This window comes from Pseudarthrobacter sp. MDT3-1, assembly GCF_054510755.1.
In genome coordinates, this window is the sequence record NZ_JBTNDX010000002.1 from 171,044 (window position 1) to 227,640 (window position 56,597).

The following is a 56,597-nucleotide window of genomic DNA, read 5'->3' on the forward strand; positions in this document are numbered from 1 at the left end:
CTGCGTCACTTCCGTCTCCAGACTGAGGCATTGGGCAAGCCGTGGGACGGCAAGATCAGCTACGGCGAATACCTCCGCAGCCTTGACCCGACCGAACCCCGGCAACTGGCCATCCTGCACTCCGCCGGCATGCTGTTCCGCGGTGCCAGCTACACGGCGTTCGACGGCACAGTCCCGAAAGACGCCATCCAGTCCGCCATCGGCGCTGCCTATGCCCACACCACGGCACCGCTCCGGCGTCTGATCGACCGTTTTGTCCTGGTGATCTGCGAAGCCCTGAGCAATGGCAAGCCTGTACCGGCCTGGGCTCGGGAAGCCCTGCCGTCCCTGCCGGAGATCATGGCCGGATCCGACCAGCTGGCATCGCGGATGGAACGCATGGCGCTGGACACCGTGGAGGCCGCACTCCTGGTCACCCATGTGGGCCAGGAGTTCGAGGCGATCGTGATTTCCGGCTCCAAGCCGCAGAAGGACAACGGCAACGGGAAAAACGGCAACGGCACCAAGAACGGAGCCGCAAAAAATGGAAACGGCCCCTCGGGGATCATCCAGATCGCCGAACCCGCCGTGACGGCCCGGTGCGGCGGCGACCTGGAATCCGGCACCAAAGTGCGGGTCCGCCTGATCTCGTCCGATATCGCCGCCCGCGAGGTCCACTTCGAGCTGCTGGCCTGAACGATTTCCGCGCTGCCTGATCGGCCCAAAGCCGGGATTCAGGGTCCGTGCGGCTAGACTGAAGAAGTAGATATGGATGCCCGGTCGTTGATTTCCTTGATTTGAATTCAACAAGCCCGCCCCTACGCGATCTTGAGATGCACCCGTTGGTCACCAGTGCCAGCATTTTGATAGCCCGCGATCGGCTTCCACTGGATTTGCTTGCGCGCTTCGAGCGTGCTCCGGAACGGCCACTTTGGCCGGCCCGTTGAGCAGGCAGCGCCAATGCCCGAATGAATAAGGAAACTCCCCTGTGAGTGAATTGCATACCCACCAGATCCTGACTGACGACTCCGGCATCGAGACGATCGAACCTGAAGAAACCATCATCTCGGACGAGAAGCCGCACGAGATCGAGGAGAAATCCTTCGCTGACTACAACGTCCGCGCCGACATCGTGGAGTCCCTCGCCGACGCCGGGATCACCCACCCCTTCCCCATCCAGGCCATGACCCTGCCGGTGGCGCTTTCGGGCCACGACATCATCGGGCAGGCCAAGACCGGCACCGGCAAGACCCTCGGCTTCGGCATTCCCGCGCTGCAGCGCGTGGTGGGTCCGGACGACGCCGGCTACGACAAGCTCGCCGTTCCGGGTGCACCGCAGGCCCTGGTTATCGTGCCCACGCGCGAGCTGGCCGTCCAGGTGGCCAATGATCTCCAGAACGCTTCCCGCAAGCGGAACGCCCGTATCACCACCATCTACGGCGGCCGTGCCTACGAGCCCCAGGTGGAGGCCCTGCAGAACGGCGTCGAGGTAGTTGTCGGTACTCCCGGCCGCCTCATCGACCTCTACAAGCAGAAGCACCTGGTCCTGAAGAACGTCAAGATGGTCATCCTTGACGAGGCCGACGAAATGCTGGACCTCGGCTTCCTGCCGGACGTGGAAACCCTCATCGCCGGTACCCCTGCAGTCCGCCAGACCCTGCTGTTCTCTGCCACCATGCCCGGCCCGGTCATCGCCATGGCCCGCCGCTACATGACGCAGCCCACCCACATCCGGGCCGCTGATCCGGACGACGAGGGCCTCACCAAGCGCGACATCCGTCAGCTCATCTACCGTGCGCACAGCATGGACAAGATCGAGGTCGTTGCCCGCATCCTGCAGGCACGCGGCCGCGGCCGGACCATCATTTTCACCAAAACCAAGCGCACCGCCGCGAAGGTTGCCGAGGAGCTCGTGGACCGCGGCTTCGCCGCCGCCGCCATCCACGGTGACCTGGGCCAGGGCGCCCGCGAGCAGGCGCTCCGTGCCTTCCGCAACAACAAGGTGGACGTCCTGGTGGCCACTGACGTCGCCGCCCGCGGCATCGACGTCGACGACGTCACGCACGTCATCAACTACCAGTGCGTTGAAGACGAAAAGATCTACCTGCACCGGGTGGGCCGCACCGGCCGCGCCGGCAACAAGGGCACAGCAGTGACCTTCGTTGACTGGGACGACATGCCGCGCTGGGGCCTGATCAACAAGGCCCTGGGACTCAGCGTTCCGGAGCCCGTGGAAACGTACTCCTCGTCGCCGCACCTGTACGAAGAGCTGGACATCCCGGAAGGCACCAAGGGCCGCCTGCCCCGCAACAAGCGCGTGCTGGCCGGCGTCGACGCCGAGGTCCTCGAGGACCTGGGCGAGACCGGCAAAAAGAACACCCGTCCCAGCGGCGCCCGTGATGGCGGGCGCGACAACAGCCGCGACGCCGGCCGCTCCGGTGCTCGCGACAGCAGCAGCCGCCGCACCAGCGAGCCCGGCGGACGCTCCGGTGACCGCCGTCGTCGTACCTCTGATGCGGCGACCGCCGGCACCAGCCCTGCCCCCGAACCGGTTGCTGCGGCTCCGGCCGAAGGCGAAGTGGACCCCCGTGCCCGCCGCAGCCGGACCCGCACCCGCCGCCGCAACGGCGAAGTGGTGGCCGGTGCCGACAACGGCCCGCAGCAGCGCAGCACCGAGGCATAACAGCCTCGATGACTGACACCGTCTGGGCGCCGGACGGCAGCAACCTGGTGGTTCACGCGGACAACGCGGAGTTCCTCCCCTCGCTGCCGGACGGCGCCTTCACCTTGATATACGTTGACCCGCCGTTCAACACCGGCAGGGTCCAGAAGCGCCAGGAAACCCGGATGGTGCTGAACACCGACGGTGACGGCGACCGCGTGGGCTTCAAGGGGCGTTCCTACGACACCATCAAGGGCGCCCTGCACCGGTACGATGACGCCTTCAGTGACTACTGGTCATTCCTGGAACCCCGGCTCGTGGAGGCCTGGCGGCTGCTGGCTGACGACGGCACGCTGTACCTCCACCTGGATTACCGGGAGGTCCATTACGCCAAGGTGATGCTTGACGCGATCTTCGGCCGGGAATGCTTCCTCAATGAGATCATCTGGGCCTACGACTACGGTGCCCGCGCCAAGTACCGCTGGCCCACCAAGCACGACAATATCCTCGTGTACGTCAAGAACCCGGCGAAATACCACTTCGACAACGCCGAGGTGGACCGCGAGCCGTACATGGCGCCGGGCCTGGTGACACCGGCGAAGCGGGAGCTCGGGAAGCTGCCCACCGACGTCTGGTGGCACACCATCGTCTCCCCCACAGGCAAGGAAAAAACCGGCTACCCCACGCAGAAGCCCGAGGGCCTCATCCGCCGTGTGGTGTCGGCGTCAAGCCGGCCCGGTGACTGGTGCCTGGACTTCTTCGCCGGTTCCGGAACCCTTGGCGCCGTGGCGGCCAAACTGGACCGGAAGTTCGTGTGTGTGGACCAGAACCAGCCGGCCATCGACGTGATGGCCAAGCGGCTGGGTGCCAAGGCGACCTTTACGTCGTTCCCGCCGAAGTAGGTCACGCTCTACGGACGGACGACGGCGGTTCCCGTGCCGAGTTCCTCGATCCGTGCCAGCACCTCCGGAGTGGTCAGGTTTTCTCCCAGCAGGTTCGGCTTGCCCGTTCCGTGGTAATCCGAAGAGCCCGTGATCAGCAGCCCGTGCTTGGCGGCAAGTCCCCTGAGGAAAACCCGCCCCTCCTCCGGGTTGTCGCGATGGTCGATCTCCAAGCCCGCCAGGCCGGCGTCGATCATGTCGCGGTAGGTGCCCTCCCCCACGATCCGGCCGCGGCCGGACGCCACGGGGTGGGCGAACACGGGAACGCCACCTGCGGCACGGACAAGTTCGACGGCGGTGGCCGGGTCGGGTGCGTAGTGCTGGACAAAGTAGCGCGAATGGGACGTCAGGATGGACGTGAACGCCTCCGAGCGGTCCGAAACCACACCGGCCGCCACCAGGGCATCAGCGATATGCGGGCGCCCCAGGGTGGCCCCTGGAGCCACATGGTGGATGACGTCGTCCCAGGTCAGCGGGTAGTCTTCGGCGAGCAAGGTCACCATGCGTTCCGCCCGGGTGAGGCGCGCGTCCTTGGCCTTGGTGATCTCTTCAAGCAGCCCCGGGTGGGCAGGATCGTGCAGATAACTCAACAGATGCACACTGATGCCCTGCCCGGTCCGGCAGGAAACCTCCATGCCGGGAACCAGCGCCACCCCGTTTTCCAGCGCCGCTAGGGACGCTTCGGCCCAGCCGTCGGTCGAGTCGTGGTCGGTCAGTGCCACGACGTCCAGGCCCGCACGGGCAGCCGAAGCCATCACGTCGGCGGGGGTTTCGGTGCCGTCCGAAACATTCGAGTGGGCATGCAGGTCAATCCTCACTTGCCCAGCCTAGTTGACCGCGTCCGCGGCGGTATTGGCCCAAGTCTCGGTGCTGGTGAGACGATGGTGCCGTGAACGATGCCGAAAACACCCCGACCTCTGCCTCCCAGCCCCTCGACGAGCGCGTCAACAACCGCTCGCAGCGGCCCAGTTCCGCTGCCTTCAAGGCCTTTATGGCCAGCAACTGGGCGCCGTCCGAGCAGCAACTGCCAGCGCTCGACGCCGTGGCCAACTACGCCGCCGCTCGGCGCAAGGCCATCTCGGAGAAGTTCAAAGGCGAGCGCCTGGTCATCCCTGCCGGTCCACTGAAGGTCCGCTCCAACGACTGCGACTACCGGTTCCGTCCGCATTCCGGCTTTGCGCACCTCACCGGCCTGGGCCTGGACCACGAGCCGGACGCCGTCCTCATTCTGGAACCTGCCGGTGAAGGAAAGGGCGACGGCGGCAGTCACCACCGTGCCACGCTGTACTTCCGTCCGCTGGCCGGCCGGGATACCGAACAGTTCTACGCTGACTCCCGTTCCGGCGAGTTCTGGATCGGTACACGGCCCACCCTGGCCGAGTTCGAAGCGCGCCTGGGCCTGGCCACAGCCCACATCGATGGACTTGAATCGGCGATCACCAAGAACGTGGGTGCCCCGGAGATCGGCGGCATCTCCATCCGACTGGTTCGCAAGGTGGACGAGAACATCGACGCCCTGGTGGATACTGCCCGGTACAACACTGCCAAGGACCCGGACAACCTGGATCTGGCTGTCCTGGATGCACTGGATGAAAAGCTTTCCGAAGCGCTGTCTGAACTCCGCCTCCTGAAGGATGAGTGGGAAATCGAACAGATGATGACTGCAGTAGCTGCGACTGTCGAGGGCTTCGTGGAGGTAGTTAAGGCCCTGCCCCGCGCCTTGACCCATGCCCGCGGCGAGCGCGTGGTGGAAGGCGCGTTCTTTGCCCGTGCCCGCGAGGTAGGCAACGAACTCGGCTACGACACCATCGCCGCCGCCGGCAACAACGCCACAGTCCTGCACTGGACGCGGAACACCGGTAGGATCAACGCCGGCGAACTGCTGCTGCTGGACGCCGGCGTTGAAGCGGACTCGCTCTACACCGCCGACGTCACGCGGACCCTGCCAGTCAACGGCACGTTCACCCCAGTCCAGCGCAAGGTCTACGAGGCGGTCCTGGATGCTGCCGACGCCGGATTCGCCGCTGCCCAGCCAGGTGCCAGGTTCCGGGACATCCACACCGCGGCCACCAATGTGTTGGCGGAACGTCTAGCCGAGTGGGGGCTGCTCCCGGTGAGTGTCGAGGAAGCCGTCAGCGCGGAAGGCCAGCAGCACCGCCGCTGGATGCCGCACGGCACCAGTCACCACCTTGGCCTGGATGTCCACGACTGCGCCCAGGCAAAGCGCGAACTGTACCTCGACGGCATCCTGACGGAGGGCATGGTCTTCACCATCGAACCCGGCCTGTACTTCAAGAACGAGGACCTGGCCATCCCGGCGGAGTACCGCGGCATCGGGGTGCGGATCGAGGACGACATTCTCATGACGGCCGATGGTCCGGTAAACCTCAGCGCCGCGCTGCCCCGCAAGGCCGACGACGTCCAGTCCTGGATGGCAGGCATCTACCAGGAGCTGGACGGTGGTTTGGCAAGCGGAGACTTCCGCTAGAGGTCTTTGCGTCCAGCGCATCTCGGCAGCGATGCGCTGGAGGACCATACCCCTTGGTGAAACTCTCCTAACAGTTTTTGGCAATCGCTTGCCAAAAGTTGGCGTTGATGAATACGCTAGCCGCAGAGAATGAAAATCGTAGACTGAGTCTTAGTCTCGGGTCTCTGCCGCAATGTATGTCTTCAAAGGAGAAGTCTCATGGGTATGTCCAAACCGCGTCGCCTCGGCACTATCGCCGCAGCGGCCATTTCCGTCCTGATGCTTGCCGCCTGCGGCGGATCGGGCGGCACAGGCGGTACCACCTCCGGCGCCTCGGGCGGCAAGGTGGACGGCACCGGAAAAAAACTCAACGTCCTGATGAGCGTCACCGCTCAGTACCCCCAGGAACAGCAGGCCTGGTTCAAGGAAATGAGCGCCAAGTTCAAGGCGGAAACCGGAGCCGACATCCAGTGGGAGACGTTCGCCACCGCTAATGACGAGATGACCCGGATCCAGACGTCAGTGGTCTCGGGCCAGGGACCGGACGTCTACGGGCTCGGCACCACGTTCACCCCCACCGCCTACTCCACCGGGGCGTTCGTCAAGCTGGGCGACAACGAATGGAACCAGCTCGGCGGCAAAGACAAGTTCGTTCCCGCAGCCCTGGGCATCTCCGGGCCGGACGAAGCCAACCAGATCGGTATCCCGTTCGTGAGCAGGCCGTTCGTGATGGCCTACAACACCGAGCTGCTGGCAGCTGCCGGCATCGAAAAGCCTGCCACCACCTGGGATGAATTCACCGAGCACGCCAAGAAGCTCACCACGGGCGACCAGTACGGTGTCGCCGTCGCCTACAAGGACAACTTCGACCCCTGGAAGTACATCTGGGGCATGTCCATCCAGGCCGGTAATCCCATCATTGACGGAACCGAGGTCCGTCTCGATGACCCGATCACCAAGAAGGCCTACGAGACCTACTTCGGTTGGGTAACCACGGACAAGGTGGTTGACCCCTCTTCCGTTGGCTGGGCCAACCCGCAGGCGTTGGCTGCCTTCGCAGCCGGCAAGGCAGCGTACTTCCCCATGACGTCGCCGCTGTCCATTCCCGCCCTGGATGCATCCGCTGTCAAGGGCAAGTACAAGTACGCCCTGATGCCCACCGTTCCCCCGGGCGAAACCTCCAATCCTTCGGCCGGCAAGCCTGCCACGAGCATCCTCTCCGGTGACAACCTCGTGGTCGCTGACTACTCGAAGCAGAAGGACCTCGCCTTCGCGTTCATCAAGATGATCACCGACAAGGATGTCCAGCTCAACTACTTCAAGGTCTTCGGCCAGCTTCCCGCCAACCAGGAAGCCGCGAAGGAACTTGCAACCAACGAAGTGATTGCGCCGGCCCTTGAGTCGGGAGCCAAATCCGTCGCGACGCCGTTCAGCGGTGCGTGGGGCGATGTCCAACTGTCACTGACCAACGTAGTTGTCCAGTCCATTCCGGATCTTTCCTCCGGTGCAGTCAGCGACTCCAACCTGTCCCAGCGACTCAAGGACGAACAGGCCAAATCGCAGACCGCACTGGACCGGGCCAAGAAGTAAGACCGACCCACCAACTGCGGAAGGTTACGGAAAATGGCTAGCAGCGTTACCGAGCCCCGGCCGTCGGACAGCAGTCCGGCGGCCGGGGCGGCCGCCGAACCCGGCGAAACCACACCCCCTGGGAAGCGCCGCAAGGGACTCAGCGAGAAGAACCGGCCCCTGTGGCTCCTGATTCCGGGCGGGCTGCTGATGACGATCGTCATCCTGGTCCCCCTGGCAATGGGCATCTGGATGTCGCTGATCGATCTGGATCAGTACACCCTTCGCCAATGGGTCAGCGCCGAATTCATCGGCATCCAGAACTACATTGAGGCGGCGCTCAGCAGCGAGTTGCTCCGCTCCATCTGGCTTTCTGTTTCCTTCGCGGTGATCTCCACGGTGGTGACCATCCCGCTGGGCGTGGCTGCCGCCGTCGTCACCCAGAACGCTTACCGTGGCCGTGCTGTGGTCCGCTCCATCTTCCTGATCCCCTATGTCCTGCCGTCGTTTGTTGTGGCCAGCGTGTGGCGGACCATGCTGCAGCCAGATGGCATCGTCAACGTGACCCTGACCAACATGGGAATGGACGGCGGACTGTGGCTTAACGGCCCCAACGCGTACTGGACACTGGTGTGGGTGGAAATCTGGGCGGCCTGGCCGTTCATCTACTTGCTGGCACTGTCCGGTCTGCAAGCTGTGGACCACGAGGTCCACGAGGCGTCGGCCCTGGACGGGGCACTGTGGTGGAACAAGCTGCGGTACGTGATCTTCCCTTACCTGAAGGGACCGGTTTCGCTGGCCTTCCTGCTTGCCACGTTGAACCACATCAACAACTTCACTCTGCCCTATGTCCTGTTTGGTGCGCCGGCACCGTCCGATGTGAATGTGCTGCCGATCCTGGTATACGTCACCAGCTTCCAGAGCTTCCGGTTTGGCCTCAGCGCCGCGATGGCGGTCGTTTCGCTGATCCTGATCGCCATTCCGCTCTTCATCTACCTGCGCGCAGTCCGGCTTGATGTGCACGAAGGAGGAAAGAAATGACCATCGACGCGGCAAACCCGATCGAGCAGCAGAAGAAGCAGCCCATCCGGCGTGACGCGGCCCTGGAGGTCACACGCCTGATGCCGCGGCCGCTGCTGGCCACCCTCACAGTCCTGCTCTGCGCCCTGGTCCTCATCCCGATCGTGTATATCTTCCTGGCCTCACTGAACACGGATGTGGGAGTTGCCAGCGGCGAGTTCTGGCCGAGCAGCTTCTCCTTGGACAGCTACACCAAGATCTGGGATTCCGTGGGGCTGGCGAAGGCCATCGGCAACAGCCTGATCGTTTCCGGCGCCACAGCAGTCGTCTCGGCCATTATGGCCATCGGCACGGCCTACGTGCTGGTCCGGTTTGAGTTCCGTGGGCGCCTGACGGTGCTGCGCGGGCTGCTGGGTCTCCAGTCCGTCCCGGGCACCCTGATGCTCCTGCCGGTCTTTGTGCTCTTCTCCTCCGCCGGCACTTACCTGGGCGTGACCGTCATCGGCACGCTCTGGGGCCTGTTTATCGCCTACCTGACGTTCGCGCTGCCGTTCTCAACCTGGGTGATGGTCACGTACCTCCGCGGCCTGCCGAGGGAATTGGAGGAAGCGGCGCGAATCGATGGCGCTTCCAACCTCGGGATCCTGTTCCGGATCATCATTCCGCTCAGCTGGCCGGGAATCATCGTTTCCGCTATTTTCGCCTTCCTGCTGGGCTGGAATGACGTGCTGTTCGCGTCGGTGTTCACCCGGCCGGACACGCACACTGCCGCAGTTGCGCTCCAGGTCTTCGCGTCGGCCGTCGAGGGTGGCGCGATCCCGGTGTATTCGCAGTTGATGGCGGCTTCGCTGGTTTGTGCCGTCCCTGTGGTGGTGCTGTACTTCATGTTCCAGAAGTACCTCGTTGGTGGCCTGACAGCCGGCAGCGTCAAGTAAGACAGCTTCGAACCACAAACAACTCCGCCCGGTACAGCAGTTGCTGTACCGGGCGGAGTTGTTTGTTGCGGGCCGTGTTCTTCGGGCCTTGGGTAAACCTGGCCTCCGGCGGCGCCGCCTAAGGTGTGGATTCGCCGGAGTCCTTGGTGGAGTCAGGCTGGGACTGCGTCCGGGACCGATCTGCGGCAGGCTGTTCTGAGCCGGTCTGTTCGGTGCCAGGCTGTTCGGCGCCGGTCTGGCCTGTGGTGGCCTGGTCTGTGGCGGCCTGGTCTGTGGCGGCCTGATCTGTGACACGGACGCCGTACTGGGGCCGGCCGTCAGGGAGGTCCGGGTAGCGGACGGCGGCCGCGGGAGCCTTGGCCGGCTGGGCCGCTGCCTCCGGCTGGGCCGCTGCCTCCGGCTGCGTTCCCTGGTCCGGGCCGGCGGCCTGGCCCACGCCTTGGGCTGTCCCTTGGCCCGAAGTACCGGCACCCTGCTGTCCGTAGGGGTCATTCCAAGTGGCAGGGCGTGCGGGTGCCGGACCAGGCTGGTTGCCCGGCTGGCCCTCCTGGCCGGGCTGCTGACCCTGCTGACCCGTCTGGCCATACTGCTGGTTCTGGTAGCCCTGGGGATTGTACGGGGCGGCGGCTGCTGCGTCCGAGCGGGTCATGGGCAGTTGCTGGAGCAGCCGGCGCGCATCATGGGCAGCTTCCACCGACACCACAACGTCGTAGCTGGTGGCCACCACCTGGCTGGTGGAGGTGAAATCCCGCTTTCCACGCTGCATGGCATACGTGACGATGCCGAACAGCATAAAGAAGGCAGCCCCCATCAGCACAGACGCCAGGATGGAGAAATAGCCGGGCGACGGTGCGAAGAAGGAAAGCATGACGCCAACGAAGAGGCCGAACCACATACCGCTGAGCGCCCCGGAGAGTGCCACCCGGGGGTAGCTGAGGCGGCCGGTCACCCGCTCAACCATCTTAAGTTCGTTGCCCACGATGGAAACCATCTGGACCGGGAACTGCTGGTCGGCGAGGTAGTCCACCGCCTTCTGGGCATCCAAGTAAGAGGTGTACGAGCCTACGGTGTCACCGGTGGGCACCGTGCGGGCGTCGTCGGGCCCACTGGGGCCACCGGCCTTGGGAGCACCAAAAATGTTTGACATACATCCATTCTTGCCCATCAGCATGTATGCCGCCTGTAAATTCAGCTAAAAGAGAGCAGACTCGGTAGCCTGTAGACGTGAGTACAAATCTTTCGCGCGTCTTCGTGGCCCGCCTGCTGGGTCTTGACGTCTTCGACCCCTTGGGCGACCGCTTGGGCAGGTTGCGCGATGTGGTGGTGCTCTCGCGTGGCAGCCGCGGCGCCCCGCACGTGGTGGGCATCGTCGTCGAAGTTCCCGGTAAAAAGCGCGTCTTTGTGCCGATGACACGCATTACCTCCATCGACCAGACACAGATCATCTGCACGGGACTGGTTAACCTCCGGCGCTTTGAACAGCGCGGCGCGGAGACGCTGGTGGTCGCGGAAATGTTCGACCGCCGCGTCACTCTCCGGGACGGCAGCGGCGACGCCACCATCGAGGACATCGCCATGGACCAGCACCGGTCCCGCGACTGGTTCGTGAGCAAGCTGTTCGTCCGCCGGGGCCACTCCCTGTCCCCGCTCAGCCGGCTGCGCCGGAACGAGACCATGATCATCGACTGGGCCGACGCCCTCCAAGGTGCCCGCACCGAACCCCAGGCAGCCACCCAGTTCGTGGCCAACCACGAGGACCTCAAACCCGCAGACTTCGCCGAGGCCCTGCAGGAAATGAGCGACAAACGCCGCTTCGAAGTGGCCAGCGAACTCCAGGACGAACGCCTGGCCGACGTGCTGCAGGAAATGCCCGAAGACGACCAGGTGGAGATCCTCTCCGCCCTCGACGTCGAACGCGCGGCGGACGTCCTGGAGGAAATGGACCCCGACGACGCCGCCGACCTCCTCGCCGAGCTCCCCTCTGCACAGGCGGAGGAGCTTCTCCGCCTCATGGAACCCGAAGGCGCCGAGGACGTCAGGCGGCTCCTCGAATACGACGAGGACACCGCCGGTGGCCTGATGACGCCTGTTCCGGTGATCCTCCCCCCGGAGGCAACTGTCGCCGAGGCACTGGCCCACGTCCGCCGTGAGGAACTCTCCCCCGCCCTCGCCTCGTCCATTTTCATCACCCGGCCGCCGTTGGAAACCCCCACGGGACGGTTCCTGGGCGTTGTGCACATCCAGCAACTGCTCCGCTATCCGCCGCCGGAGCCCCTGGGCAACCTCGTGGACAAGAACCTTGAGCCGGTCTCCGACCAGGCCCACATCAGCGAGGTGGCGCGCACCCTCGCTACCTACAACCTGAACTGTCTTCCCGTGGTCAATGACGCAGGCCGGCTCGTGGGGGCGGTGACTGTTGATGACGTTTTGGATCATCTGTTGCCGGATGACTGGCGCGCCTATGATGGCGAAGCCCCGATAAGAAAACTGGGAGGCCGCATTGGCTGACACTGGCGCCCCCAAGCATCCCAATAAGAAGGCGGCGGCCAAGGGCGGACTCGACACACCCCTGAGTGGCCGCCAGCGCATCCTGCCGAAGTTCTCACCCGACCCGGATGCATTCGGCCATGCGACGGAAGGGTTCGCCCGGTTTATGGGCACGCCGCAGTTCCTGGTCTACATGACGGTCTTCGTCGTCATCTGGCTGGTCTGGAACACGTGGGCACCGGCGGAGTGGCAGTTCGATTCGCGCCTCCTGGGCTACACCCTCCTGACACTAATGCTTTCGCTGCAGGCCTCCTACGCGGCCCCGCTGCTGCTGCTGGCCCAGAACCGGCAGGACGACCGCGACCGGGTCTCCCTCCAGCAGGATCGCCAACAGGCGGCACGCAACCTGGCCGACACCGAGTACCTCACCCGGGAGCTGGCGTCGCTGAGGATCGCGCTGCGCGAGGTTGCCACCCGCGACTACGTCCGGGCCGAACTACGGACACTCCTCGAGGACATGCTGGAAGCGCAGGAGGAACTGCGGACCCACGACCCTGCCGGATCCGGCAGCCACGAGTCCCCGCGTGAGAAGGTCAAGGAAAAGCTGAAGGAAAAGCGCGACAAACAGCGGAACCCCCGCACGCAGCAGATTCCCAAGGTCAAACCCAGCCATGTCGCCAACGACACCGTCACCAAGGACGCCGTCGCCAAGGACACGGCCGCTACCGACCCCGCAATCCAGGACCCGGCCGTCCCCAAGCACATCCCCACCACCGAAAGCTGAGCCCCGCCCGCATGAGCGCCTCCCTGGATCAGGCAGTCCACGCTGCGCTGGCCACCGTGATCGATCCTGAGCTCCGCCGTCCCATCACGGAACTGGGCATGGTGGAGTCCGTGGATGTCGCTGCGGACGGCCGGGTCAGGCTGGCTGTCCTGCTGACCATCGCGGGCTGCCCCCTGCGCGGGACCATTACCGCAGACTCCGAGAAGGCGCTGTCCGCAGTTCCGGGCGTGACCGCCGTCGAGGTTGAATTGAAAGTGATGAACCAGGCCCAGCGGGACGCCCTGAAGGAACAGCTCCGCGGCGCCTCCGGGCAGCGCGGGATTCCGTTCAACGAGCCGGGGTCCCTGACCAAGGTGTTCGCGGTGGCAAGCGGCAAGGGTGGTGTGGGCAAGTCATCGCTGACCGTCAACCTTGCCTGCGCCCTGGCCGCCCAGGGCCTCCGTGTCGGCATTGTGGACGCCGACGTCCATGGCTTCTCGGTTCCGGCCCTGATGGGCATCACGCAGGCGCCCACCCGGGTGGACGACATGATCCTGCCCCCGGTGGCCTACGGCGTAAAAGTGATTTCCATCGGTATGTTCGTCGCCGGAAACCAGCCGGTTGCCTGGCGTGGGCCGATGCTCCACCGGGCCCTGGAACAGTTCCTGACGGACGTCTACTTCGGCGACCTCGACGCCTTGTTCCTCGACCTGCCGCCCGGCACCGGTGACATCGCGATTTCGGTGGCCCAGTTGCTGCCGAAGGCTGAGATCCTGGTGGTCACCACACCCCAGGCCGCAGCTGCCGACGTCGCCGAGCGCGCCGGTGCCATCGCCACCCAGACAGGTCAGACGGTGGCCGGCGTCATCGAGAACATGTCATACCTGGAAATGCCCGACGGCGGCCGGATGGAGCTGTTCGGAAGCGGCGGGGGGGCGGTCCTCGCCGAACGGCTCACGACGACGGTGGGCACCGATGTGCCGCTCCTGGGACAGATTCCGCTGGACATCCTGCTGCGGGAAGGCGGCGACGCCGGCACGCCCATCGTGCTTGGCCGGCCAGAAACTCCGGCAGCCGTTGCTTTGACCGAAATTGCCGGAAAACTTGCTGCCAGGCCCAGGGGCCTGACGGGGATGAAACTGGGGCTGCAGCCGCGATAACGCAGCGGTTGCCGACCAGAGGCGACGGGGCCTAAGTGTGGCCTAAGTGGCTTCGGTATCGAACGGGGCGGGTTCGCCCTGAGGCAGTGACTGAACCACACGTTCGGGACGGGAGGAAGCCGCCCCGCCTGTGCCAACCGCCCCTGCACCGGCGACGGCAGCCACCGCGGCCGGCGCTCCAGCACTGACGGACTTGGTGTCGTCGTCCAGGAGGGCTTCCTTGATGATGCGCCGCGGATCATACTGGCGGGGATCGTATTTCTTCCAGTCGACATCGTCGATGTCGATGCCCACTTCTTCCTTGATCTGCTCCCGCGCACCGGAGGCCATCCGGCGGACTTCCTTCACGAGATTCGCAAGTTTCTGGGTGTATTCGGGCAGGCGCTGGGGACCGATCACCAGGATGCCGATGATCAGCAGGAGGAAGAACTCCGGGCCGTTGATTCCAAACACTTTAGGAAGATTACCCTCTCCGGAGCCCCGCTGACGATTCCTGCCCGCCAGCGTCGCACAGTGCCTGCATCACGGAGCCAGCATCTCCCCGAGTTTGCGGATTCCCCGCTCCAACCGGGCGGCGGGAGAGTCGTCCGCTGCGGTCACGGGGGAGTCGGCAGGCGCGGTGCTGACACCCGCGTTAATTCCTTCTACGGCGAGGACGCTGAGCCGCTGCAGCACTGGAACGGCGTCATCAGCCTGCTCCGCCGGGAGGTCGGACTCAACAATGAAAGTTCCTGCCGTGGTCTCTACGGTGGCCCTCCAGGGCGCCTGGCTGCTGACCAGCAGCTTCCCCTCGTTCTGACCGGCGATCTGTTCGGAGTTCTGCTGGGTGTCCTCGCCCGACTGCTGCTCGGCGTCCACGGGATGCTGTTCCACGATAGTGGCATAGTGTTGCCCATCGGTCAGGTGCATTTCCACCGCCGGCCGCCCATTCAGCGTTATGGCATTGGCGCTCCGGACGTGGAAGCCGAGTGACGCCAGTTCCGGACAGACCCAGCCTTCAGAGCGCAGGGCCAACAATTGCGGAGCACTGATCTCCCTGCCGTCGGCCGGTAGCCGGGCCGTATGCTGCACCAGACTCCCGTTGATGGCGGATTGGGCGACGGGCAGGCTGTCCCCCGCCAGCGCAAAAGCGCTGACGGCAAGAATTCCAGCGGCTGCTGCTGTCCCGCCGGCGGCAAGTGCCACGGCTCGCGCGGCCCGGTACGGGCTCGGGGCTGGCTCGGCCGCGGCCGCGAGCAGCTGCGTCCTGACCAGCAGCCGGGCCGTCAGGTCCTCGCTGGCAGGCGGCACGGCCGCGTCTCGGAGCCGCTCGATGTACTGGCGTTCACGCTTCAGCGCCGCTGCACATTCTGCGCAGGTTTGCACGTGGTCGGCGCCGCGGTGATGCCGGCGGCCGAAGGGGTTCTGGGGCGTCATGGTGCCGATCAGAGGATGCTGGCGATGCGCGGCAGCGAAAGCTTCGGCGTGCGTCCTTGCTGTGGCCTGGGATCGCGGTGCGCCAGCTTTTCGCGCAGCATGGTCCGGCCCCGGTGGATACGGGAACGGACGGTACCCAGTTTGACGCCGAGTGCAGCGGCCACTTCGTCGTAGGACAGGCCTTCCAGGTCGCAAAGCACGACGGCGGCGCGGAAGTCCGGGGGCAGCTCCTCCAAGGCAGCCTGGACATCGAGGTCCAGGTTGTTTAGTTCGAAGCTCTGTTCCGGTCCGGGTTCACGCCCGGGAATCCGGGATTCGGCGTCATCGGCCAGCGCGTCAAACCGGATGCGGGTTTTCCGGCGGGCCTGGTCCAGGAACAGGTTGGTGGTGATGCGGTGCAGCCAGCCATCCAGTGTCCCTGGCTTGAAATTCTCCAGCGACCGGAAAACGCGGACGAACACCTCCTGGGTGAGGTCCTCGGCGTCGAACTTGTTCCCCGTCAGGCGGTACGCCAGCCGGTAGACCTTGGCGGAGTGGTTGGCCACCACTTCCTCCCAAGTGGGCCTGACCCATACAGCGGCGGAATCTTGCGTCGCAGGGACAGGCGCCATACCTGATGCTGACATCGTCCACTCCCATCGTGGATTGCTATCGCCCGGATACTGCTGACATCTCTTGTTCGGCGCCGATCACCTCACGGATGACCGGATATCCATCATTTCAAAGTTGGCTGGGAATTTCCTGACCGGCGCCGTTCTTCAGCCAGAGGCACAACGATTCCCTTCCGCGGCTGGCCCCCCTCACACAGTAGGCTGTACTAAACACTCCCCTGCCGCCCAGAAAGCGAATCACATGAGCGCCGACAAATCCACGAGCTGGTCCTATGCAGAAGATCTGCCCGCAGAGGATGAGGTTATGCTTCGTGCCAGGGAGCGCTCTTTCGAACTGGGCGTGACGCCCATCGGCGCAGGTGTTGGTGCGGTCCTGACGGTGTTGGCTGCGGGCTCGAAGGCCCAGACCGCCGTCGAAATCGGCACCGGCGCGGGTGTCTCGGGGGTATGCATCCTGCGGGGGCTCGGACCGCAGGCCGTGCTGACCACCATCGACGTGGACGTCGAACATCTGAAGGCGGCACGTGAAGCCTTTTCGGAGGCCGGCAGTCCGGCCAACCGCACCCGTACCATTTCCGGCCGCGCCGGTGATGTCCTCCCGCGCCTGACCGACTCCGCTTATGACCTGGTGTTTGTTGATGCGGACAAGCCCGGTCTTCCCGGCTACGTGGAACAGGCCGTCCGGCTCCTGAAGGCCGGCGGGCTGCTCATCATCAATGACGCACTGGACAAGGACCGCGTGGCCAACCCGGCTGTCCGGGAGTCCAACACGGTGGTGCTCCGCCAGGTGGGCAAGGCAATCCGCGACGACGACCGCCTGGCGTCCGCGATGCTTCCCACGGGCGACGGCCTGCTGGTCGCGGTTAAGAAGTAGATCCACAGCAAATAAGCCAAGGTCCGCAGCGGGTTGGCTGCGGACCTTGGCCTTGCGGGATTATTCGGCAACGCCGAACGGGATTATTCAGTCACGCCGACGAGGCATTCCTTAAGGTTGGCCGCCTCCGCAGCGTTCAGTTCCACCACAAGCCGTCCGCCGCCTTCGAGCGGTACGCGCATGATAAGGCTACGGCCCTCTTTGGTGACTTCCATAGGGCCGTCGCCGGTGCGTGGTTTCATAGCCGCCATGAGGAATTTCCCCTCCATTTAGTCCCAGGACATATCAGCCCGGATGGGCTGTGTCCGCATGGTCAAATCAAGCCGCCATGGCGGCCCGTACTGATGCCGCCACGGCTGAACATTTCTGAATGCTTTTTGTCCCTGCTTACTTACTATTATCCCGTAATGACCCGCACGTAGCTAATCGATGGACATTTACGGCCGCGTCGGATTCCCCAATCTGCCGGCCAGGCGCCGCCCGCGATCACGGCGGATAATCGCCGCCGCCCGGAAGCTGCGCCCATGCCCACAGCCAGACGATCCACACGATCTGGAGCAGGACAAACATTGTCAGGACCGTGCCGCGGTATGCCTTCGACCGGGACAAGAGCGCGGCAGCCAGGGCCAACGGGAACAGCGGGAGCAGCATCCGGAAAGTACTGGTCTGGGGGTGGAGGAACACCAGGAGGTAGCCCATGTAGCAGGCGCACCACAAGCGCAGTTCCACACCAAGCCGGACCACCGGCGGGGAGAACAGCAGGAGCGCAAAGAGGCCGGCAAAGACGAATGGCGCCATGATCCCCAGGACGGGGCCAAAGAGGTCGACGCCGGCGTCGAACCAGGGCTTGAAGGGCACCAGGTCATGGCCGCGCCACACTGTTTCGGTTTTGGTATACGCCTCAATATCTCCGGTGGCGGCCCAGGCCGCTGCCGGCCACAGCAGTGCCGAGGCACCGCACACCACGGTTAGGCCCGCCAGGGACGCCAGCTCCCCGAGGCTGTGGGTGCCCGGCCGCTCCCCGCGCCCCGGTTCGAACAGTCGCCAGAGGAAGAGAAGCCCCACCATGGCGGCAAAGGGAACGCCCACGGGTCGGGAGAGGCACAGCAGCAGGACCACCGGCATGGCAACGAAATAATGACGCCTGATGACGAGCAGCAGGGCGGTGGCCAGCAGGAAAACAGTCAGGGGCTCCGCGTACGGGACCTGGAGAATGGCGGACACCGGAAAGGTCGCGAAGAATGCCACGCCCCAAAGCGCCGCAGTGTGCGAAGCCTTGTGGCTGAACAGACAGTACAAAACCAGCGCCGCACCTAACCCCGCCAGCATGGCGACGACCGTAAGCGCCACGGCAGGGCTGATTCCGGTCAGGCCTGCGAGCGCACGGCCCAGGGCCGGGAAGAGCGGATAGAAGGCCCACGCATTTTCCTGCACGTTGCCGGCGGCATCCGTTGGAAGCGGTGAGGGATAACCGTCGGTGATGATCCGGCCGTACCATCGCGCATCCCAGATATTGATGAAGTTCCAGTAGTCAGGGCCGGCCGGAAACCACGGGTTAGGCCCTTGGTGCAGGGCTGCTGCCATAAAGATGCAGGCGCTGACCAGCCGGGCAGTGGCGTAGAGGGCGGCAACCTGCAGCCACCAGGGCCAGCGTTGGACCGCCCACCTGGCGCGGGCGCCGAATGCGGTGATCAACGCCGTCGGGCCCGTCCGGTCCCCCGTGTCAGTGCTCAAGCGCCGGCCTCCGGGCGCGCCGCCCGTTCCGATTCCAGCAGCCGTGCCCGGAGCCTGCCCATTTCTTCGTCTTTGGCCGCGATTTGGTCCCGCAGTTCGTCGAGGACCTGGTCCACCTGATCCATCCGGTATCCACGCAGGCCGAGAGAGAAGCGGACCCGGTCGACGTCGCCAGGTGCAGCGTCCGCGGGCAGCAGCACCGGCGGAAGGTTGGCGGGCGGCTGCCCGAACCCCCGGTAGAGAATCGGATTCTCCGGGACCTCGGAGCCTGTGGCCGGTTCACTGCCCCGGCGGAGGCTGCGCAGAATGCCGCGGCGGCCACCGGCGCCTGCCCACAGGGTGGCGGCGATCAGCACGATGGCGAGGTAGACCAGGAAAAAACTCACAGCACCCATCGTGCCAGATATGGGCCGACGCCCTATTCGGGCCGTTGCTCGCCGTTGGTGGAAACCGGGGGCGTCCAGTGCAGCACCAGCTGCACCGCTTCGGCGGGATCGTCCACCACCTGGATGAGGTCCAGGTCCTTTGCGGAGACCATTCCCTCGGCCACGAGGGTGCCCTTGATCCATTCGATCATCGGCCCCCAGAAGTCGACGCCGAGGAGCACGATCGGGAAGGAGGTCACCTTCCGCGTCTGGACCAGGACCATGGCTTCAAAGAGTTCATCCAGCGTTCCCAACCCGCCGGGAAGAACGATGAAGCCCTGGGCATACTTGACGAACATGGTCTTCCGGGCAAAGAAGTAGCGGAAGTTAATGCCGAGGTCCACCCACTGGTTCAGGCCCTGCTCGAAGGGCAATTCAATGCCCAGGCCGACGGAGACGCCGTTGCCTTCCACGGTGCCGCGGTTGGCGGCCTCCATGGAGCCCGGACCGCCGCCGGTAATGACGGCCACGCCCGCGGCTGCCAGCTTCCGGCCTACTTCCATGCCCATTTCGTAGTACGGGCTGCCGGGCTTGGTGCGCGCCGAGCCGAAGACACTGACGGCGGGCCCCAGATCGGCAAGCGCGCCGAACCCCTCGACGAACTCGCTCTGGATCCGGAGGACGCGCCAGGGGTCCGAATGGACGAACTGTCCTGCGCCTTTGGTATCAAGCAAATGCTGGTCGGACATTTCCACAGCCGCCTGCTTGCGACGGAGTTCAAGGGGCCCCTTACGGCGCGGCTGGGTAGTTTTGGCCGGATCTGCGTTGATGCTCATCCCCCAAGGCTAATGCCAAGGCCAGCGTGCCTGTGGCAGGTATCTCTTGAATCACGATCCGCGCGAACTTGGCGTGATTCACCTCATAACCAGCCAATGTTCGCTAGATTCTTCTTTATGACTACTCATGTGCCCGGCGATGCGCTCGTCTCCCTGAATGGTGTGAATAAGCATTACGGTCAGTTGCACGTTTTGAAGGACATCAATCTCCACGTCCGTAAGGGCGAAGTGGTGGTGGTCATTGGCCCGTCAGGCTCAGGAAAGTCCACGTTGTGCCGTGCCATCAACCGTCTGGAAACCATCGAAGGCGGCACCATCAGCATTGATGGAAAGGTGTTGCCGGAGGAGGGGAAGGAGCTGGCCCAGCTCCGCGCCGACGTCGGGATGGTCTTTCAGTCCTTCAACCTCTTCGCGCACAAGACCATCCTTGAGAACGTGACGCTTGGTCCCATCAAAGTCAAAGGCGTTGCCAAGGCCCAGGCGGACAAGGAAGCCATGGCATTGCTGGAGCGCGTGGGCGTGGGGCACCAGGCCCCCAAACTCCCGGCGCAGCTCTCCGGCGGCCAGCAGCAACGCGTGGCCATCGCCCGCGCCCTGGCGATGAAACCAAAGGTCATGCTCTTTGATGAGCCCACCTCTGCGCTGGACCCCGAGATGATCAACGAGGTCCTTGACGTCATGATCCAGCTGGCCAAGGAAGGCATGACCATGGTTGTGGTCACGCACGAAATGGGTTTCGCCCGGAAAGCCGCCGACCGTGTGGTTTTCATGGCGGATGGCCAGATCGTGGAGGATGCCAAGCCGGAAGAATTCTTCACCAACCCGAAGAGTGACCGAGCGAAGGACTTCCTGTCCAAGCTGCTCACCCACTGATTTTCCATCAACGAACACACACTCCAGTTCGCACCCAGGCCGTGACCCACGGCCGACCAATGAAAGGAATGTCATGAAGGCATTTATGACCCGCCGGAAGTCGTTCTTCGTGGCGGCTACTGCTGCCCTGGCGTTGTCCCTCAGCGCATGCGGCGGCACCACCCCCGGCACCACCAGCGATCCCACTGTTGCCGACAAGCCGACGTTTGCCGCCGGCACCACCATGGCCAAGCTGTCCGCCGCAGGCACCATCAAGATCGGCACAAAGTACGACCAGCCGCTCTTCGGCCAGGTGGGCCTGGACGGCAAGCCGGTAGGCTTCGACGTCGAGATGGGCAAGCTGATCGCAGCCAAGCTGGGCATCGCCGCGGACAAGATCGAATGGTCAGAGACTGTCTCAGCCAACCGCGAACCCTTCATCGAGCAGGGCAAGGTGGATATTGTCATCGCCACCTACACGATCAATGACAAGCGCAAGCAGGTTGTCAGCTTCGCGGGCCCGTACTACGAGGCCGGCCAGGCGCTGATGGTGAACAAGGACAACACGTCCATCACCAAGCCTGAGGACGTCGCAGGCAAGAAGGTGTGCTCCGTCACCGGTTCCACCCCTGCCGCGACAATCGTGGACAAGTACAAGGCCGAGCTCGTGCCGGCAGCCACCTACTCCGCCTGCCTTGAGCCGCTGCGCAACAAGCAGGTCGAAGCGATCACCACGGACAACGTGATCCTGGCCGGCTTTGTGGACAAGGAACCGGATGCCTTCAAGCTGGCGTCGGATCAAACCTTCACCAAAGAGCCGTACGGCATTGGCCTGAAGAAGGACGACACCGAATTCCGCAACTGGATCAACGACCAGCTCGAGGCGTTTGGCAAGGACGGGTCCTACAAGAAGGCCTGGGAAGCAACCGCAGGTTCGGTCATCAAGACCGCCCCTGAACTTCCCGCCATCAAGCGCTACTAGGTAGCCACGGCGGCTTCCGGGGAATTCGTTGACCGCGTTCCCCGGAAGCCGCCGGCCTGCTTTTTGACCCCCTACGCCCAGAGCCGAAGGATCCTATGGAAGTCATCATTGAAAACCTGCCCCTTTATTGGGAAGGCCTTCTCCGCACCCTTTTCCTGTCCGTCGTCTCCGGCATCATCGCCCTTATCCTCGGAACACTCCTGGCAGCAGCCCGAGTTTCCCCCGTTGCGGCCCTCCGGGGATTCAGCACCGTCTACGTGGAAATCCTCCGGAACACCCCACTGACCATTGCCTTCTTCTTCGCAGCGATCGTCCTGCCCCGCCTCGGCGTGACCTTCCAGCAGTTCGAGGTCGCAGCGATCATCGCCCTCAGCGCCTATACAGCGGCCTTCATCGCTGAAGCCGTCCGCTCAGGCGTTAACAGCGTCCCGCTCGGCCAGGCTGAGGCCGCGCGCAGCATCGGCATGAACTTCGGCCAGGTCCTGAATCTCATCATCCTGCCGCAGGCGCTTCGGACCGTGATCCCGCCGCTGATCAACATCCTGATTGCCCTCGTCAAGAACTCTTCCGTCGCCGGCGCGTTCTTTGTCCTGGAACTGTTCGGCTACGGCCGCCAAATGGCCAACGCCAACGGTGACCAGGTCATGGCAGTACTGCTCGGCGTCGCGTTCTTCTATCTGCTCCTCACCATTCCGCTGGGCATCCTTGCCAGCACCGTGGAACGAAAGGTGGCGATTGCCCGATGACTTCAGTCCTCTACGACGTTCCCGGCCCCAAAGCGCGCCGGGTCTCGCTGATCGGTTCCGTGGTTGGAACCGTGCTGATCCTGGGCCTTCTGGCATGGATTGGCATGACTCTCGCCCAGCAGGGCATTTTTGAAGGTCGCCGCTGGGCGATCTTCACCCGGGGCGACGTCTGGACGCTGCTCGCCAATGGCCTCGGCGCAACGCTCACCGCCGCCGCCCTCGCCGCAGTGATCGCGTTTCCCCTCGGCCTGATGTTCTGCCTGCTGCGCATCTCGCTGGTCGCCTGGATCCGGATTCCCGCCCGCGTGGTCCTGGAGTTCCTGCGCGGCATGCCGGTTGTGCTGATGATGCTCTTCGTCCTGCTGGTGTTCGGGACGAGTTCCTTCGTCGCGGTGGTGGCCGGGCTCGTCCTCTACAACACCGCTATCTTCGCGGAGATCATCCGGGCCGGCATCCAATCACTGCCGAAGGGACAGCGGGAGGCGGGCCTGACCATCGGCCTGACCAGCTTCCAGTCCCGGATGCTCATCGAGCTGCCGCAGGCTGTCCGCCGTATGATGCCGTCGCTGGTTGCCCAACTCGTGGTGCTCCTGAAGGACACCTCCCTGGGCTACATCGTGGCGTACGGCGAACTTCTGCGCGCAGTGCAGGTCATGGCGGACTTCCTCGGGAACGCGTTCCTGTTCCCCATCTTCTTTGTGGCTGCCGCCATCTACATTGTGATCAACATCTGCGTTTCCCGGCTCGCAATCTGGATCGAGCGCCGCGGTTCCACGAAGACGGCAGGCGGTGTTGCCAAAGCGCCAACCGCTGTGGTCGCACCGGAACTACCGGATGTACGCGAATCCAAGTAGCCACATCCACACACGCAGAAGGGTCCGCAGCCTGCAGGCTGCGGACCCTTCTGCGTGCAGGCTTACGCCGCGAGCCAACTCCGAAGCGCCCGCAGGCATTCCCGGATGGCGTCGGCGTCGACGTGCTCGTTGTCCTTGTGGGCCAGCAGCGGATCGCCGGGGCCGAAGTTCACTGCCGGGATCCCCAGTTCGCTGAAACGCGCGACGTCGGTCCAGCCGTATTTCGGTTTCGGCTCGGCTCCGACGGCGGCCACGAAGGACGCGGCGGCCGGGTGGTTCAGTCCCGGGCGCGCACCGGCGGCGGCGTCGGTGCGGACCACAGCGAAGCCCGCCAACAGTTCGCGCACATGCGCCTCCGCCTGGTCCGGCGTCTTGTCGGGGGCGAAGCGGTAGTTGATTTCGACGACGCAGCGGTCCGGGATGACGTTGCCGGCCGTGCCGCCGTTGATCTTCACGGCGTTGAGGCTCTCGCGGTAGTCGAGGCCGTCCACGTTGATGGTCCGCGGCTCGTAGGCTGCCAGCCGGGCCAGGATGGGTGCCGCCGCGTGGATGGCGTTGCTGCCCATCCACGCACGGGCAGAGTGTGCTGCCTCGCCCACCGTGGTGGCCTCAAAGCGGCTGGTGCCGTTGCAGCCACCCTCGACGGTGCCATGGGTCGGCTCCAGGAGGATGGCAAAATCGCCGCCCAGGAGGCTGCCGTGGTTGCGGACCAGGCGGCCCAGTCCGCTCTTGACCGCTTCCACTTCCTCATGGTCGTAGAACACGAAGGTGACGTCCCGCTGGGGCGCCCCGCCGCCGTCGAACATTGTGGCCGCCAGCGCGAGCTGCACGGCGACACCGCCCTTCATGTCCGTGGCTCCTCGTCCGTAGAGCACGCCCTCCCCGGGGACACCCGAATCCCAGGTGGACGGGACGGTACCGCGCGCGCCTTCAGTAACCGGCAGCGGCACTGTGTCCAGGTGTCCGGCGAGGATGACGCGTTCCGCCCTGCCGAGTTCCGTGCGCGCGATGATGGCGTCACCGTCGCGGACCACCTGGAGTTCCGGGATGGCCCGCAGAGCCACTTCGACAGCGTCCGCCAGTTCCGTCTCATTCCCGGAGACACTGTTGATGTCCATCAGGGCGGCGGTCAGCACGGAGACGTCCTGGCGGAGGTCCAAAGGCACGGTGATCGATTCAGGGGCGGTTTCGGCAGTCACGTTGCCAGTCTAGTTCGAACCCGGTGCCCGCCTCTCGGTAGACTGGGGCCATGACTGAGACCGCTACCTCCGCCGCGCCCAAAGACCAGAACGCAACTTCCGAAGCCCGCTCCGCCTACGGCTTCGGCTTGGCAACCATCGCCACCGCAACGGGCGGGGAAAATGCCGAAGCCACCGTCCTTGACGTCTGGTTCCCCGCGCCCGCGCTGGGCGTTGCGGCCGAAAACCTGCGCGCCGTGGAGAATGCGGACGAAACCCTGGTCCAGCTCGCCGCGAGCGGCACAGACGCTGACCGCGGGACCGAGCAGAAAGTGGTCTTCGTCCAGATCAACCTTGACGAAGCTCCGGCTGACACTGCAGACGCGTACCTCCGGCTGCACCTGCTTTCCCACCGGCTGGTCCGGCCCAACACGATCAACCTGGACGGCATCTTCGGCAAGCTGCCCAACGTGGTGTGGACCAACTTCGGCCCCGCCGCGGTGGAAGGCTTCGAACTGACCCGCGCCAAACTTCGCCGCCGTGGTGCCGTCACCGTCTACGGCGTGGACAAGTTCCCCCGCATGGTGGACTATGTGGTGCCCGCCGGCGTCCGGATCGCCGACGCCGACCGTGTCCGTCTCGGTGCCCACCTCGCCGAAGGCACCACCGTGATGCACGAAGGCTTTGTGAACTTCAACGCCGGCACCCTGGGCGCCTCCATGGTGGAAGGCCGCATCTCCGCCGGCGTCGTCGCCGGCGACGGCAGCGACGTGGGAGGCGGCGCGTCGATCATGGGCACACTCTCCGGGGGCGGCAAGGAAAAGATCGTCATCGGTGAGCGCGTCCTGCTGGGCGCCAACTCCGGCGTCGGCATCAGCGTCGGCGATGACTCCGTGGTGGAGGCAGGCCTCTACGTCACCGCTGGAACCCGTGTGCTCGTTCCCGGGCCCAAGGACGAGAATGGCGAGGACACCGCCAAGATCGTGAAGGCAGCCGAGCTGTCCGGCGTCCCCAACCTCCTGTTCCGGCGCAACTCCACCACCGGCGCCGTCGAGGCGCTGCCGCGCAAGGGCCAGACGGTGGAACTCAACGACGCCCTCCACGCCAACTGACCCGTCGGTGGCACGTGGACGCAGTTTCGTTCGCCCCACCGTGCTGCTGCTTACCCTGGCGCTGGCGGGCGCCGGCATCTACACAGCGGTCTCCTTCCTGCAGCGCTCCGAAACCCTGGTCCCGGAGCGCTGCACGGCCGACGTCGGGACCCAAAGCGCAGAGCTTGCAACGGACCAGGCGGTTAATGCCTCACTGATTACAGCGGTGGCGGTGCAGCGCGGGCTGCCTCCCCGGGCAGCCAGCATCGCCCTTGCCACCGCCATGCAGGAATCCAAGCTGCGCAACATCGCCCATGGCGACCAGGCCGGCCCTGACTCCCGTGGACTCTTCCAGCAACGTCCCTCGCAGGGGTGGGGAACCGAGGCCCAGGTGATGGACCCGTACTACGCTGCCAATGCTTTCTACGATGCCCTGGTCAAGGTTCCCGGCTACGAGTCCCTGGAAATCACCGACGCCGCCCAGCGTGTCCAGCGCTCGGCCTACCCCCTCGCGTACGCCCAACACGAAGATATGGGCCGGTCCTTCGCGTCCGGCCTGACCGGCCAGGCGCCCGCCTCGCTGCTGTGCACTTTGCGTGCCCCGCAGGAACCGGGCATCCCCGCCGCCGTCGAATCCGAGCTAGCCCAGGCGTTCGGGCCGCTCGCCATCACCACGGAGAATGATTCGCTCGTGGTGGCAGCTGACGGCAGCCAGGCCTGGTCCGTGGCGCAGTGGGCAGTTGCCAATGCCAAGGGCCTGGCGGTGACGCGCGTGGACGTTGCAGGCCGGAGCTGGGACCGTGAGGATCAGGGCGGCTGGCAAAAATCCGACGCGCCCGCCGGACAGGTCCGCATTACAGTTGCACCGGCCGGCACCGGCAGCTGACGGCCCGGATGCTGACCGCCCCGCCTCAGACCAGGATGTCCACCACGGGCTGGACGTAGCTGCGGAAGAGCTCCGGCGCGGACATGAGGTTATGGCTCATGATGATCTTGTCCGGCTCCAGGTACCACGCCCGCTGTTCGTTCAGCGGCAGTTCGATGATGGTCAGGGTGAAGTCCCGTGACCCCCGGCCCACCTCCAGCAGGCGGTCATCCACCATGTCGCCCAACAGCTGGTCCGAACCGCTGGCCACCCGTTCGGCTTCCAGCCGGACGTACTCGCTGCGGCGCTCCCGTGCCCAGGTCAGCGCGGACCCGAAATGCGCCTGCAGGACACGCTGGAGGGCCGGGGAATTCCCGAATTCCCCAAAATCCGGAGGGGACAGCTCCGGTGACGTCTGGGGGTGTGCCCTCAGCAGCTGCTCCCACCAGGCCTCCCATTCGGTCTTGAGCGCACTCTGCCCGCCGACGTCGGCGGTGAGGTGCGAGTGGTCTGCATGGCGGATCTTCGGCGCGGCATGCGACAACGCGGGGTGGCCGGCGCCGTCGAGTCCTGCCGCATCACGGACGAAGAGCGCGATCATCAGAGGCCCGGACGTATCCGTGGTGATCTGCCAGCCGGAACCACCTGTGTGATGCATCCCTACTCCTCCTGTGGCCTGCCTGTACCGGCCTGACCAGCCGGTTCCGCTCCCCCGGCTCCCAGTCTATTCCGGTTGCCACCGGACGGTAATGTCAGGCGGCCAGGCTCTTCAGGTGCCGGTCCAGGACGTCGTGGCACATCTGTGCCGTCATCCAGGCGGGCTGCAGGAGGGCGTGCATGCACAGCCCGTCCAGCGTAGCCAACAGCCTCTCCGCCTCGACGGCCAGCGACTGCTGCCCGTCGCCGTCGTCCGGTACCAGGCCCGTGATGACCTGCCCGACGACGGCTGCCACCTCCCGGTGGCTCCGATCCGCCTCGGCTGCGAGGAAAGGACGGATCCTGGCCGCGTTTTTGAAGGCCATCCACACGCAGGCGTCCACGGCCCGCTCCTCGTCGAGCGGCAGAAATTCACCCAGCAGGGTTAAAACCGCCTCACGATGCGGGCCGGTCCCGGGTTTGCTGGCGGCCATCGCCGGCAATGCCGCGGTGAGCCGGCCCGTGATCCGGTCCACAACGGCGGCAAAGGAATGGCTGAGCAGTTCTTCACTGCCGGCAAAATAGTGCCGGACGGAGCCAACGGCGAGGCCTGCTTCGTCCGCCACCTCCCGCAGTGAGGCCCGCTCGAGGCCGTCGACGGCGATGATCCTAAAGACCGCTTCAACGATTTCTGCGCGCCGGGTTTCGGCATCAACAATTTTGGGCACTCCTATTATTTAGCACACCCGTGCTTAAATCCACGCATCCGCGGAATTGGGATAGCGTGGAGGCATGAAAATTCTGGTCACAGGTGGCACCGGGTACATCGGTTCGCACACAGTCTTGTCCCTGCAGGAAGCCGGCCACGATGTGGTGGTGATCGATAACCTGGTGAACTCCAGCGAGGAGTCACTGCGCCGGGTTGCCGAACTCAGCGGCAAGACCGCCGAATTCCACAAGGTGGACCTGGTGGACGAAGCCGCAGTGGAAGGCGTCTTTGCCGCCCACACGATCGACGCCGTGATCCACTTTGCCGGGCTCAAGGCGGTTGGTGAGTCGGTCCGCGAACCGCTCAAGTACTACTACAACAACCTTGTGGGCACGCTGAACCTGATCCGGGTGATGGACCGCCACGACGTCCGCTCCATCGTCTTCAGCTCCTCCGCCACAGTGTACGGCGAGCACAATCCCATCCCCTACGTGGAAAAGATGGAGATTGGCGCCAACAACCCCTACGGCCGCACCAAGGAACAGATCGAGGACATCCTCGCCGATCTGGGCGCCGCTGACACGCGTTGGCACATTGCCCTGCTGCGCTACTTCAACCCGGTGGGCGCACACCCGTCCGGCCGCATCGGCGAGGACCCGCAGGGCATCCCCAACAACCTGGTGCCCTTCATCGCCCAGGTGGCCGTGGGACGCCGCGACAAGCTCATGGTGTTCGGCGGGGACTACGACACCCCTGACGGCACCTGCCTGCGGGACTACATCCACGTCGTCGACCTCGCCGAAGGCCACGTGGCAGCCCTCAACCACGTGGCGGACCGCTCAGGCGTCTACCGCTGGAACCTTGGCTCCGGGAAGGGCTCCTCCGTGCTGGAGGTCCTGCGATCCTTCGAGAAGGCCGTGGGCCAGCCCATCCCCTACGAGATCACCGGTCGCCGCGCGGGCGACCTCCCGGCCTTCTGGGCCGACGCCACCTCCGCCCTGGCCGACCTGAGCTGGTCCACCACGAAGACCGTGGACCAGATGTGCGAGGACCACTGGCGCTGGCAGAAGAACAACCCCCTGGGTTACACCTCCTAGCATCGGTTGCTCCCCATCGATCGCTCCGTAACGGCCCTTTAGGACGCTCAAAACGGCGTTTACGGAGCAATCGATGAGAGTACGACGGCGGCCGGCCACCTTCGCGAAGAAGGTGACCGGCCGCCGTCGTTATTTAGTCAGGGCCGGCTTAGCGGACCGGGTAGTCGCGCTCGGGTTCGCCGATGTACAGCTGGCGCGGGCGGCCGATCTTGGTGTTCGGGTCGCTGATCATTTCACGCCATTGGGCGATCCAGCCCGGCAGGCGGCCGATTGCGAACAGTACGGTGAACATCTTCTCCGGGAAGCCCATGGCCTTGTATATCAGGCCGGTGTAGAAGTCCACGTTCGGGTAGAGCTTGCGCTGGATGAAGTAGTCGTCGTTCAGCGCCTTCTCTTCGAGGCGCATGGCGATCTCGAGCAGTTCGTCGTTGCCGCCGAGCTTGGTGAGGATTTCGTGGGCCGTGGCCTTGACGATCTTGGCACGCGGATCGTAGTTCTTGTAGACGCGGTGTCCGAAGCCCATGAGGCGGACGCCGTCTTCCTTGTTCTTGACCTTCTCCATGTAGTCCTCGGGCTTGGTGCCGTCGGCCTGGATCTGGCGGAGCATCTTCAGCACTGCCTCGTTGGCGCCGCCGTGGGCGGGACCGAAGAGGGCGTTGATGCCGGCTGACACCGAGGCGAAGAGGTTGGCGTTGGAGGAGCCCACCAGGCGCACGGTGGAGGTGGAACAGTTCTGCTCGTGGTCAGCGTGCAGGATGAGGAGAAGGTCCAGCGCCTTGGCGATGACCGGGTCCACTTCGTACTGCTCGGCCGGCAGGCCGAAGCTGAGGCGGAGGAAGTTCTCCACGAGGTTGTGGGAGTTGTCGGGGTACAGCATGGGCTGGCCGATGCTCTTCTTCAGGGCGTAGGCGGCGATGACCGGCATCTTGGCCAGCAGCCGGTACGTGGAGACTTCTACCTGCTCAGCGTTGAACGGATCCAGCGAGTCCTGGTAGAACGTGGACAGCGCCGACACGGCCGAAGAGAGCACAGGCATCGGGTGGGCATCACGCGGGAAACCGCTGAAGAAGCCCTTGAGCTCTTCGTGCAGCAGCGTGTGGTGACGGATACGCTGGTCGAAGGCTTCCAGTTCCGTGGGTGTCGGCAGGTTGCCGTAGATCAGCAGGTAGGACACCTCAAGGAAGCTGGAGTGCTGCGCCAGCTGTTCGATGGGGTACCCGCGGTAACGCAGGATGCCGGCATCGCCGTCGATGTAGGTAATTGCGGACGTGGTTGCTGCGGTGTTCATGAAGCCGGGGTCAAAGGTGACTGCGCCCGTCTGCTTGAGCAGCTTGGAAACGTCGTAGCCTTCGTTTCCTTCAACAACCTGGATGCGCGGGAGCTTGAGCTCGCCTCCTGCATGGTGCAGGGTTGCGCTGTTGGTCTCAGTCATGGAGTCCCCTTCATGAGGCGCGTGGGCCTCTGTCGAAAGCTTGATCCAACATCCGGTGAGCCGTGGCAGTGACCCTGTTCATCCAGGAATCCAACACCCGGGCTGCCTTCTTGTAGAAAGCCACCATTGATAGTCACTTAAAAAGTACCGCCCGTTTGCGGGTGTCACTAATCGGAGGCGTGCGAAACCCCCGTAAAATGCCGCCTTTGTGGTGCGAGTCACATGATTGTTACGGCGCCGTGGCCAGTCTGGCCACTGCGGCGTCAATCCGTTCATCAGTGCCCGTCAATGCGACACGCACAAACCCGTTGCCGGCTTCGCCGTAAAAGACGCCTGGCCCCACCACGATGCCTCGCTCAGCAAGCCGGGCCACGGTGTCCCAGGTGCTCTCTCCCGCGGTGGACCAAAGGTACAGTCCGGCGTCGGAATCCTTGATCTCCAGCCCGAAGCCCTGCAAAGCCGGCACCAGGCGCTCCCGGCGTCCGCGGTAGAGGTCCTTCTGGGCCTGGACGTGGGTGTCCTCGCCCAACGCAACCCGCATTGCTTCCTGCACCGGGTAGGGGACGATCATGCCGGCATGCTTGCGGCTGTTGACGAGGTTGGCCATGATGGCCGGGTCACCGGCCACAAACGCTGCGCGGTAACCTGCCACGTTGGACTGCTTGCTCAGCGAGTACACGGCCAGAAGGCTCTCGTGGGACCCGCCGGAAACGCGCGGATCCAGGATGCTGGGCACGGGCTCGCCGCCGCGCTGTGTGTCCCACGCGCCCCACCCGAGTTCGGCGTAGCACTCGTCCGAGGCCACCACGGCGCCCAGTTCGCGGGCCTGCGCCACAAGCGCTTTAAGGGACTCAACATCCCTGACGCTTCCGGTGGGGTTGCCCGGGGAGTTTACCCAGATCAGCCGCACGCGTGCGCGGGTGGCATGGTCCAACTCGTCGAGGTGGTCGGTAGCGACGGAGGTGACGCCAGCGAAAGTAGCCCCGATGTCATAGGTGGGGTAGGCAACCTTGGGGCGGACGACGACGTCGCCCGGCTTCAGCCCGAGCAGGAGCGGCAGCCACGCCACCAGCTCCTTGGAGCCGACGGTGGGCATAATGTTCTTAGGGTCCAGGCCGGGGACGCCGCGGCGCCGCTCGAACCACGCCGCAATGGCTTCCCGCAACGGAACGGTGCCGTGGACCGTGGGGTATCCCGGGGCGTCCGCGGCGGCCCTGAGGGCATCCTGGATCACAGCGGGAGTGGGGTCGACTGGCGTGCCGATCGACAGGTTCACGGCCCCGCCGGGGTGCTCAGAGGCTTTGGCCAGGTACGGTGCCATGGCCTCCCACGGGTAGTCGGGAAGGCTCAGGCCAAAGCTGTTCACGGCAGCGGTCAACGCGATGCCCGGCTCAGTGGTCTTGGTTCTGCAGCGGCAGGGCGGCGATCATCGGGTGATCCTTGCCCGTGTTGCCCACCTTGGCGGCGCCACCGGGCGAGCCAAGGTCATCGAAGAATTCGACGTTGGCCTTGTAGTAGTCAGCCCACTCTTCGGGGGTGTCATCCTCGTAGTAGATGGCTTCCACCGGGCATACCGGCTCGCAGGCACCACAGTCGACACACTCATCGGGGTGGATGTACAAGGAACGCTCACCCTCATAGATGCAGTCAACGGGGCATTCCTCGATACATGCCTTGTCCTTGACATCTACACACGGCTGCGCGATTACGTACGTCACGTCCCTTGCCTCTCCACGATATTTCCCGGCAGTGGCCGGCACTTGAATCCGGCACCGGCCGGACTATTGACTTCTGAGCCTATTATCTCCCAGCCCGTCCACGCGAACCTAGCCGGCCGCCTTAGTATGAACTGGTGAGTCCCGCCCAGCCTACGCCCCGAGAATTTCTGGCCACCGCCCCGCCCGGAACACGGGTTGTAGTCCGCTACCGGATCGACGGCGGCCTGACGGACGCCCTGGGGCATCTGGTGGCCACTGACGACGGCGGCTGCACAGTCCGCACACGGAAGGCCGACGTCGTGATCCCCTTGGACCTGGTGGTGGCTGCCAAGGAAGTGCCGCCGGCGCCGGAGCGGCGCCCCGCTCGCGTCCGCAACTGACGCTTTCCTGACACAAAGGAAGCCGCCGGCACGACGGCGGGATTCCCGCCTGCCGTACCGGCAGCTTCAGTGACGTGCTATTTGGGACTAGGCCTTGGCGCGTGCCCGGGTGGACTTGGCGCGCTGGTTGACGTCCAGGATGAGCTTCCGGATGCGGATGGACTCCGGGGTGACCTCGACGCACTCGTCTTCGCGGGCGAATTCGAGGGACTCTTCGAGGGTCAGGTCGCGCGGGGGCGTCAGGTTCTCGAAGGTGTCCGAGGAAGCGGCACGCATGTTGGTGAGCTTCTTTTCCTTGGTGATGTTGACGTCCATGTCGTCGGCGCGGGAGTTCTCGCCGACGATCTGGCCTTCGTAAACCTCGGAGGTGGGACGAACGAAGAAGGAGCCACGTTCCTGCAGGTTGATCATGGCGAACGGCGTCACAACGCCGGCGCGGTCGGCCACCATCGAACCGTTGGTGCGGTACTCGATCGGGCCGGCCCAGGGCTCGTAGCCCTCGGAGATGGAGGCTGCGATACCGGCGCCGCGGGTGTCCGTGAGGAACTTGGTGCGGAACCCGATCAGGCCACGGGCCGGAACGATGAACTCCATGCGGCACCAGCCGGTGCCGTGGTTGGCCATGTTGGTCATGCGGCCCTTGCGGGCGGCCATCAGCTGGGTGACGGCGCCGAGGTACTCTTCCGGCACGTCGATGGTCATGTGTTCCATCGGCTCGTGGATCTTGCCGTCCACGGTCCGGGTGACAACCTGCGGCTTGCCGACAGTCAGTTCGAAGCCTTCACGGCGCATCTGCTCGACCAGGATGGCCAGCGCGAGCTCGCCACGGCCCTGGACTTCCCAGGCGTCGGGACGCTCGGTGGGGAGAACCTTGATGGAGACGTTACCGATCAGTTCCTTGTCCAGGCGGTCTTTCACCTGGCGGGCCGTGACCTTGGCGCCCTTGACCCTGCCGGCCAGCGGCGAGGTGTTGATACCGATGGTCATGGAGATCGCGGGATCGTCCACGGTGATCAGGGGCAGCGGCTGCGGGTTGTCGACATCGGTCAGGGTCTCACCAATGGTGATTTCCTCGATGCCGGCGACGGCGACGATTTCGCCCGGACCTGCAGACTCGGTGGGAACACGGTCCAGTGCCTTGGTGGCCAGCAGTTCGGTGATCTTGACGTTCTTGAGCTCGCCGTTGGCGCGGGCCCAGGCAACGGTCTGGCCCTTGCGCAGGGTGCCGTTGTAGATGCGCAGCAGGGCAAGACGGCCCAGGAACGGGGAGGCGTCCAGGTTGGTGACGTGTGCCTGGAGCACGCCGTTCGGGTTGTACGTCGGAGCCGGGATGTGCTCGATGATGGTCTTGAACAGCGGCTCAAGGTCCTCATTGTCCGGAGCGGAGCCGTCGGCGGGCTGGTCCAGGGAGGCGCGGCCTACCTTCGCTGCTGCATAGACGACCGGCACTTCAAGGATCTTGTCCAGGTCCAGGTCCGGAACTTCGTCGGCGAGGTCCGAGGCGAGGCCCAGGAGGAGGTCCATCGACTCGTGGACAACTTCCTCGATGCGGGCGTCGGGGCGGTCGGTCTTGTTGACGAGGAGGATCACCGGCAGGTGCGCGGCCAGGGCCTTGCGCAGCACAAAGCGGGTCTGGGGCAGCGGGCCCTCGGAAGCGTCCACGAGGAGTACAACGCCGTCCACCATGGACAGGCCGCGCTCTACTTCGCCGCCGAAGTCGGCGTGGCCGGGGGTGTCGATGACGTTGATGGTGATGGTTTCACCGTTGGAGGACGGTCCGTTGTAGGCCACGGTGGTGTTTTTGGCCAGGATGGTGATGCCCTTTTCGCGTTCCAGGTCACCGGAGTCCATGACGCGGTCTTCGAGGTGGTTGTGTTCGGCAAAGGAGTTGGTCTGCTTGAGCATGGCGTCGACCAGAGTGGTCTTGCCGTGGTCAACGTGGGCCACGATCGCGACGTTGCGGAGGTCACTGCGTGATGCAGTGGCTACCGCGGTGTTGGTGGTGGTTTCAGACATGCGTGATTGCTCGATTCAGTGGTGAAGTCAGCTGTTGTTTCGCGACATTTCCAACCGGAACGCACGATGGATTAGCCCAATAACACAGGGCTCCTTCCCTCATTCTAAACGCTGAGCCTATTGTTGGCCTAAAAATCTCGGATCGGCCCAGTCCGGCCGGTGGGAAATTCCGGCGCGCCACGGCCCAAAGAGTGACCAAGCTCACTGGATTTTTGTGACTTGGTGCACCATCATTGCTGTGATAGCCACAGCAAGCCCGGAGAATCCCTGATGCGAAAAGCCTCGGCTCTGACCCGCTTTGTCGCCTCTGGAATCGCGGTAGCCGCGCTCCTGGGCGGCTGCGGACAGACCCCAGCAGCAACACCGGACTCCGGCGTGCCATCCCCGGCGCAGGCGGCCGCGGCCGGCGCATACCAGGCCCGCGGCGGCGATCCGATCAGCCTGCCTGCCGGTTCTATGTACCGCAACCCGGCCAGCGGGCGTGACGAGGTGGTGGTGCCGGACATGCGGCACACTGCCCTCCTCATAGGCGATTCCCAATCCGAACCTACTGACGGGTGGCCACGTCTTGGCCTTGCCGCCGTTGGTTACAAGGTCCACTTCTGCGGGCTCGGCGGCACGGGATTCGTGGCGTCCAACGGCAAGACGGGCAACTACATCGACGCCTTGCAGCGCGGCGACTGGAAACTGCCGTACGGGACGCCCGCGCTGATCGTCATCCAGGGCGGCGGCAACGACGCCGCGCACGGCGCCACCGATGCCCAGATCGTGGCCAACGCCGACCGCCTGATCGGGGCACTCCGGGAACGCTATCCAGGCGCCAGGATGGCCATGATAGGCACCCTGGCCCGCGGCGCCAACTATGGCGGCGGGCGGAGGACCCAGGTGGACGCGCTGCTGGGCACGGTGTCCGCCAGGAACGGCATACCCTTTGTGGGCGTGGGCGACTGGCTGTCGAAGTACAACCTCGCGAAGAACCTGGCAGATGCCGTCCACATGGATGCCGCAGGCCGCAGGTCGCTGGGCGGGCTGCTTGGATCCAGGCTTAGGCAGCTGGGGCTCGAAGGCCCATCGCTGGACGGAACAGCCTCGGTGGCAGCTTCCGAAGCCACCCCAGCGGACTGAAAAAAGGAATGGAGCCGGCGCCCTGAAGGCACCGGCTCCATCCTTAACCCGGGATGCTGCGGCCGGATCAGGCCACTTCGGGCGGAAGCATCAGCTTCGCACCGGGAATGGCGTTGAGCAGCGCCTTCGTGTACTCCTGCTGCGGGGACTCGAAGACGTCGTCCGTGGAACCGGTCTCCACCAGCTTGCCCTTTTCCATCACACAGACGTGGTCGGCAATCTGCCGCACCACAGCCAGGTCATGGGTGATAAAGAGGTAGGTCAGCCCGAGGTTGGCCTGCAGGTCCGCGAGCAGGTTCAGCACCTGCGCCTGGACCAGTACGTCCAACGCGGACACGGCTTCGTCGCAGATGATCACTTCCGGATCCAGTGCCAGCGCACGGGCAATGGCAACGCGCTGGCGCTGGCCGCCGGAGAGCTCGTTCGGGAACCGCTGCATGCTTGATTGCGGCAGCGCCACATGGTCGAGCAGTTGGCGGACCTTCTTCTCCCGGCTCGCTTTGTCGCCGATCCTATGGACGCGCAACGGCTCCTCGATGGTACGGAAGATGTTGTACATCGGGTCCAACGAGCCGTAAGGATCCTGGAAGATGGGCTGCACCCGCCGCCGGAATTTGAACAGTTCCGACGCTTTCAGCAGCGAGGTGTCGACGCCGTCGAAAAGAATCTTTCCATCGGTCGGCTTTTCGAGCTGCAGCACCATTTTTGCCACGGTGGACTTGCCCGAGCCGGACTCCCCCACAATTGCAGTAGTGGTTCCCCTCGCGACGTCGAAGCTGACCCCGTCCACGGCTGCGAAATCCGTCGACTTCCCCAGCCCTTGCCGCAGCTTGTAGACCTTGCGCAAGTCCCTGATCTCCAGGACATGGTCCGCGGCAGCCGCCTCCGCATCAGGGGCGAGAAGATCAGACGCTTCCACGCCCTGTTCCTTGGCGACCTGGATCCGGCGGCTCGCCAGTGAAGGCGCAGACTCAACCAGCCGTTTCGTGTAAGGATGCTGCGGATTCTGGAGCAACTCCAGCGACGGTCCAGCCTCTACAACCTGCCCCCGGTACATGACCACCACCTTGTCCGCACGCTCGGCCGCCAGCCCCAAGTCATGGGTGATCAGCAGCACAGCGGTGCCCAATTCCGTGGTCATGGTGTCCAGGTGATCTAGGATCTGTCGCTGGACCGTGACATCCAGTGCCGACGTCGGCTCATCCGCGATCAGGAGCCGCGGCTGGCAGGAGAGTCCGATGGCAATGAGGGCGCGCTGGCGCATACCGCCGGAGAACTCATGCGGGTACTGTTTGGCGCGCCGGTGGGCATCCGGAAGTCCCGCCTGAGCCAGTACCTTTGCGATGTCGTCCGGACCACTGGGGCGGCCGTTCGCGCGGAGGGTCTCCTTGACCTGATAGCCGATCTTCCAGACCGGATTCAGGTTGGACATCGGGTCCTGCGGAACCATGCCGATGGTATTGCCGCGGAGCTCGATCATCCGTTTCTCGGTGGCATGGGCGATGTCTTCACCGTCGAGCAGGATCTGTCCGCCGGACACCGCACCATTGGTGGGCAGCAGGCCGATGGCGGCCAATGCTGTTGTGGATTTGCCGGAGCCGGACTCCCCCACGATGGCCACTGTCTCCCCGGGCATGATGGTCAGGTGGGCGTTGCGGACTGCCTGAACCTCGCCAGTGCTGGTCTTGAACGTGATGGCAAGGTCGCGGATTTCCAGAAGGGGACTGGTTCCTGAATACCCTGCCTCGTCGACGCGAACGTCGGGAATCGTCATCTTTTCGCCTCTCATCGCTGCCGGCTCTTCGGGTCAAGAGCGTCACGCACAGCGTCACCCAGCATGATGAAGCTGAGCACTGTAATGGACAGGGCAGCTGCCGGGTAAAGCATGATTTCCGGCTTCGTCCGAATGGACGACTGCGCACCCGCAATGTCATTGCCCCAGGACATAATGCTTTGCGGCAACCCAATGCCTAGGAACGACAGTGTGGCCTCCAGAACAATGAATATGCCCAGATCCAAAGTTGCCAAAACGATGATCGGCGCCAGTGCGTTCGGCAGGACATGGCGCAAGAGTGCCCCAACCTTCGACACGCCCAGAGCGCGGGCGGCTGTGACAAAATCAGCATTTCGGACCTCGATGACCGCGCCGCGAGCCATGCGTGCCATTTGCGGCCACGCGAGCAAGGCAATAATCACCACCACGGTCCATACGCTCTTGTTCTCCCGGAAGGCGGGCAACTGGGTAATGACCAGAGCGCCAAGGACCAAAGGCAAGGCGAAGAAGATATCACTGAGCCGGGCCAAGACGGAATCTACCCAGCCGCCGTAGTAACCCGCGATCGCACCAATCGTCACGCCGATGATCACGACGCAGAGCACAGACAGGACGCCCACCGAGAGCGAAGCCTGCGTTCCGTGGACCACCCTCGAATAGATGTCGCACCCCTGGAACGTAAACCCGAATGGGTGCCCGGGCGCTGGACCGGCCTCGGAATTGCCTAGTTGGCAGTCATCGTTCGGCGGCACCGTCGACAGGAGGCTCGGGAACAACGCGATGATGATCAAAGTCAGAATCAACAGCGACGAAATGATGAACAACGGACGACGGCGAAGCTTGCGCCAGGCGTCAGCCCAAAGGCTCAGTGGTGCCTGATCCGTCTTCAGGGCATCTGTTGCCTGCAGCGGCGTCTCATCTATGGGTGCAACAAAATGGGTATCTCTACTGGTCATAACGAATCCTCGGGTCCAGCCAGGCGTACAGGAGATCAACGAGCAGGTTGGCGACCACGAACACCAGCACCAGCACGCTGACTATAGAAACAATGGTGGGCCCTTCAGTCCGCAAAGTGGCTTGGTAGAGCTTGTTGCCTACCCCCGGAACATTGAAGATGGCTTCCGTGACAATCGCACCGCCCATCAGACCGCCGAGGTCTGCGCCTAGGAACGTTACGACGGGGATAAGGGAGTTGCGCAGGATGTGCGCCACCACAACGCGGGGCCGGGAAAGACCCTTGGCGGTAGCTGTCCGCACGTAGTCGGCATTCATGCTCTCGCTGACGGATGCCCGCGTCAGCCGGAGCACGTAGGCAAACGACACCAGGCCCAGAACCGTTGCCGGCAGCAATAAATTGCCCCAATCGGCGTTGGCGCCGACGGTCGGTTTGGCCCAGCCCAATTGGACTCCGAAGACCAACTGGAAAGCAAAGCCGAGAACGAAGGTGGGAACTGCGATGACCACGAGCGAAGCCACCAGCACGGTGGAATCAAACCAGCCACCACGACGCAGTCCCGCAAAGACGCCGAAACCCACGCCGAATACGGTTTGGATAGCCAGCGCCTCTATGGCCAACATCGCCGTCACTGGAAAGACCCTCGCTAACGAGGCTGCAATCGGCTGGCCGGTGAAGTCGTTGCCGAGGTTAAAGGTGAAAATGTTCTGGAGGAAAAGTCCATACTGGACCCAAAACGGTTCATCGAGGTGGTACTGGCTGCGCAGGGTATCGATGACTGCCTGCGGGGGCTGGCGATCTCCGAAGAGCGCGGCAATGGGATCGCCGGGAAGGGCGAAGACCATGTAATAAACCAAGAGGGTGGTGCCAAGGAAGACGGGGATTGCCTGAAGGAGCCGGCGAAGGATAAAGCGGACCACTGGATCACCGGCCTTCGGGGAGCGAAGAAAGGGGTTTCATTTTTTGCCTTCCTGCCGTGCAGGACAATGGGGGCCCGGCTTTGTGCCGGACCCCCATTCGCCTGGCGGCAAGTTAGATCATGGAGACTACTTGGCCGTGATGTTGTAGTAGAGGATTCCGCCATTCCAGCCGGTTTCGGCCTTCACAACGTTTTCGCTCCACACAATCGGCTTTGCCTGGTCCCAGAGCGGCAGTCCGGGCAGGTCCTCGAAGAGGATCTCCTGGGCCTGGTTGAACTTGCCGTTCGCCTCATCAGTGGTCTTGGCGGCAAGGCCCTCCTGGAGCAGCTTGTCGAACTCAGGGTTCGAGTACTTCTCGTAGTTGGAGGATGCGCCCGTTGCCCAGACCGGTCCGAGGAAGTTGTAGAGCGACGGGTAGTCACCCTGCCAGCCGGCGCGGCTCAGGCCCGGGAGGGACTGGGACTTGCGCAGGTTCAGCACTTCAGCGAACTTGGCAAAAGGCTGGATTTCGGCCTGGATGCCGAGGTTGTTCTTGAAGCCGTTGGCAACGGCGTCAATCCATTCCTTGTTGCCACCATCAGTGTTGGAGGCAATCTGCAGCGGCTTGGAATTGTCGTACGGCTGGATCTTGTCAGCCTGGGCCCACAGGTCCTTGGCCTTCGCGGCGTCAAACTTCAGGATTTCGCTGCCCTTGAGGCCTTCCTTGAATCCGTCGATAACGGGCGGCGCGAAGGCCTTGGCCGGGGTGCGGGTTCCGTTGAAGACCACCTTGGCGATCTCTTCGCGGTTGATGGCGTACGACAGTGCCTGGCGGCGCAGCTTTCCGGCTTCACCCTGGAAGTTCGGGTTGTAACCCGGGATGTTCAGGGTGGAGTTGGTGGCCACCGGCTTCGTGGCGTTCCTGTCCTGGAAGTCTGAGACGTAGGTCTTCAGTGCGTTGGACGGCAGTACGTCCGAGATGTCCAGGTTGTTGGCCTGAAGATCCGTGTATGCGGGGCCCGGATCGGTGTAGAACTTGAAGGTCACGCCACCGTTCTTCGATTCGCGCGGACCGCTGTAGTCAGCGTTCTTGACGAGGGAGATCGACTGGTCATGGACCCAGGAGCCGGTCTTTTCGAACTTGTACGGACCGTTGCCTACGGGGTTTTCGCCGAAGGTCTTTGGATCCGCCAAAGCAGCGGACGGCAGCGGGAAGAACGCCGAGTAACCGAGGCGCAGCGACCAGTCAGCTTCCGGCTGAGCCAGCTTCACCGTGAGGGTCGAATCATCCGTGGCCGTCAGGCCGGACATTGTCTCGGCGGTGGGCGCCGGAGTGGTGGTGGTCTTGCCATCAGCTGCTTTTTCGGTGGTCACGGCCGAGACATCTGCATAGCCCGCGATGGACTCGAAGAAGAATCCGTTGTTCTGCAGGTTCTTGGAGTTCGCTGCGAAGTTCCAGGAATCAACGAACGTCTTGGCGGTGATCGCTTCACCGTTCGTGAACTTCTGGCCCTGCTTGACCTTGATGGTCCAGTTCTGGGCGTCAGAGGACTCAATGGACTCTGCCAGGGCGTTGACCGGCTTGCCGTCGGCATCGTAGCTCCGCAGGCCTTCGAAGAGCAGCTCGACAACGCGGCCGCCATAAACTTCGTTCGTATTTGCCGGTAGCAAGGGGTTCTGTGGTTCGTTGCTGTACGCGGTGATCACCTTGTTGGGATCGCCGGCCGACTGGCTGGCACCATCATTGCTGCCGCCTCCAGCGCCGCAGCCTGTCAGGGCAAGGGCAGCGATCGCCACCATGCCGAGTGCTTTGGAAGTGCGCGTGAAACGCATTCCGCCTCCTATGAGTTGTGGGAGATGTTCAGGGGAAATCTTTTGCTCCCCGGCAGGCCCGTCACAGGTTCCCACTGTGACGTGGCCTACATATATGAGTAGCCTAACCGCACAAAGTCCAAATACTGGTACTCCGTTGCTAAACCGTAACCAGTTAATCGCCAATAACTAGCCGGTACCCGGAAGTGGCGCAAATCACATGCTACTCGTTGGTAGGGGATGCTGCGAATCGAGGACGGGGGCGGGCTCCCACTAGGGCGACAAGCCCCAGGAGGGCCTATTTCAGGCGCCACTCCCACACATTCCACCAAACGCCCAAAGGGCCTGAGCTGGGCTTGATACCCGTCACGCGGCTGCTGAAAGCCACGGTTCCAGTGGTCTGGTACAGCGGCAGGCCGTACGCGCTGTACCACACGCGTTTGTCGATGTCAGCCAACAGTTCGTCCTGCTTTGCAAGGTCCGTAGTGCCGGACAGTTGCTCCATGGCTTTGTCTGCGTCGCCGTCGGAAAATCCGTTGAAGTTGCTGCCGCCACCGGTCTTAAATATCTGCGGGACGCGGCTGACGCCGACCCCGGGTCCGATAGAACCGAGGATGGCTGCGTCGTAGCTGCCGCCGCCGAGCGCTTTCGCCCAGTCCGAGCTGCCGAGGCCCGCGTCTTCAACGGTGAATCCGGCGAGGCGGGCGGAGTCGCGGATCAGGGAGAAGGCCCGCACGCGGTTGGGGTTGTCCCTGTTGTACAGAATGCGGACCGTCGGGGCAGCATCCCGCAATTGCGACTTCGCGCCTTGGATGTCCACGTCAGAGTATTCGGCCGAACCGTTGTTTTTCACGGCGTCCGGATACTTCGGATGGGGTGGCAGGAAGACGTGCGAGTCCAGGGGTTTCGCGTCGGCGACAAATCCGCCCACCACGTCATCCACGATCTCCTGGCGCGGAACAGTCTTCAGGAAGGCCTCCCGGACATTCTTGTCCGCGAACAGCCCCGAAAAGTTGAGATCGAGGTGGTCGTAGCCGGACTGGCTGTAGCGCTGGACGGTATTGCCCTGCTCCACCAGTCCGTCGAAGAGGCTTTCGGTGCCGGCAGAGGGCTGCGGGGCGATGATGTCCGCCTGGCCGTTCCTGAGGGCGGCGATGGCGGTAGAGGCGGCACCGGTGAACCTTACGGTGATGTCATCGAGGTAGGGCTCCGGTCCCCAGACATAGTCCCTGTTCCGGACCAACCGGATCGAGGCGTCCGGAACGATGTCCCGGACAATGTAGGGGCCGCTTGAAAGGTACATCGCAGGATCGTCAGGAAGCGTCTTGGCGTCGAAGCCGGAATTCCAGAAGTCGCTGACCCGCTTCAGCGGGGCGTTGGCCGAGGGCTGTTCGGTGTCGCCCCGGGGCGACTCCCTGATCAGATCAACAAGATCGCCTTCGTCATTGAGGCCGCTTTTAGCGGCGACAACATGGGCCGGGAGCCCGACGTCGAACGCTACTTCCCAATCAGCGTACGGCGAGGCGTATTCCAGCGTGATGGAACGCCCGTCACTGCCGATCTCCGGGAGTGACGTGGCTGCCAGGCCGCTCTTGTCAGCTGCAGCCGAAAAGTACGTGGTGCCGGTCCCCGTATGGGGTTCAGCGTCGTCGAAGTAGCCCGAGCCGGCGGCCCAGGACAGGAGGAGGTCGCCGGCGTCGATGGCTTCGCCGTCGGACCATTTCACACCCTCATTGACGGTGTACTTCACCTTCAGCGGCTTGTCGGAGATCTTCTCGTACCGGCCGAATTTCTCGTTCCGGACCACCTTCTCGGTGTCATCCACGTAGTAGAACCCGGAATGGGTGATATGGCCGATCTTGGTGTTGATGTCCGTGTTTCCGTCGGCGCTGAACGGGTTGAAGGACGTGAAGGCGTTCACCTCGGCCACGGTGGCGCTGCCGCCGCGGTTCGTTTCACCCACCACCACCGGAGGCGCTCCCCCCGAAGCCGAGCACCCCGAGATAACCAGCGCCGCAGCGACGGCCCCGGTGATGACCTGAATCAGACGCCTCACGGGCATGCCGTCTCCTTTGCCTGTCCGGAATCAGACGTTGAAGCGGAACTCCACCACATCGCCGTCAGCCATCACGTACTCTTTACCTTCGATGCGTACCTTGCCACGGGACTTGGCTTCAGCCATGGAACCGGCCTCGATGAGGTCATGGAAGGAAACCACTTCAGCCTTGATGAAGCCACGCTGGAAGTCGCTGTGGATGACGCCTGCTGCCTGCGGCGCGGTGTCGCCCTGGTGGATGGTCCAGGCGCGTGTTTCCTTCGGACCGGCCGTGAGGTACGTCTGGAGGCCCAGGGTGTGGAAGCCGACGCGTGCCAGCTGGTCGAGGCCGGACTCGTCCTGGCCGTTCATTTCCAGCATTTCGCGCGCTTCCTCCTCGTCCAGCTCCACAAGGTCGGATTCGAGCTTCGCGTCCAGGAAGATGGCGTCCGCCGGGGCCACCATGGCCCGCAGTTCGTCCTGCTTCCCCGGGCTGCCCAGGATGCCTTCGTCGGAGTTGAAGACGTAGATGAACGGCTTCGCGGTCAGGAGGCTGAGCTCCTTGAGGTACTCCATCTCCAGCTTGTCGCTCCTGATCGAGGAGAAGACCGTGTCCCCGCGTTCCAGGACCGCCTGCGCAGCCTTGATGGCTGCCAGTTCGGCAGCCTCCCGCTTCTTGATCTTGACTTCTTTTTCGATCCGAGGAATGGCATTTTCGATGGTCTGAAGGTCAGCCAGGATCAGCTCGGTGTTGATGGTTTCCATGTCCGAGCGGGGATCCACTTTGCCGTCGACGTGGATGACGTCGGGGTCATCAAACACCCGGACCACCTGGGCAATGGCCTCGGCCTCACGGATGTTGGCAAGGAACTTGTTGCCCAGGCCTTCGCCCTCCGATGCACCCTTCACGATGCCGGCAATGTCCACGAAGGACACCGGAGCGGGCAGGAGGCGCTGCGAGCCAAAGATGTCAGCTAGCTGCTGGAGCCGGGGATCCGGCAAGTTCACGACGCCGACATTGGGTTCGATGGTAGCGAACGGATAGTTCGCAGCCAGCACCTGGTTCCGGGTCAGTGCGTTGAAAAGAGTTGATTTGCCGACGTTGGGCAGTCCGACGATGCCAATAGTAAGAGCCACGAGCATTGATTCTACCGGTTGCCGGACGCATGGGCCCCAGGCGGTCCCCCGCAGTGTCGGCACATGCTGGAAGGCCTGGTCGAATATGTCGGTTCCGTAAATTGTCACAGGGGCATGCCACAGTGTGGATATGGATGCTCTAGCCCTGATTCTTGCCCTGTTGATGCTGCTGGTGGGTGCCGTCGCCGGCGCCGGCACCACCTACTTTTCCCTCCGCCGGCACAGTCGTGCCTTTGAGGAGGACTTCGACGCCGTCTCGTCGCGGCTTTCCGAGGTCAGCGCCCAGTTCGCCGCCGCGGACGCGGAGCGCCGGCTGCTCTCGATGCAGAACCGGGAACTCGGCGAGTCCCGCAATCAGGACGGGAGCGTCCTCCGGGCACTCGCCCCCGTGGCGGAAAAGCTGACCGCGGTGCAGCAGCAGGTGGCACTGCTGGAACGCGACCGCCTGGAACAGTACGGCCAGCTGGCGCAACAGCTTCAGGAGGCAAGGCTTTCCGATGCCCAGCTGATCCGGTCCACGCACGCCCTCGAGTCAGCGTTGCGCTCCAACAGTGCTCGTGGACAGTGGGGCGAAGTTCAATTGCGCCGAGTGGTCGAGGCATCGGGCATGCTCAAGCACGTGGATTTCCTGGAGCAGGTCCACAGCGCCGGGGCCGATTCAGCGGTCCGTCCCGACCTCGTCGTCCAGCTGCCGGGCCAGAAGCAGCTCGTGGTGGACGCCAAGGTGCCGTTGTCCTCCTACCTGGAGGCCCAGGAGCTGGGTGCGCGCCAGGAAACGGGTACAACCGGGAATCCCGGCAGCCAGCAATCCCTGCTGACTGCCCACGCCAAAGCGCTGCGGGCCCACGTGGACTCGCTCAGCAACAAGAAGTACTGGGACATCCCCGGGAACTCCCCCGAGCTGGTGATCTGCTTCCTGCCGGCCGAATCCATCCTGGCCGCCGCCCTGACAGCCGATGCGACTCTGTTGGACTACGCGCTTTCCAGGAATGTGGTTCTTGCCTCGCCCAGTACACTGCTCGCGGTGCTCAAATCGGTGGCTTTCACGTGGCGCCAGGACGTGCTGACGGACAGCGCGCGGGAACTGTTCGACCTCGCCCGCCAGCTGTACGAACGCATGGGAACGCTCGGCGATAACGTGGGCAAGCTCGGTTCGTCCCTGAAGTCCTCGGTGGACCGGTACAACGCCCTGATCGGCACCCTGGAAGCGCGGATCCTGCCTACCGCACGGAAGCTCAATGCCATGGATGAATCCGGGCTGCTCACTCCGCCGGCACTCGAGGTCACGCCGCGTTCGCTGGCGGCCCCGGAGTTTCAGCAGGACGAAGCCGCCGCCTGACGCGAGGTAGCCGCCTGACGTTGCCGGAGACTGGTCAGTCGCGGGACCGGCGTCCGCCGAGCGCCCGGCTGACGTCTCCGGCTTCCTTCAGGGTCGCGCGGAGTTCCTTAGGCAACGAAAACAGGAGGTCTTCTTCGGCTGTGACAACTTCCTCCACGGAGCCATAGCCGTAGTCGGCCAGCAGTCGCAGGACGTCCGTGACCAGGATTTCCGGCACGGAAGCCCCTGACGTGACTCCGACCGTTGCCACGCCTTCAAACCACGCCTCGTCCACTTCGTTGGCAAAGTCCACCCGGTAGGAGGCCTTAGCCCCGTACTCCAGGGCAACTTCGACCAGACGGACAGAGTTCGAGGAGTTGGCCGATCCCACCACAATGACCAGGTCAGCCTGGGGGGAGATCTTCTTGATGGCCACCTGACGGTTGGTGGTGGCGTAGCAGATGTCGTCGCTGGGCGGATCCTGCAGGGTGGGGAACCGATCCTTCAGCAGGCGGACCGTTTCCATGGTCTCGTCCACGCTGAGGGTGGTCTGGGACAGCCAGATGACCTTTTCCGGATCCCTGACGGTTACCTTGTCCACTTCATGGGGACCGTTAATGATCTGGATGTGTTCCGGGGCTTCGCCGGCGGTGCCCTCGACTTCTTCGTGACCGTCGTGGCCGATCAGCAGGATGTCGAAGTCGTCCTTGGCGAACCTCACGGCTTCCTTATGAACCTTCGTCACCAACGGGCAGGTGGCGTCAATGGTGCGCAGCCCTCGGTCCTCCGCTGACTGGACGACGGCCGGCGATACCCCGTGGGCGGAAAAGATCACCAGGGCGCCTTCCGGAACCTCGTCCGTCTCATCGACGAAGATGGCACCCTGTGCCTCCAGCGAGCTCACCACGTGGACGTTGTGCACGATCTGCTTCCGGACGTACACCGGCGGACCGTAGTGCTCCAAGGCCTTCTCGACGGCGATCACGGCCCGGTCCACACCGGCGCAATAGCCGCGGGGCGCCGCCAGGAGTACCTTTTTGGGACCGGTCACCGGAGCCGCGGCGGCTACCTCCTCAGGCGAGCGCCGCCTGCGCGGGACAGTTGGCATCGAGAGGGACACAGCTGAGGAAGTCATCCCTCCATGCTACCGGGTGGGGGCCCGCCGCCCCGGCGAAGCGATCCGGATCACAACGGCCGCAGCGACAAGCACAGCGCCGGTTATCGCGGCACCACCGACCCAGGATTGGAAGCTGCTGGACGCGGCCGCCACAAACGCATCCTTGAACATGTCCGAAAGCCCATTGCCGCTAGCCGCCCCCACGACGGCATCCCTGGCGACCTGCGAGCCGGCAGCCCACAGGCCCCCCAGTGCCAGCGCCCCCAGTCCCACAGCGAGAATCACGGTCCAGCGACGGCGCGCGGACACCAGCGCTAGCGCAAAGGCGATTCCCGCTCCAATGGCAAGGGAGTAGCCGAGCGGCGCGTAGGCGGACGCTCTTTCGACCATTTGGCGCTGCTCAGGCTCGCCAACGTTGACCAGCGTCTGCTCCGGCGCAGTCAGCGGGAGCCCGGTGGTGCGTGCGAGCTCCTTCGTCGCCAGCGCCACCAGGGGTGCCACGTCCAACGTAAGCGACGACGGGGAGTCAGGTTCGGCGGGAGCCGATGCGGGTGCGGCGAAGCTGAGCCGGTGGCTCTTTCGCAGTGTTTCCTCCCAGGCCGCCGGGTAGCCGGGCAAGGCTGTGAGGGAACTGGCAGCCGCCTCAAGCACTGGCGTGACCAGATCTGCCAGGGCGTCCGGGATGGCCCCTGTATCGATGGTGCCCACAGCGGCCGCGGCGAGCCTCTGCTGGAATTCTGCGTCCTGCCCCAGGGGAGCGGCCAGGGCCACTAAGCCATCCTCCTGAACCACGCTGCGGTCAAGCCAGATGGCGGGTACGGCCAGGGCGGACAGCAAAACGCCCACGACGACGGCGATGGCTGAAACGAAGGTGCGCAAAACGGGTCCTCACGGGTTGGCGGCAGCACAGCCATCATAGAGCTGGTGTCTGGACAAAGAATGTCAGTCTCGGGTGATACAGCTTATGGATAAGGTTGAATGGCAACCGCCAGCTCACTGACGGCCGCCTTTCAAGCACGAACCGCTACCTGCCGAACAAAGGACCACCATGCCGCCACCCACAGTTTCCCGGGGCAGCGGACATGTCTGAACAGGCTGCGCTGCCGGGCACTGCTGCCACCACGTTGCCTGCCACGGCCGGTGAGACCAGCCCGGACAATCCATGGCCGCTGCAGTTGCTGTCCCAGAAACTCAAGGCCCATATCGATCGCACCCCGTCCGCATGGGTCGAAGGCCAGGTCATCGAATTGAACCGCCGCGGGGGTAACGCGTACCTCACCCTCCGGGACGTGGACGCGGAAGTTTCCCTGCCGGCGTCGGTCTGGACCAAGGTTCTGGACCGGCAGAACATGCCCCTGGAGCGTGGCTCCCGCGTGGTTGCCTTGCTCAAGCCGGAGTTCTGGCTGAAGACCGGGCGGCTCAACATGCAGGTTCGGGACATCAGGCCTGTAGGGCTTGGCGACCTGCTGGCGCGGATCGAACGGTTGCGCCAGGCCCTCTCCGCCGAGGGGCTGTTTGCCGATTCACGGAAGAAACCACTGCCGCTGCTCCCGCACCGTATCGGACTGATTACCGGACGGGACTCCGACGCCAAAAAAGACGTCGTCCAAAACGCCGCACTCCGCTGGCCCGCAGTTGAATTCGAGATCCGGGAAGTGGCGGTCCAGGGCAACACTGCGGTCTCGCAAATTATCCGCGCCCTGCAGGAACTGGACAGCCGCCCCGACGTGGACGTCATTGTCATCGCCCGGGGCGGCGGAGCCTTGGAGGACCTGCTGCCTTTCAACAGCGAGGAACTGATCCGTGCTGTCGCGGCCACGGCCACCCCGGTGGTCAGCGCCATCGGACATGAGGCGGACCGTCCCCTTCTAGACGACGTGGCGGACCTGCGCGCGTCCACGCCCACTGATGCGGCTAAGCGGATCGTTCCTGACGTTGCCGAGGAACTGGCGGGCGTGCGCCAGGCACGGGAGCACCTGCGCAGGAGCATCGGCAGGCTCGTGGACAGGGAGTCGGACCGGTTGTCCGCACTCCATTCCCGGCCTGTTCTGGCCACCCCGGAAGCCATGGTCACCGGACGAGCGGAGGAAATCGAACGCCTCCTGCGGAGATCATCGGCCGCTGTCAGTTCAACGGTGGTACGTGCAGCTGATCAGCTGGTTCACCTGCAGGCCCAGGTCCGTGCCCTGTCACCACAAAAGACGCTGGACCGCGGCTATGCCGTGGTCGAACTGGCCAACGGCCGGCCGGCCCGTGCCACTGAAGCTGCCGGCCACGCTGTGGTTCGAGACCCGTCGGAGGCGCCGTCGGGAACTGCGTTGTCCGTACGCGTGGCCCATGGCCTGTTCGGCGCCACTTCCACTGGGGAACTTCAACAAGGAGAAGCACATGCCCGAAACAAAGCCTGACCCGGAAATCCAAGCACTGAGCTATGAGGAAGCCCGCGAACAGCTGGTGCAGGTGGTGGGGAAGCTTGAGGCGGGCGGCGCCAGCCTCGAGGAATCCCTGGCACTCTGGGAACGCGGCGAAGCCCTGGCAAAGCGCTGCGAAGAGTGGCTGGAGGGCGCCCGCAAGCGCCTCGCTGCCGCCCGCGACCAGCCGCTCTGACCAGTCACTGAAGGCGGCCCACCCCTCGGAACGGCGCGCCCCAACAGGTCAGGACCGCTCAACCAGTTCCCGTTCGATCGGGACATCGAACTCAGCTTCCGGCCATTCCAGCTTCATGTCAGACAGCGCGCCCAGCACCAACTGCTGCACCGCGATCCTGGCGTACCATTTTTTGTTGGCCGGAACCACATGCCAGGGTGCCGCTTCCGTGTTGGTCTCGTCGAAGGCAGCCTGGTAGGCGCCCATGTAGTCGCCCCAGAACGCCCGCTCCTTGAGGTCACTGCTGCTGTATTTCCAGTGCTTGGCGGGGTTGTCCAGCCGGGCAAGGAGCCGGGCCTTCTGTTCATCCTTGCTGATGTTGAGCATCACCTTGATGATTTTGGTTCCGGCATCGGTCTGGCGCGCCTCGAACTCATTGATGGCCCGGTAGCGGCGCTTAAGTTCGGCAGGCGTCGCCCAGTTATGGACCCGGTGGATTAGGACGTCCTCATAGTGGGAGCGGTCGAAGATGCCCACCATGCCCGCTCCGGGCACCTCCTTCTCGATCCGCCAGAGGAAGTCATAGGACTTCTCCTCCTCGGTGGGTGCCTTGAAAGCCTTGAACTGGACGCCCTGCGGATCCATGGTGGCCATGACATGGTTGACGATTCCGCCCTTGCCCGCGGTGTCCATGGCCTGCAGGATCAACAGAAGCCGTTTTCTCCCGCCGAAGCGCGACGCCGCGAACAGCTTTTCCTGAAGTTCGGCCAACGCGCCGTCCAGTTCAGCCAGAATTGCCTGGCCATCGGCTTTGTTGCCCTTGTAACCGGGCGTCGCGTCAGGGTCGGCGTCGGCCAGCGAGAAGCCTTTCCCCACCCTCAGCGTATCGACGGGGTGCTTCTCGAACTCAACGACGTCGGCCATTGGGGTCCTTTCCCAAGGTTCCACGCGCCGAAAGACGCGTCACCACAGGCTAGTTCCCTTTGTACCTGCTCAGGAAGTCCCCCATACGGTTGATGGCCTCCTCAAGGTCCTTCACCAGCGGCAGCGTGACCATCCGGAAGTGGTCCGGGCGGACCCAGTTGAAGGCGCGGCCGTGGGAGACCAGGATTTTTTGCTCGCGCAGCAGGTCCAGGACAAACTTCTCGTCATCGCGGATGTGGAAGACCTCGGGATCGAGCTTCGGAAAGAGGTACATGGCGCCACGGGCCTGCTGCGTGCTCACACCAGGGATGGCGTTGAGCATGTCATAGGCCTTGTTTCGCTGTTCCAGCAGCCTGCCGCCGGGCAGGATGAGGTCGTTGATGCTCTGGTAGCCGCCGAGGGCGGTCTGGATGGCATGCTGGGCGGGCACATTCGCACACAAGCGCATGTTGGCCAGGAGGCTGATGCCTTCCAGGTAGTCCGAGGCATCCTTCTTCGGGCCCGAGATGGCCATCCAGCCGGCACGGTAACCGCAGACGCGGTAGGCCTTGGACAGTCCACTGAAGGTGAGGCAAAGGACGTCGTCACCCGTAAGCGCGGCCATGTTGATGTGGACGGCGTCCTCGTACAGGATCTTTTCGTAGATTTCATCCGCGAAAAGGATCAGGCCATGCTTTTCAGCCAGGGCCACGATCTTCTCCAGCGTCTCTTCGGGATAGACCGCGCCCGTGGGGTTGTTGGGGTTGATCACCACGATGCCCTTGGTGCGCGGCGTGATCTTGGCTTCAAGATCCTCAAGGTCCGGCTGCCAGCCTGATTCCTCATCGCAGAGGTAGTGCACGGGCTTCCCGCTCGCAAGGGCAACGGAAGCGGTCCACAGCGGGTAGTCCGGTGTGGGGATCAGTACCTCGTCGCCGTCGTTGAGCAGCGCCATGAGCGACATGGTAATCAGTTCGCTGACGCCGTTGCCCAGGTAGATGTCGTCCACATGGATGTTCTGGATTCCACGGGTCTGGTAGTACTGGGAGACCGCGGTCCGGGCCGAGAAGATGCCCCGGGAGTCGCTGTAACCCTGGGCATGGGGCAGATGGCGGATCATGTCCACCAGGATCGCGTCCGGGGCTTCAAATCCAAACGGCGCAGGGTTTCCGATGTTCAGTTTGAGGATCCGGTGACCCTCCGCCTCCATCTGCTGGGCGGCCTGAAGAATCGGTCCACGGATGTCGTAAAGGACGTTGTGAAGCTTGGTGGACTGCTTGAATTCTGCCATCCATCAAATATGCCATATGACGGATGTACTTCGGTTGAGACCTCAGACACAGACGTGCAGAGAGCGGACGACGGCGGCTGCCGGCCAGTGTGGGTCCGGCAGCCGCCGTCGTGATTACGTTGTGGAGTCAGGTGCTACTTGACGATGCCCTTGTCCTTGAGCCAGGTGGCGGCGGCGTCTTTGGCATTTTGCTTCTGGCTGCCGCTGACTGCGCGGTTGAGGTTGACCAGGTCCTCAGTAGTGAGGATCTTCGATACGGCATTCAATGCGGCCATGGCCTTGTCGGTCATTTTTGCCTTGTTGTACAGCGGCAGGACCTGCTGGGCCTTGAAGTTGTTCTTGGGATCCTCCAGAACCACCAGGTCGTTGTCCGCGATGGACGGTGTGGTGGTGTAGATGTCAGCCACCTGGACGTCGTCGGTCAGCAGTGCCTGCAGGGTCAGGTTGCCGCCGCCGTCGCTGAAGGGCTTCAGTGCCTTGAGTTCGCAGCCATAGTTCTTTTTGAGTCCCGGGAAGCCATAGGCGCGGGTTTCGAACGTGGCCGGCGCCGCCATGGTCAGGTCCTTGCAGACCTTGGCGAGGTCCTCAATGGACTTCAGCTGGTACTTCTCTGCGGTGGCTTTGGTGACCACCATGGCGTCCTTGGACTCAGCTTTCGATGCTTCCAGGACTGCTAGTCCTTCGGGGAGCTTCCCCGGCAAGGCCTTGTAGACGTCGTCGGCCGAGACCTCGGCAGCTTCAGGATCCACATGCGAGAGCAGGTTGCCGGAGTAATCCGGGACAAGGTCAACCGAGCCGTCCTGGACCGCTTTGAAGTAGATTTCGCGGGCACCGATGTTGGGCTTTGTGGTTGCCGTGACCCCTGCAGCAGTCAGCGCGCCGGCATAGATCTCAGCGACGATCTGGCTCTCCGGGAAGTCAGCCGAGCCGACCACCAAGGAGCCGCCGCCGGCGCTTCCGGCGCTGGTGCTGGGGGTCTTCAACGGATCACTCCCGCCGCAGGCCGTCAGCGCGACGGCCAGGCCGACGCCGGCAGCCATGCCAGCCAGTCCCCGGCGGGTAAGGATTGTCCTGGTGTTCTCTTTCATGGGGTACCTCCTTGAACGGCAGCTGGCGCAGGCGCGGCAGCTGGGAGATCAGCGGCGGCCTTCTGGCCACCGCGCAGATCGGTTTTGAGGCCGGGCGAAAGAAGGACTCTTTGCACCGCGGCCAGGATGAGGTCAACAACGATGGCCAGCCCTGCAATCAGCAGCGACCCGGCAAGCATCCGCGGGAAGTCCTGCAGCGCCAAGCCGTCAAAAAGGTAGCGGCCCAGCCCGCCCAAGGGCAGGTAGGCAACCACCGACACCGTGGCGATGACCTGCAGCACGGCGGTTCGGACACCGCCGAACATGACCTGCAGCCCGTTGGGCAGCTCAACCCGGAACAGGATCTGCAGCTCGGTCATGCCCATGGCCCGGGCAGCGTCCACCACGGCCCGGTCCACACTCGAAATGCCGGCATAAGTTCCGGCAAGGAGCGGCGGCACGGTCAGGATGACCAGCGCCCACACCGGCGGCATCAGGCTGCTTCCCGCCAGGAGGGCGAAGAGGACCAGCAGGCCCAGGGTAGGCAGGGCCCGCAGCGCCCCTGCCACCGCTACGGCCACTACGCGTCCGCGGCCCGTGTGCCCGATGTAAAGCCCTGCCGGAACCGCGATGGCCGCGGCAATCACCAAGACCAGCCCGCTGTATTGGAGGTGCTCCAGCAGCCGGACCGGGATGCCGGAACTGCCGGTCCAGTGCAGCGGATCGGCAATCCACGCCAGGGTGTCCACGAAAACGTTGCTCACGGCGCGGCCCCCGTGTGGATGTTGGCGTCGGCCAGGTAGCTGGCGGCGGAAGGCGCCGCGGGGCCCGAGGCTTTAGCGGCGCGGGTCCAAGGCGTCAGCAGCCTTTCCAGGACGACCAGTACAGCATCCATCAGCAGCGCGAGCACCAGGATGGCGATGATTCCCACCACCACTTCCGTGACGAAGTTCCGTTGCAGTCCGTCGGTAAACAGCATGCCCAAGTTCCCCACGCCCAGCAGTGCCGCGACGCTAACCAGGGAGATGTTGCTGACGGAGACCACCCGCAGCCCGGCGAACATCACCGGAAGGGAGAGCGGCAGGTCGATCTGGACAAAGCGCAGCCACGGCTTGTACCCCATGGCAATCGCAGCTTGCCGGAGATCCTCCTCCACGGAGTCAAAAGCATCCAGGGCTGCCCGGACCAGCAGCGCCACCGCATAGATGGTCAGGGCAACAATGACGTTGAGCGGGTCCAGGATCCGGGTTCCGAGAATCGAGGGCAGGATGATGAACAGCGCCAGCGACGGGACGGTATACAGCAGTGAACTGGCGGTCACCACCACCGACCGAAGCGCAGGGTGGGTCCGCGCCACCTGCGCCAGCGGAATGGAAATAACCAGCCCCAGGACCATCGGGATCAGGGCCAGGACCAGGTGCTGGCCCGCCAGTCCCATGACCATGCCGCTGTTTGCCAGGAACCACTCCATCAGAGCGCAGCCTGCCTGACCTGGCGGGCTTCCTCAATGACGCCGAGGACTTCCTGTGCCCTGATGGTTCCCAGGACCTTGCCGTCGCCGTCCACCGCCACACCTTGGCCGGACGGGGACGAAAGGGCCGAGTCCAGCGCCCGCCGCAGCGTCTCGCCGGGGCGGAAGAGTGACCCGCCCGGGATGAGCTCTGAGTCCGTCCCCGGCCTCGCCCAGCCCAGCGGGCGCAGGTCCGCATCCACCACGAGCTGCCAGTCGGTCACCCCAGCGGGATCGCCGGCGAACTGGCCGGCACTCATCACGAGCGTGGGCACCGGGTGGATGGTCACGGCGTCGGACGTGGTGAACCCGAGGTGGCGGAAACCACGGTCCCGGCCGACGAAGGACGCCACAAAATCATTGGCCGGTGCCCGGAGGATTTCCTCAGGGGTGGCGTACTGGGCCAGCCGGCCGCCGACGGCGAAAACGGCCACCTTGTCGCCGAGAACGGTTGCCTCGTCGATATCGTGCGTGACGAAAACGATGGTTTTTGCGAGGTCCTTCTGCAGCCTCAGGAGTTCCTGCTGCAGTTCGTCACGCACCACGGGGTCAACGGCGCTGAACGGTTCGTCCATCAGCAGGACGGGCGGATCGGCGGCGAGCGCCCGGGCCACACCGACGCGCTGCTGCTGGCCGCCCGAGAGCTGGGAGGGGTACCGTTTCCCGAGCGCGGAAGCCAGCCCGACGACGTCGAGCAGTTCCGTGGCGCGCTTGCGGGCCTCAGCCTTGGAAACGCCGTTGAGCCGGGGCACGGTGGCGATGTTGTCCAGCACGGAACGGTGCGGCATCAGCCCGGAGGACTGCATGACGTAGCCCATGGACCGTCTCAGCTCCGCGGCAGGAACCGAGGTCACGTCCCGCCCGTCCACGGTGATCACGCCGGACGTCGGTTCCACCATGCGGTTGATCATCCGCAGCGAGGTGGTCTTGCCGCAGCCGGACGGCCCTACAAAAACGGTGATGGAGCCCCTGTCGATGGACATGGTGAGCTGGTCCACAGCGGGCTGCCCGCCCTGATACTGCTTGGTGACGCTCTGGAACTCAATCATGGCTTGGTCCATTCCCGGACTTACCTGTTCTGTTGGACGGCATCGGACAGTGTTGGGTCATAAGCTCACTGATATTTACGGTAACGCAATCCGTTCACAGCGTAACCGGATCCGAAGGCAATCCGGGCAAGAGAATCCCTACTGTAACCATTCGTTGGACAGCCGCCCGCGGATGGGTCCTTCGATCACAAGGTGCCGGTGCTGCGCTTACGCCCGGCTCTGCCCGCGCCTAGAGTTGGACTGTGACCAACTTGGAAGTGGCTCCGCAACAGGAACTTTGTCCGCCCGCAGGCCCTGAAGGGACGTCCGGCCCTTGCCTGCAGCTCTGGCCCGAACGGGGGGTTCCGCTGGGCGGCGTGCGGGCCATGAACGTCCGGCGCACGCTCCCGCAGCGCGGCCTGCCCACCATCGGAGCCTGGTGCTTCCTGGACAGTTTCGGTCCGGACCGCATCGCCATGTCCGTACTCCCCCACCCGCACACGGGCCTGCAGACGGTCACCTGGCCGCTTGCGGGGAACATCCGGCACCGGGACAGCGTGGGCAGCGATGTTGTGGTCCGGCCAGGTGAGCTGAACATCATGACCGCCGGGCACGGGGTGTCCCACTCCGAGTTCGCCGTCCTGCCGGATCCCGACGCGGGCGCGCCGCTGCCCGTGCAGCGCGGCCTGCAGCTCTGGGTAGCGTTGCCGGATTCGGAACGCCGCCGCGAGCCCGCGTTCGAGCAGCACCGGGAACTGCCTTCAGTGACGGGGCCGGGTTTCACTGCGACTGTGATGGTGGGCGAATTCGCCGGGGCGGTGTCGCCGGCCACGATGTACTCCCCCATCGTCGGAGCGGACATCTCCTGCGACGGCCTGGCCGTCCTGCCGCTGAACGCTCACTTTGAGCATGCTGTCCTGGTGCTCGACGGCGGGCTGACGCTGGACGGGCAGGAGGTCCCGCCCGGGCCGCTGGGCTACCTGGGCGCGGGACGTACGACGCTGGAGTTCCAGGCCCTGCCCGGCACACGGTTCCTCCTGATCGGCGGGGAGCCGTTCCAGGAGGAACTGCTGATGTGGTGGAACTTCGTGGGCCGCACGCACGACGAAGTGGAGCAGGCCCGTGCGGACTGGGAAGCCCAGGCCGCACTGCCTGACGCTGCAGCCCGCGGAGCCCGCTACGGGCTGGTTGAAGGGCACGGCCCGGATGCGGGCGCTGAAGCCGGACGCATCCCCGCCCCCATCATGCCGGCCGTCAGGCTGACACCCCGGAAGCGGTCAGTGGGCCCCTGACGCTTCCGAGACCAGCTTCAGGACGCCAAACACAGGGTCCTGGTCCAGGACACGGACATCGGAGACGCCGGCGGCGGCCAGGTGGCTCCGGAAAGAGTCCTGCAGCGGAATCACGTTCATGCCGAGTCCGCTGCCGAGAATTACCGGGCCGTCGATTCCAAGCTTCCGCAGGGCCTGCGCAGCCAGGCCGGCAAGGTCTTGGCCGGCCTGGTCCAGGAGCTCCTGGCTGACCGGGTGGCCCGCCGCAGCCGCCTCCACCACCAGGCGTGCCTGCTGGGCCCAGAACCGGCGGCCGGTGTCCGGGGAATGGAAGAGCGCAATCAGCTTGTTGGGGTGGTCCACTCCGCAGGCTGCAAGCAGCGCCTCGGTCAGC

Annotated in this window: 55 protein-coding genes (2 of these 55 running past the window's edge); 24 read left to right on the forward strand and 31 right to left on the reverse strand. The window is 64.2% G+C overall.

The genetic code is table 11. The features are described from left to right. The 3 genes from ACX80X_RS02130 to ACX80X_RS02140 all read left to right on the forward strand — a co-directional run. A protein-coding gene (locus tag ACX80X_RS02130; protein WP_459311091.1) for an RNB domain-containing ribonuclease crosses the window boundary here: on the forward strand, positions 1–675 show its 3' portion. The gene continues 825 nt to the left of window position 1, outside the view; only the last 675 of its 1,500 coding nucleotides appear in the window; its start codon lies beyond the left edge, outside the window; the stop codon is at positions 673–675. A gap of 292 nt (positions 676–967) precedes the next feature. Further along, a complete protein-coding gene (locus tag ACX80X_RS02135) occupies positions 968–2,662 on the forward strand; it encodes a DEAD/DEAH box helicase (RefSeq protein WP_252598288.1) in 1,695 nt (564 codons plus the stop codon). Between the two features lie 8 nt (positions 2,663–2,670). Continuing rightward, positions 2,671–3,543: a DNA-methyltransferase gene (locus tag ACX80X_RS02140; RefSeq protein WP_459311093.1), complete on the forward strand. Its 873-nt coding sequence runs from the start codon at positions 2,671–2,673 to the stop codon at positions 3,541–3,543. Positions 3,544–3,551: 8 nt separating this feature from the next. On the opposite strand, the gene ACX80X_RS02145 is transcribed toward ACX80X_RS02140, so the two are convergent. After that, positions 3,552–4,400 (reverse strand): PHP domain-containing protein, encoded by an 849-nt coding sequence (locus ACX80X_RS02145; protein ID WP_459311095.1) that lies wholly within the window; start codon positions 4,398–4,400, stop codon positions 3,552–3,554. Between the two features lie 71 nt (positions 4,401–4,471). On the opposite strand from ACX80X_RS02145, the gene ACX80X_RS02150 reads away from it, so the two are divergent. The 4 genes from ACX80X_RS02150 (at position 4,472) to ACX80X_RS02165 (ending at position 9,573) form a co-directional block, all read left to right on the forward strand. After that, positions 4,472–6,070: an aminopeptidase P family protein gene (locus ACX80X_RS02150; RefSeq protein WP_459311097.1), complete on the forward strand. Its 1,599-nt coding sequence runs from the start codon at positions 4,472–4,474 to the stop codon at positions 6,068–6,070. Positions 6,071–6,274: 204 nt separating this feature from the next. Next, on the forward strand, positions 6,275–7,639 hold the full coding sequence (locus ACX80X_RS02155) for an ABC transporter substrate-binding protein (RefSeq protein ID WP_459311132.1): 1,365 nt from the start codon (positions 6,275–6,277) through the stop codon (positions 7,637–7,639). 33 nt (positions 7,640–7,672) lie between these two features. Then, the gene (locus ACX80X_RS02160; RefSeq protein WP_252598294.1) at positions 7,673–8,659 is read left to right on the forward strand and encodes a carbohydrate ABC transporter permease; all 987 of its coding nucleotides are present in this window, start codon (positions 7,673–7,675) and stop codon (positions 8,657–8,659) included. An 80-nt stretch (positions 8,660–8,739) separates the two neighbouring features. Continuing rightward, positions 8,740–9,573: a carbohydrate ABC transporter permease gene (locus tag ACX80X_RS02165; RefSeq protein WP_252567658.1), complete on the forward strand. Its 834-nt coding sequence runs from the start codon at positions 8,740–8,742 to the stop codon at positions 9,571–9,573. Positions 9,574–9,691: 118 nt separating this feature from the next. Here the strand turns inward: ACX80X_RS02165 and ACX80X_RS02170 are convergent, their stop codons facing one another. Then, a complete protein-coding gene (locus tag ACX80X_RS02170; RefSeq protein WP_252598295.1) occupies positions 9,692–10,720 on the reverse strand; it encodes a YflT domain-containing protein in 1,029 nt (342 codons plus the stop codon). Between the two features lie 77 nt (positions 10,721–10,797). Between ACX80X_RS02170 and ACX80X_RS02175 the strand changes: the two genes are divergently transcribed. Genes ACX80X_RS02175 through ACX80X_RS02185 form a run of 3 tightly spaced genes read left to right on the forward strand, consistent with a single transcriptional unit; the run spans position 10,798 to position 13,983 of the window. After that, complete coding sequence (locus ACX80X_RS02175; RefSeq protein WP_056343970.1) at positions 10,798–12,081, forward strand: magnesium transporter MgtE N-terminal domain-containing protein; 1,284 nt, start codon at positions 10,798–10,800, stop codon at positions 12,079–12,081. Next, positions 12,074–12,844 carry a DUF1003 domain-containing protein gene (locus tag ACX80X_RS02180; protein WP_459311099.1) on the forward strand — a complete coding sequence of 257 codons (771 nt, stop codon included), beginning with the start codon at positions 12,074–12,076 and terminating at the stop codon, positions 12,842–12,844. Before ACX80X_RS02175 ends, ACX80X_RS02180 begins: the two co-directional genes overlap by 8 nt. Positions 12,845–12,855: 11 nt before the next feature. After that, on the forward strand, positions 12,856–13,983 hold the full coding sequence (locus tag ACX80X_RS02185) for an Mrp/NBP35 family ATP-binding protein (protein WP_459309391.1): 1,128 nt from the start codon (positions 12,856–12,858) through the stop codon (positions 13,981–13,983). 42 nt (positions 13,984–14,025) lie between these two features. On the opposite strand, the gene ACX80X_RS02190 is transcribed toward ACX80X_RS02185, so the two are convergent. From ACX80X_RS02190 to sigE, 3 genes are all read right to left on the reverse strand, one after another. Then, entirely contained in the window at positions 14,026–14,436 is a 411-nt protein-coding gene (locus tag ACX80X_RS02190) for a Sec-independent protein translocase family protein (protein ID WP_459311101.1), read from the reverse strand. 69 nt (positions 14,437–14,505) lie between these two features. After that, a complete protein-coding gene (locus tag ACX80X_RS02195; protein WP_459309390.1) occupies positions 14,506–15,399 on the reverse strand; it encodes an anti-sigma factor in 894 nt (297 codons plus the stop codon). An 8-nt stretch (positions 15,400–15,407) separates the two neighbouring features. Then, on the reverse strand, positions 15,408–16,025 hold the full coding sequence (gene sigE / locus ACX80X_RS02200) for an RNA polymerase sigma factor SigE (protein WP_252598300.1): 618 nt from the start codon (positions 16,023–16,025) through the stop codon (positions 15,408–15,410). Positions 16,026–16,251: 226 nt separating this feature from the next. Between sigE and ACX80X_RS02205 the strand changes: the two genes are divergently transcribed. Next, on the forward strand, positions 16,252–16,884 hold the full coding sequence (locus ACX80X_RS02205) for an O-methyltransferase (RefSeq protein ID WP_056343985.1): 633 nt from the start codon (positions 16,252–16,254) through the stop codon (positions 16,882–16,884). A gap of 83 nt (positions 16,885–16,967) precedes the next feature. On the opposite strand, the gene ACX80X_RS02210 is transcribed toward ACX80X_RS02205, so the two are convergent. From ACX80X_RS02210 to ACX80X_RS02225, 4 genes are all read right to left on the reverse strand, one after another. Beyond that, positions 16,968–17,135: a DUF3117 domain-containing protein gene (locus ACX80X_RS02210; protein WP_009357720.1), complete on the reverse strand. Its 168-nt coding sequence runs from the start codon at positions 17,133–17,135 to the stop codon at positions 16,968–16,970. Between the two features lie 235 nt (positions 17,136–17,370). Then, positions 17,371–18,618, reverse strand: a complete 1,248-nt coding sequence (locus tag ACX80X_RS02215) for a hypothetical protein (RefSeq protein WP_374209976.1) — start codon at positions 18,616–18,618, stop codon at positions 17,371–17,373. Next, positions 18,615–19,013 (reverse strand): DivIVA domain-containing protein, encoded by a 399-nt coding sequence (locus ACX80X_RS02220; protein WP_252598301.1) that lies wholly within the window; start codon positions 19,011–19,013, stop codon positions 18,615–18,617. Before ACX80X_RS02220 ends, ACX80X_RS02215 begins: the two co-directional genes overlap by 4 nt. A gap of 23 nt (positions 19,014–19,036) precedes the next feature. Continuing rightward, on the reverse strand, positions 19,037–19,819 hold the full coding sequence (locus ACX80X_RS02225; RefSeq protein ID WP_252598302.1) for an LOG family protein: 783 nt from the start codon (positions 19,817–19,819) through the stop codon (positions 19,037–19,039). Between the two features lie 117 nt (positions 19,820–19,936). On the opposite strand from ACX80X_RS02225, the gene ACX80X_RS02230 reads away from it, so the two are divergent. From ACX80X_RS02230 to ACX80X_RS02245, 4 genes are all read left to right on the forward strand, one after another. Then, positions 19,937–20,692: an amino acid ABC transporter ATP-binding protein gene (locus ACX80X_RS02230; RefSeq protein WP_104062136.1), complete on the forward strand. Its 756-nt coding sequence runs from the start codon at positions 19,937–19,939 to the stop codon at positions 20,690–20,692. A gap of 73 nt (positions 20,693–20,765) precedes the next feature. After that, positions 20,766–21,653: a glutamate ABC transporter substrate-binding protein gene (locus ACX80X_RS02235; RefSeq protein ID WP_252598303.1), complete on the forward strand. Its 888-nt coding sequence runs from the start codon at positions 20,766–20,768 to the stop codon at positions 21,651–21,653. 95 nt (positions 21,654–21,748) lie between these two features. Beyond that, positions 21,749–22,399 (forward strand): amino acid ABC transporter permease, encoded by a 651-nt coding sequence (locus ACX80X_RS02240; protein WP_056343998.1) that lies wholly within the window; start codon positions 21,749–21,751, stop codon positions 22,397–22,399. Beyond that, positions 22,396–23,253 carry an amino acid ABC transporter permease gene (locus tag ACX80X_RS02245; RefSeq protein ID WP_104062134.1) on the forward strand — a complete coding sequence of 286 codons (858 nt, stop codon included), beginning with the start codon at positions 22,396–22,398 and terminating at the stop codon, positions 23,251–23,253. Before ACX80X_RS02240 ends, ACX80X_RS02245 begins: the two co-directional genes overlap by 4 nt. A gap of 62 nt (positions 23,254–23,315) precedes the next feature. Here the strand turns inward: ACX80X_RS02245 and dapE are convergent, their stop codons facing one another. Next, complete coding sequence (gene dapE / locus ACX80X_RS02250) at positions 23,316–24,452, reverse strand: succinyl-diaminopimelate desuccinylase (protein WP_252598304.1); 1,137 nt, start codon at positions 24,450–24,452, stop codon at positions 23,316–23,318. A gap of 50 nt (positions 24,453–24,502) precedes the next feature. Here dapE and dapD point away from each other — a divergent pair, with 50 nt between their 5' ends. Beyond that, on the forward strand, positions 24,503–25,543 hold the full coding sequence (gene dapD / locus ACX80X_RS02255; protein ID WP_252598305.1) for a 2,3,4,5-tetrahydropyridine-2,6-dicarboxylate N-succinyltransferase: 1,041 nt from the start codon (positions 24,503–24,505) through the stop codon (positions 25,541–25,543). 7 nt (positions 25,544–25,550) lie between these two features. Beyond that, a complete protein-coding gene (locus ACX80X_RS02260) occupies positions 25,551–26,408 on the forward strand; it encodes a hypothetical protein (RefSeq protein WP_374209918.1) in 858 nt (285 codons plus the stop codon). A gap of 25 nt (positions 26,409–26,433) precedes the next feature. Here the strand turns inward: ACX80X_RS02260 and ACX80X_RS02265 are convergent, their stop codons facing one another. Both ACX80X_RS02265 and ACX80X_RS02270 read right to left on the reverse strand, forming a co-directional pair. Beyond that, positions 26,434–27,045 (reverse strand): hypothetical protein, encoded by a 612-nt coding sequence (locus ACX80X_RS02265; protein WP_252598307.1) that lies wholly within the window; start codon positions 27,043–27,045, stop codon positions 26,434–26,436. Positions 27,046–27,139: 94 nt separating this feature from the next. Then, a complete protein-coding gene (locus tag ACX80X_RS02270) occupies positions 27,140–27,751 on the reverse strand; it encodes a TetR/AcrR family transcriptional regulator (RefSeq protein WP_252598308.1) in 612 nt (203 codons plus the stop codon). A gap of 64 nt (positions 27,752–27,815) precedes the next feature. On the opposite strand from ACX80X_RS02270, the gene galE reads away from it, so the two are divergent. Next, positions 27,816–28,829 (forward strand): UDP-glucose 4-epimerase GalE, encoded by a 1,014-nt coding sequence (galE, locus tag ACX80X_RS02275; RefSeq protein ID WP_252598309.1) that lies wholly within the window; start codon positions 27,816–27,818, stop codon positions 28,827–28,829. Between the two features lie 148 nt (positions 28,830–28,977). On the opposite strand, the gene ACX80X_RS02280 is transcribed toward galE, so the two are convergent. The 3 genes from ACX80X_RS02280 to fdxA form a co-directional block, all read right to left on the reverse strand. Further along, positions 28,978–30,261, reverse strand: a complete 1,284-nt coding sequence (locus tag ACX80X_RS02280) for a citrate synthase (protein ID WP_104062127.1) — start codon at positions 30,259–30,261, stop codon at positions 28,978–28,980. A gap of 229 nt (positions 30,262–30,490) precedes the next feature. Further along, positions 30,491–31,639, reverse strand: coding sequence for a succinyldiaminopimelate transaminase (dapC, locus tag ACX80X_RS02285; protein ID WP_256476732.1), 1,149 nt, complete (start codon positions 31,637–31,639; stop codon positions 30,491–30,493). 13 nt (positions 31,640–31,652) lie between these two features. Continuing rightward, a complete protein-coding gene (fdxA, locus tag ACX80X_RS02290) occupies positions 31,653–31,979 on the reverse strand; it encodes a ferredoxin (protein WP_056344030.1) in 327 nt (108 codons plus the stop codon). A gap of 134 nt (positions 31,980–32,113) precedes the next feature. Here fdxA and ACX80X_RS02295 point away from each other — a divergent pair, with 134 nt between their 5' ends. Next, positions 32,114–32,359: a putative acetyltransferase gene (locus ACX80X_RS02295; RefSeq protein ID WP_082575922.1), complete on the forward strand. Its 246-nt coding sequence runs from the start codon at positions 32,114–32,116 to the stop codon at positions 32,357–32,359. An 87-nt stretch (positions 32,360–32,446) separates the two neighbouring features. On the opposite strand, the gene typA is transcribed toward ACX80X_RS02295, so the two are convergent. Then, a complete protein-coding gene (gene typA / locus ACX80X_RS02300; RefSeq protein WP_058931842.1) occupies positions 32,447–34,375 on the reverse strand; it encodes a translational GTPase TypA in 1,929 nt (642 codons plus the stop codon). 270 nt (positions 34,376–34,645) lie between these two features. Here typA and ACX80X_RS02305 point away from each other — a divergent pair, with 270 nt between their 5' ends. Then, positions 34,646–35,500 carry an SGNH/GDSL hydrolase family protein gene (locus tag ACX80X_RS02305; protein WP_252598310.1) on the forward strand — a complete coding sequence of 285 codons (855 nt, stop codon included), beginning with the start codon at positions 34,646–34,648 and terminating at the stop codon, positions 35,498–35,500. 67 nt (positions 35,501–35,567) lie between these two features. Here the strand turns inward: ACX80X_RS02305 and ACX80X_RS02310 are convergent, their stop codons facing one another. From ACX80X_RS02310 to ychF, 6 genes are all read right to left on the reverse strand, one after another. Further along, positions 35,568–37,274, reverse strand: a complete 1,707-nt coding sequence (locus ACX80X_RS02310) for a dipeptide ABC transporter ATP-binding protein (protein ID WP_252598311.1) — start codon at positions 37,272–37,274, stop codon at positions 35,568–35,570. 11 nt (positions 37,275–37,285) lie between these two features. Continuing rightward, positions 37,286–38,230 carry an ABC transporter permease gene (locus ACX80X_RS02315; RefSeq protein WP_252598312.1) on the reverse strand — a complete coding sequence of 315 codons (945 nt, stop codon included), beginning with the start codon at positions 38,228–38,230 and terminating at the stop codon, positions 37,286–37,288. Beyond that, on the reverse strand, positions 38,220–39,149 hold the full coding sequence (locus ACX80X_RS02320) for an ABC transporter permease (RefSeq protein WP_252598313.1): 930 nt from the start codon (positions 39,147–39,149) through the stop codon (positions 38,220–38,222). The genes ACX80X_RS02315 and ACX80X_RS02320 overlap by 11 nt, the downstream gene beginning before the upstream one ends. A gap of 126 nt (positions 39,150–39,275) precedes the next feature. Then, a complete protein-coding gene (locus ACX80X_RS02325; protein WP_252598314.1) occupies positions 39,276–40,961 on the reverse strand; it encodes a peptide ABC transporter substrate-binding protein in 1,686 nt (561 codons plus the stop codon). 277 nt (positions 40,962–41,238) lie between these two features. Then, positions 41,239–43,002 (reverse strand): ABC transporter family substrate-binding protein, encoded by a 1,764-nt coding sequence (locus ACX80X_RS02330; RefSeq protein WP_252598315.1) that lies wholly within the window; start codon positions 43,000–43,002, stop codon positions 41,239–41,241. A gap of 24 nt (positions 43,003–43,026) precedes the next feature. Next, complete coding sequence (ychF, locus tag ACX80X_RS02335; protein ID WP_252598316.1) at positions 43,027–44,112, reverse strand: redox-regulated ATPase YchF; 1,086 nt, start codon at positions 44,110–44,112, stop codon at positions 43,027–43,029. Positions 44,113–44,242: 130 nt separating this feature from the next. Between ychF and ACX80X_RS02340 the strand changes: the two genes are divergently transcribed. Beyond that, on the forward strand, positions 44,243–45,451 hold the full coding sequence (locus ACX80X_RS02340; RefSeq protein ID WP_252598317.1) for a DNA recombination protein RmuC: 1,209 nt from the start codon (positions 44,243–44,245) through the stop codon (positions 45,449–45,451). A 34-nt stretch (positions 45,452–45,485) separates the two neighbouring features. On the opposite strand, the gene ACX80X_RS02345 is transcribed toward ACX80X_RS02340, so the two are convergent. Next, positions 45,486–46,565: a 4-hydroxy-3-methylbut-2-enyl diphosphate reductase gene (locus ACX80X_RS02345; RefSeq protein WP_248759714.1), complete on the reverse strand. Its 1,080-nt coding sequence runs from the start codon at positions 46,563–46,565 to the stop codon at positions 45,486–45,488. Between the two features lie 9 nt (positions 46,566–46,574). Further along, positions 46,575–47,426, reverse strand: a complete 852-nt coding sequence (locus ACX80X_RS02350) for a hypothetical protein (RefSeq protein ID WP_459311107.1) — start codon at positions 47,424–47,426, stop codon at positions 46,575–46,577. Positions 47,427–47,629: 203 nt separating this feature from the next. On the opposite strand from ACX80X_RS02350, the gene xseA reads away from it, so the two are divergent. Further along, complete coding sequence (xseA, locus tag ACX80X_RS02355; RefSeq protein ID WP_252598319.1) at positions 47,630–48,955, forward strand: exodeoxyribonuclease VII large subunit; 1,326 nt, start codon at positions 47,630–47,632, stop codon at positions 48,953–48,955. Next, on the forward strand, positions 48,936–49,154 hold the full coding sequence (locus ACX80X_RS02360; RefSeq protein ID WP_058931826.1) for an exodeoxyribonuclease VII small subunit: 219 nt from the start codon (positions 48,936–48,938) through the stop codon (positions 49,152–49,154). Before xseA ends, ACX80X_RS02360 begins: the two co-directional genes overlap by 20 nt. Positions 49,155–49,202: 48 nt before the next feature. Here ACX80X_RS02360 and ACX80X_RS02365 read toward each other — a convergent pair whose 3' ends face one another. From ACX80X_RS02365 to ACX80X_RS02390, 6 genes are all read right to left on the reverse strand, one after another. After that, positions 49,203–50,057 carry a polyphosphate kinase 2 family protein gene (locus tag ACX80X_RS02365; RefSeq protein ID WP_252598320.1) on the reverse strand — a complete coding sequence of 285 codons (855 nt, stop codon included), beginning with the start codon at positions 50,055–50,057 and terminating at the stop codon, positions 49,203–49,205. A gap of 49 nt (positions 50,058–50,106) precedes the next feature. Further along, entirely contained in the window at positions 50,107–51,327 is a 1,221-nt protein-coding gene (locus tag ACX80X_RS02370; RefSeq protein WP_252598321.1) for a pyridoxal phosphate-dependent aminotransferase, read from the reverse strand. 134 nt (positions 51,328–51,461) lie between these two features. Continuing rightward, on the reverse strand, positions 51,462–52,415 hold the full coding sequence (locus tag ACX80X_RS02375) for an ABC transporter substrate-binding protein (protein WP_252598322.1): 954 nt from the start codon (positions 52,413–52,415) through the stop codon (positions 51,462–51,464). Beyond that, positions 52,412–53,158 carry an ABC transporter permease gene (locus ACX80X_RS02380; protein ID WP_252608977.1) on the reverse strand — a complete coding sequence of 249 codons (747 nt, stop codon included), beginning with the start codon at positions 53,156–53,158 and terminating at the stop codon, positions 52,412–52,414. The genes ACX80X_RS02375 and ACX80X_RS02380 overlap by 4 nt, the downstream gene beginning before the upstream one ends. Next, positions 53,155–53,865 (reverse strand): ABC transporter permease, encoded by a 711-nt coding sequence (locus ACX80X_RS02385; protein WP_252598324.1) that lies wholly within the window; start codon positions 53,863–53,865, stop codon positions 53,155–53,157. The genes ACX80X_RS02380 and ACX80X_RS02385 overlap by 4 nt, the downstream gene beginning before the upstream one ends. Continuing rightward, positions 53,865–54,965 carry an ABC transporter ATP-binding protein gene (locus tag ACX80X_RS02390; protein WP_459311109.1) on the reverse strand — a complete coding sequence of 367 codons (1,101 nt, stop codon included), beginning with the start codon at positions 54,963–54,965 and terminating at the stop codon, positions 53,865–53,867. Before ACX80X_RS02390 ends, ACX80X_RS02385 begins: the two co-directional genes overlap by 1 nt. Before the next feature lie 230 nt (positions 54,966–55,195). Here ACX80X_RS02390 and ACX80X_RS02395 point away from each other — a divergent pair, with 230 nt between their 5' ends. Further along, on the forward strand, positions 55,196–56,224 hold the full coding sequence (locus ACX80X_RS02395) for a pirin family protein (RefSeq protein ID WP_459311111.1): 1,029 nt from the start codon (positions 55,196–55,198) through the stop codon (positions 56,222–56,224). Here ACX80X_RS02395 and ACX80X_RS02400 read toward each other — a convergent pair. Continuing rightward, on the reverse strand, positions 56,210–56,597 hold the final stretch of the coding sequence (locus ACX80X_RS02400) for an N-acetylglucosamine kinase (RefSeq protein WP_252598652.1). Its footprint extends 542 nt past the window's final position; the window shows 388 of its 930 coding nt (coding positions 543–930); its start codon lies beyond the right edge, outside the window; it ends in the stop codon at positions 56,210–56,212. The genes ACX80X_RS02395 and ACX80X_RS02400 overlap by 15 nt on opposite strands.

What these genes read in the sequence shown, in the direction of transcription:
- ACX80X_RS02235 (WP_252598303.1), top strand. Translation starts at nt 20,766, where the DNA reads ATGAAGGCATTTATGACCCGCCGGAAGTCGTTCTTCGTGGCGGCTACT.
- ACX80X_RS02185 (WP_459309391.1), top strand. Translation starts at nt 12,856, where the DNA reads ATGAGCGCCTCCCTGGATCAGGCAGTCCACGCTGCGCTGGCCACCGTG.
- ACX80X_RS02140 (WP_459311093.1), top strand. Translation starts at nt 2,671, where the DNA reads ATGACTGACACCGTCTGGGCGCCGGACGGCAGCAACCTGGTGGTTCAC.
- sigE (WP_252598300.1), bottom strand. Translation starts at nt 16,025, where the DNA reads ATGTCAGCATCAGGTATGGCGCCTGTCCCTGCGACGCAAGATTCCGCC.
- ACX80X_RS02390 (WP_459311109.1), bottom strand. Translation starts at nt 54,965, where the DNA reads ATGGACCAAGCCATGATTGAGTTCCAGAGCGTCACCAAGCAGTATCAG.
- ACX80X_RS02240 (WP_056343998.1), top strand. Translation starts at nt 21,749, where the DNA reads ATGGAAGTCATCATTGAAAACCTGCCCCTTTATTGGGAAGGCCTTCTC.
- ACX80X_RS02365 (WP_252598320.1), bottom strand. Translation starts at nt 50,057, where the DNA reads ATGGCCGACGTCGTTGAGTTCGAGAAGCACCCCGTCGATACGCTGAGG.
- ACX80X_RS02345 (WP_248759714.1), bottom strand. Translation starts at nt 46,565, where the DNA reads ATGACTTCCTCAGCTGTGTCCCTCTCGATGCCAACTGTCCCGCGCAGG.
- ACX80X_RS02195 (WP_459309390.1), bottom strand. Translation starts at nt 15,399, where the DNA reads ATGACGCCCCAGAACCCCTTCGGCCGCCGGCATCACCGCGGCGCCGAC.
- ACX80X_RS02245 (WP_104062134.1), top strand. Translation starts at nt 22,396, where the DNA reads ATGACTTCAGTCCTCTACGACGTTCCCGGCCCCAAAGCGCGCCGGGTC.
- ACX80X_RS02265 (WP_252598307.1), bottom strand. Translation starts at nt 27,045, where the DNA reads ATGCATCACACAGGTGGTTCCGGCTGGCAGATCACCACGGATACGTCC.
- ACX80X_RS02340 (WP_252598317.1), top strand. Translation starts at nt 44,243, where the DNA reads ATGGATGCTCTAGCCCTGATTCTTGCCCTGTTGATGCTGCTGGTGGGT.
- typA (WP_058931842.1), bottom strand. Translation starts at nt 34,375, where the DNA reads ATGTCTGAAACCACCACCAACACCGCGGTAGCCACTGCATCACGCAGT.
- ACX80X_RS02155 (WP_459311132.1), top strand. Translation starts at nt 6,275, where the DNA reads ATGTCCAAACCGCGTCGCCTCGGCACTATCGCCGCAGCGGCCATTTCC.
- ACX80X_RS02360 (WP_058931826.1), top strand. Translation starts at nt 48,936, where the DNA reads ATGCCCGAAACAAAGCCTGACCCGGAAATCCAAGCACTGAGCTATGAG.
- ACX80X_RS02315 (WP_252598312.1), bottom strand. Translation starts at nt 38,230, where the DNA reads ATGACCAGTAGAGATACCCATTTTGTTGCACCCATAGATGAGACGCCG.
- dapD (WP_252598305.1), top strand. Translation starts at nt 24,503, where the DNA reads ATGACTGAGACCGCTACCTCCGCCGCGCCCAAAGACCAGAACGCAACT.
- ACX80X_RS02375 (WP_252598322.1), bottom strand. Translation starts at nt 52,415, where the DNA reads ATGAAAGAGAACACCAGGACAATCCTTACCCGCCGGGGACTGGCTGGC.
- ACX80X_RS02305 (WP_252598310.1), top strand. Translation starts at nt 34,646, where the DNA reads ATGCGAAAAGCCTCGGCTCTGACCCGCTTTGTCGCCTCTGGAATCGCG.
- ACX80X_RS02385 (WP_252598324.1), bottom strand. Translation starts at nt 53,865, where the DNA reads ATGGAGTGGTTCCTGGCAAACAGCGGCATGGTCATGGGACTGGCGGGC.
- ACX80X_RS02220 (WP_252598301.1), bottom strand. Translation starts at nt 19,013, where the DNA reads ATGGGTGCTGTGAGTTTTTTCCTGGTCTACCTCGCCATCGTGCTGATC.
- ACX80X_RS02330 (WP_252598315.1), bottom strand. Translation starts at nt 43,002, where the DNA reads ATGCCCGTGAGGCGTCTGATTCAGGTCATCACCGGGGCCGTCGCTGCG.
- ACX80X_RS02210 (WP_009357720.1), bottom strand. Translation starts at nt 17,135, where the DNA reads ATGGCGGCTATGAAACCACGCACCGGCGACGGCCCTATGGAAGTCACC.
- ACX80X_RS02225 (WP_252598302.1), bottom strand. Translation starts at nt 19,819, where the DNA reads ATGAGCATCAACGCAGATCCGGCCAAAACTACCCAGCCGCGCCGTAAG.
- ACX80X_RS02310 (WP_252598311.1), bottom strand. Translation starts at nt 37,274, where the DNA reads ATGACGATTCCCGACGTTCGCGTCGACGAGGCAGGGTATTCAGGAACC.
- ACX80X_RS02165 (WP_252567658.1), top strand. Translation starts at nt 8,740, where the DNA reads ATGCCGCGGCCGCTGCTGGCCACCCTCACAGTCCTGCTCTGCGCCCTG.
- ACX80X_RS02325 (WP_252598314.1), bottom strand. Translation starts at nt 40,961, where the DNA reads ATGCGTTTCACGCGCACTTCCAAAGCACTCGGCATGGTGGCGATCGCT.
- ACX80X_RS02230 (WP_104062136.1), top strand. Translation starts at nt 19,937, where the DNA reads ATGACTACTCATGTGCCCGGCGATGCGCTCGTCTCCCTGAATGGTGTG.
- galE (WP_252598309.1), top strand. Translation starts at nt 27,816, where the DNA reads ATGAAAATTCTGGTCACAGGTGGCACCGGGTACATCGGTTCGCACACA.
- ACX80X_RS02160 (WP_252598294.1), top strand. Translation starts at nt 7,673, where the DNA reads ATGGCTAGCAGCGTTACCGAGCCCCGGCCGTCGGACAGCAGTCCGGCG.
- ACX80X_RS02170 (WP_252598295.1), bottom strand. Translation starts at nt 10,720, where the DNA reads ATGTCAAACATTTTTGGTGCTCCCAAGGCCGGTGGCCCCAGTGGGCCC.
- ACX80X_RS02370 (WP_252598321.1), bottom strand. Translation starts at nt 51,327, where the DNA reads ATGGCAGAATTCAAGCAGTCCACCAAGCTTCACAACGTCCTTTACGAC.
- xseA (WP_252598319.1), top strand. Translation starts at nt 47,630, where the DNA reads ATGTCTGAACAGGCTGCGCTGCCGGGCACTGCTGCCACCACGTTGCCT.
- ACX80X_RS02205 (WP_056343985.1), top strand. Translation starts at nt 16,252, where the DNA reads ATGAGCGCCGACAAATCCACGAGCTGGTCCTATGCAGAAGATCTGCCC.
- ACX80X_RS02280 (WP_104062127.1), bottom strand. Translation starts at nt 30,261, where the DNA reads ATGACTGAGACCAACAGCGCAACCCTGCACCATGCAGGAGGCGAGCTC.